The following is a 56,711-nucleotide window of genomic DNA, read 5'->3' as shown; positions in this document are numbered from 1 at the left end:
CTCAGCAGCTTTCTCACATAAAAACTGAATAACCTCTTCTTTCGTAGAAGAGCTATGATTTAAAAAGATCAAATCTTCCTTTATATACTGCTGTACACTAGTATTCACATGCGTAAACAACTGCTGACCGATTGATTTAATCTCTTTATCATCAAATATTGAATTCACTTTTATAACCGGCACAGGCAAACCACTCGGTATATGAATTGTACTAATAATACAATCTATTTTATCTTTATAAAGGTCTTCTACTTTCAATTGATAATAACCAGTAATACCTACAATCTCTAATTTATCTCGGAACTGTGATAGAATTTTATATTTCAATAGCTGGGCACTTCCTTGACCAGTTGCACAAACTAATAAACATCTTTTCTTTTGATTCTGTTCCTGTAAACGACTCATCGCTCCGCCAAAGTGAATCGCAATATAACCAATTTCACTTTCCGGAATCGATTCTCCCGTATATTCACCAATTATATCTCCAACGAGAACAGCAATTTCAAAAGCATACGGATAATTCTTTTTCACTTCTGCCAAAAGAGGATTTCTCGTATTTAACTTATACTTCAAACGGTTTAATAACGTTTTTAAATGAACACCAAAACCAAATAATAATTCTTCATCATAATAAAAAATAAGATTCCGTTCTTCCGCTACTTTAAAAAGAATATGTTGCATGAATGCATACAGATCTTTCCCTAATAATTCTTCCACATTTTCATAACGATCTTTCGCTGTAACAGCAGTACTTAATAAATGCATCGTCACATATAAAACTTCTTCTTCGGGAAATGAAAGATGTAACACTTTCTCTAAATCCCCTAAAATCTCTTTCGCAATTGTATATTCTTTCTTTATGATAAGTTCAGCTTGCTCTTTATTCAGCCCTTTCATATAATGTTGATTTTCACAACGCTTTAATGCGATTGCAATATGAATGACTAAATTATCAATTTCTATATCTGATAAATATATCGTTCCTCCCTCAATATACTTTAATATAACCGAACGGATAAGCGGTATATGAGGTAACGATACATATGTATCACTCTGCTCAAATTGCTCATGAAACGGAGTATGGTCATAACGCGGTAAACCATATTGTGATAAACAAGAACGAATATGAAACTCCTCTCCCACAATACGTATACCATAATACGGTCTCTTTTCAATTTGTAATTGATAACGACCACATATATCTGTAACATCTTTCATAATTAAATTTACAGTCGATTTACTCACATAAATCTCCTCTGCTAATTGTGAAAGCTTCACATATCCCTCTGTCGTTAAAATACGTTGCAGAATGTACGCTATCCTTTCTTCATAAGAAGTTGGGATCTTTTCAGTCTGTTTTTGAAATAGACTCACGCAAAACGCTTCAAACTTCTTCATTTGTATAATTTCTAGTTCGTATCCAGTCCCTCTTTGCGATTCAATTTTCGCTCCGTTTTCTTCTAATATATCATTTAATAATTTTATATCTTTTTGAATCGTCTTCGTTGATACATGTAAACGGCTCGCTAAAAAAGCTCGATTTAACATCGATTTCTCTTCTAAAAACTCCTCTAAAATAGAAACTAATCGCTGATGCACCTTTGTCATAGCTCTTCCTCTCGCTCTTTATATATAAAGGGGGAAAAGCTGCTGAAATCAGTAGTTTTTCCCCTTTATATTCTCTCTATTTCTTTAATGTGAATCCGAATTTATCCCATGCTTGTAAATAGTCTAGTAAGAAAATCTCTTCTTCTACAATTCGACCAACTACATTTGTTTTTCCTGTATTCACCATATCTTTTAAAGCAATTTGCAATTCACCTTTATATTGACCATACTGTTCATTATCAATTAAAAGATCACCGCGTTTAATTTCGCGTGTATTATGCGGTTTGAACTCTTCTTTCTTATATTTCACACGACTTTGTGTTGAGCGAATCATATATTCAGATACATCTCCGCGGTAAAAATGAGGCTCATCTAATACGATAATTTTTTCTAGTTCTGTTGTTGTATCATATAGTTCTATATCAAATGTTTGTTTCTCTTTATTTAATGCACCTAGTGCTTGTAATTCTTCTTCTGATGCATACGCGTTCGCAATAATAACATCATCAATTAATTCTGTCGCAAATAAATGCTTCGCCTGTGTTGTCATCGGTAATTCACGATGCTGCTCTAACGTACATAATCCTTCTGTTACTGGCCAAGGTCCGCATGTTGCATCAAATGATGAAATAAAAGCAGCCGTTCTCATACCGTAATCTTTAAATTGTTTCGAGCATTTAATAAAATGATCATATGATAATCCTGAATAACGATGCGGATAAAAATTATGGCACCCAATTAAATTTTCACGATTTGGTCTATGGCTCATAATGTTATCTACATACTTCGTACCGTTACTCATATTAATTTCAATTTTCAAACCATATGGATTGTAAGTCATAATTGATTCTTCTAATCCTGAGAAACCGACATCTAAACGAATACCGTACGCTCCTAACTCATGGAAGAATGATAAATCATTATATGAAATACCTAATTGTGTAAAGACAGACGGACTAATATCAACTAATACTTGGAACCCTAATGCATTTGCATGAGAGATTGTTTCTTTAAACTCTTCTATAATTTTCTCTTTTTCTCCATCTACAGACAATAAGCATGTGAATACACGTGTAAATCCGTATTTACTTGCTAACGTTACATACTCCTTGTCTTTCTCTACTGTCGAATGTTCTGGATAAATAGAAATACCTAATCGTCTCATATGTACACGCCTCTTTCTTCATCATATTGTAAACCTTTTCAAATATATGTAGTGAAAAAGTATATATCCCCTTCTCATTCACTACTGTTTGAATCCGCTTTCTTTAAAGAAAAAACAATTTCTATCATTCATAACAACTACAAGTCTATACATCTATACTTTACAACTTTTTTTCATAGTTGTGTAGCTTTTACACAAATTTGTCAGTTTTTCCACCTCGAAAATTGTTATACGTTTTCAAGGCACCTTCCTTGACTGTTACATTGACCAATACATATACTCGAAAGAAAAGAGAAAATTTTATATAGGGGATGAATATATGGGAGAAGCAATACTCGTAAAACGAGAATCGTTATGGACGAAAGAGTTTGTTGCTTTAATTTTTGCAAACTTATGTATGTTTTTAGGGTTTCAAATGTTAATTCCTACTTTGCCTGTTTATGTGAAAGAAATTGGCGGCACAAGTTCCAATATCGGATTTGTTGTAGGAATGTTTACCGTGGCGGCACTTTTTGTTAGACCGCTAACTGGAAATGCCTTGCAAAAATTTAATAAAAAAATCATTTTAATGATTGGTACTGCTATTTGTTTACTCGCTATGGGTAGTTATCTTTTCGCTTCAACCGTTTTCCTATTGCTTGCCGTGCGAATTTTACACGGAGCTGGCTTTGGTATTACAACGACTACATATGGAACTGTCGTTTCAGATTTAATTCCGCAAGCTCGCCGCGGCGAAGGCATGGGATATTTCGGTCTTTCTGGAACAATTGCAATGGCGCTCGGTCCACTTATCGGGCTTTGGCTTATGCAAACATATAACTTCACGATTCTTTTTTTATGTGCACTTTCATGTACAATTGTTTCATTAATATTAACGAAACTGCTTCAAATCAAAAAATCGCCGCAACCACCACAACAAACATCTGGTACCTTCCTTGATGGATTTATTGAGCGAAAAGCTTTACTTCCTTCATTATTAATATTATGTATTACATTAATGTACGGCGGAATCGGGAGCTTTATTACATTATTTGCTACGGAAGTCGGAATTGCTGATATAAGCCTCTTCTTCTTATTTAATGCACTTGCAATCGCTGTCACTCGGCCGTTTTCTGGAAAGTTATACGATGCGAAAGGTCATACATTCGTCATCATTCCAGGAGTTATTATTACGTTTGCAGGTATTATTTTATTGTCGTATACAACTACAATTCCGAGTTTAATCATTGCAGCAGCATGCTACGGAAGTGGTTTCGGAGCGATTCAACCTGCTCTACAAGCATGGATGATCGACCGAGTAGCACCGCATCGCCGAGGAGTCGCAACAGCTACATTCTTCTCAGCATTTGACCTAGGAATTGGTGCTGGCGCGATTATATTTGGATTCATTGCACATTTTACAAACTACGCAACTGTATATCGATATTCCTCTCTACTACTTATTGCTTTCCTGTTCATTTACATCACAAGTATAAGAAAACAAAAGCATGGAGATAAAAACAGAGAAAAAGCTGCTGGATAATTCAGTAGCTTTTTTATGTGCAAAAGCGGAGTGAGTTATAAGTAAAAATTAATATAATCATTTTCCTACATATTTTTTTAACTTTCATCAAAAAATATACAATGAACTCGCAGACGCTTTCCTTCATATTCAACTAAACAATACTATTCTAAAAAATGTGATTTCTTCACAAAAAACACTGTTTATATAGGGATAAAACCAATTAAATCCAGCTGTTTCTTTAAAGATTTGTAAACTTTTTATCCCTTTGTAAATTTAGTGTAAATTTTACTAGTAAACCGTTTACAGTGCCTCAAGGTTTAGTTAATAATTACATCGTACATGAAATTTAAGGAGTGGAATGCGTGGAATACAATATTCAAGATATGATCTTCCAGTTCATTGGTGGATTAGGTATTTTCTTATTCGGTATTAAATACATGGGCGATGGACTGCAACAAGCAGCTGGAGATCGTCTTCGCGATATTCTAGATCGCTTTACAACAAACCCACTTATGGGTGTACTAGCAGGTATGTTAGTTACTGTATTAATCCAATCAAGTTCAGGAACAACCGCTTTAACAGTCGGACTTGTAAGTGCCGGATTTATGACATTAAGACAAGCAATTGGTGTTATTATGGGTGCGAACATCGGAACGACAGTTACCGCATTTATTATCGGAATTAAAATCGGAGAATATGCTCTTCCAATTATGGCAGTTGGAGCTATCTTACTATTCTTCTTTAAAAATAAAAAAGTACATTCTTTAGGTCAAGTTATATTCGGATTTGGTATGTTATTCTTCGGTTTAGAACTAATGAGCACAGGTATGAAGCCTCTTCGCTCTTTAGAATCATTCCAAGAATTAACAGTTAGCATGAGTGATAATCCAATTTTAGGTATTGTTGTTGGTACAGTCTTTACTTTAATTGTACAAAGTTCAAGTGCAACAATCGGTATTTTACAAGAACTATTCGGTCAAGGTGCAATCGATTTACAAGCTGCCCTTCCTGTATTGTTCGGTGACAACATCGGTACAACAATTACAGCTGTATTAGCAGCAATCGGTACTTCAATTGCAGCAAGACGCGCAGCATTAGTTCACGTTATCTTTAATATCGTCGGTACAATCATCTTTACAATTATATTAATACCTTTTACAAATTTAATTCTATACTTCCAAACGTCATTAAACTTAAATCCAGAAATGACAATTGCATTTGCACATGGAACGTTTAACGTAACGAATACTATTATTCAATTCCCGTTCATTGCAGTATTAGCATGGATTGTAACAAAAATTATTCGCGGGGAAGATGCAGCTATTGACTTCAAACCGCAACATTTAAATCCAATCTTTATTGAACAATCTCCAGCTATTGCTTTAACAGAAGCTCAAAAAGAGATTATTCGTATGGCTGAGTTTTCATTACATGGATTAAAAGAAGCAAATCAATTTTTAAACACACAAGATAAAAAACACGCTGATATGGCTACTCAATTAGAAGGAGCTATTAACAATTTAGATAAAAAAATTACCGAGTATTTAGTTTTACTATCAGAAAAACCACTTTCACCAACAGACTCTGAAAAGCATTCAGTTCTAGCAGGTGTCGTTGGAGATATTGAACGTGTCGGCGATCACGTAGAAAACCTTGTAGAACTTGTAGATTTCCAAATTTCAAACCGTGTTTCCCTATCAAACGAAGCACTAGCTGAATTAAATGAAATGCTTGAGTTAACAATTTCAACATTACAAGATGCAATCAATGCTTTAACAAACTTCGATACTGAACTAGCTCAAACAGTTATTGCAAAAGAACGTAAAATTGACCAAATGGAACGTGTTCTTCGTAAACGTCACGTATTACGTCTAAACGAACGTAGCTGTTCAGGTGATGCAAGTATCATCTACGTTGATATGGTAAGTAACTTAGAGCGTATTGGTGATCACGCTGTAAATATCGCTGATGGTGTTTTAGGTGAACAAGGTAAAATCAATTTAAAACAATCATTATAATAAAAAAGAGACGCTAACTTAAGCGTCTCTTTTTTCATTTCATATTTACAACCGTTCTTCCTTTTAACTTTCCTTGCAATATAAGTGTAAACTTCTCATCTAATTCTTCTAATGTACATTCTTCTGTATAAGATAGTAACTCTTTGTTTCCCCATTCATTTGCTAGGAGCGTCCAAACATCTCTTCTCACATTCACTGGGCATTGCACAGAATCTATCCCTAAAAGGCTTATGCCTCGTAAAATAAACGGATATACTGTTGTTTGTAACTCCTGGCCTGCCACATTACCACATGTCGTCACACAACCGCCGTACTTTACCGTTTTTAATGCTGTTTCTAACATATGTCCACCTACAGTATCGATAACTCCAGCGTATATTCCTTTAAGCATTGGTCTTCCAGATTCATCATTCAGTTCCGCGCGGTGAATCACCTTTTTCGCCCCTAAACGTAGTAGCATCTCTTCCTCTACCATTTTCCCTGTCGCTCCTACTACGTTAAATCCTAACTTACTTAAAATACTAACAGCTACACTCCCTACGCCGCCTGTAGCACCCGTTACTAAAACATCTCCCATACTAGGCGTTATGCCTGCTCCAATAAGCTTATATACCGATAAAGCAGCTGTAAAACCTGCTGTCCCGTACATCATACTTTCCTTTAATGACATGCCATCGGGTAAAGGGATGATCCAAGATGCTGGCACGCGAATATATTCTCCGAAACCACCAGAAGTATTCATACCTAAATCATATCCCGTTACAATGACTTGATCTCCTACCTTAATGGTTTCATCTTTACTACTCACAACCACTCCTGATGCATCAATTCCTGGCGTATGAGGATATGCCCTCGTAACCCCTTTATTACCCGTAGATGAAAGAGCATCTTTATAATTTAACGAAGAATAATGAACCTGTATGAATACGTCCCCCTCAGGTAAACTATTTATTTCTCTCTCTACAACGTTTCTTACAAATTGCTTACTTTCTATTTCGTTCACAACGATTGCTCGGAATGATGTATGATTCATTATGTCCTCTCCTTTATCCGTAAAATTCTTCTTTATTATATAGAAGAAATACATAAGCCTACTCATTTCTTCTTGGCTATATTTCAACAAATCTTACTTCTCTATTACTTTCTCACAATACATATTTTCATTTCTACTAAAAGCCCTTATACTTAATCTACATCTGAAGAATAAAATATAGAAAATCTGACTTTTTATAAATAAATTGAATTTTTACGAAATGTAAATGATTTGTAATGTTTTTTTTCGCTAAATTTCATTATAATAAGTGGATGTGAGTGTCGTATTTCAATCCAAATGAAGGAGTACAGGAAATGGAGCAAAACCCATCTTTGCAAGAAAATACACGCAGTAAACCGAAAAAAAGTAAGAAAAAAACAAAAATTATTATAAGCGTTATTCTATTCTTTTTAATAATAGGTGGCGGTTATACTTGGTTTTTAGTAAATAAAGCATCTTCTGCTGTTCGAAATGCCGCACACGATTTAGCGCGCGGTGATAAATCTGATTTACGTGACAAAGCTGTAAAACCTATTACGAACAATGTCTCTGTCTTAATCATGGGTGTTGATGAAAGCGATGTCCGTGGGAAAGAATATGGTGAAGCTATAAGAACGGATGCACTATTACTTGCAACGTTTAATAAAGATAGCAAAACTGTAAAACTATTAAGTATTCCACGAGATACATATACTTATATTCCAGTGGAAAAGAAAAAAGATAAAATTACACACGCTCATGCATACGGTTCTACTAAAAACGGAAAAGATGGTGGACCACAAGCAAGTATTGATGCAGTTGAAAAATTAATGAATGTTCCTGTCGATTACTTTGTAAAATTTAACTTCAAGTCATTTATGAAGATTGTTGACGATTTAGGTGGTATTGAAGTCGATGTACCAGTTGAATTTACTGAACAAGATAGTAATGATACTGCTGATGCGATTCACCTGAAGAAAGGTGTTCAAAAGCTAAATAGTGAAGAAGCTCTTGCTCTTGCTAGAACGCGACACATTGATAGTGATGCAATGCGTGGACAACGTCAACAGCTCGTTATTGAAGCAATTTTAAAGAAACTAACAAGCGTTGGATCTGTAACAAAAGTTGGTAACATCATTGATGATATTAACGGACAATTCGTTACAAACTTAACATTCGATGATATGCTTTCATTCTATAAGTATGGATCGGATTCAGACATTGAAAAATTACAAATTCAAGGTGAAGACTGCTATATGGCAAAAGGTGACGATACATGTAGCCAATCTGCTGGTGGCGGCCGAACATATTACTACAATCCAGATAAAAAAGAATTAGCAAAAGTTACAAACGATCTTCGTGCTCACCTTGGATTACCTGCATATACAAAAACAGACTCTGATTCGAAGAAAACAAGCACAGAGAAAACAAAAGAATCTAAGTCAGAAAATTCAAGTGAACGCGAATCAAGTAACAATGAAGTGAAAAATAAAAATAGCAGTAAAGATACAGAAACATCGTCTAACGACAATGAATAAAAAAGAAGCAGTTCTCTATGGAGGTAGAGAACTGCTTCTTTTTATTTATCTGAATCTAAAAATCAGAACTTTCTAACTATCTTTTTTAATATTTTTAAATTATAATAAATAGTAGCAATCTATTCCAATTATCAGGGGGCTCATACATATGAAAGCTGCAGTAAAACATAACATCTCAGATTTTAAAGACTACTTAAAGTCAAACGATATATACATGGAAGAAAATATAGATGAAAATGATGGTTCTGTTCATTTTTCAGTAGGGTTAGAGACAGAAGCTGGAGCAAAAATTCAACTTATCGCTGCTTTCCAAAACGAACATCCTACTGTGGATATATACTGCTTCAATGTTGCTCACGTACCTGATGCAACATCAACAAATGATATTTTGCACGTTATCAATGAATTAAACACATCTTATCGATTTGCAAAATTCACTTTAAACAAGCAAAATGCAATTGATATTTCAGCATCGCTTGCATTCTCAGAACCAAACTTTAATCCAGCACTTGTCTTTGAACATACGAGAATGCTATATAAATTAGCAAATGACGAATATAAGAACTTAATGAAAGTTATTTGGGCATAAATAAAAGGATGGGCTGCAAGCAGCTCCATCCTTTTATTTCGATATCATATCAATCCACATCTTAACAGCAGTCCCTACAATTAAAATCGATAACATATATTGCAATGCTTTTTGATTGATCCTCTTCCCAACTCGCGCTCCAAGCGGCGCAGCAAAGATACTTGCAATCGCAATAATGAGAGCTGGAATTACGACCACTTGCCCAGTTATCACTTTTCCAGTCGTAATCCCTACTGAAGAAATAAACGTAATAGCGATAGATGTTGCTATTGTTGTACGTATCGGCAATTTTAAAATAACTAGCATGATCGGAACTAATAGGAAAGAACCGCCAGCACCTATAATGCCTGATGCTCCGCCTACAATAAACGCTAGCGAACTTGCTAACCATTTATTATATTTCACTTTATCACCATTATTCCGCTTCGGCACGAACATCATAATAGCAGCAATTGTTGCTAACGCTGCATAAACAACATTGACCGTGTGTTCCTCTAATACGTTAGCACCAAAACTACCTATGAAACTTCCTATTAATATACTAGCTCCCATATACACAACTAGCGTTTTATCCATATCATTACTTTTCCGATAGGCCCATGCCCCTGCAAAAGTTGCAAAGAATACTTGCACCGCTGTAATACCACTCACTTCATGTGACGTATAGCCAGTAAATCCTAGCAATACCGGAATGTATAGGATCATCGGATAATTAATAATCGCACCGCCAATTCCAACCATTCCTGATATAAACGATCCTATAAACCCAATTATAAAAAGTAATACGACTAAGCTCACCTTATATCCCCCGCCTTCTAAAAAGAAGGTGATTTAAATGAATAAATTCACATTCCCATCCGAAGCATCTGCTAAATAAGCTCCTACTCCTGCAAACTCTACCCCTTCCATAATCTCTTCCTCTTTTAACCCTAATAAATCTACCGTCATTTGACAAGCTACAAGTTTAATCCCCTGTTCTTTCGCCAAATCCATTAAATCTGGTAAAGGCATCGCATTATGTTTTTTCATAATACCTTTAATCATCTTTGGCCCCATACCGGCAAAATTCATTTTTGATAATCCCATCTTATCCGCACCACGCGGCATCATTTTTCCAAATACTTTTTCTATGAACGTTTTCTTTACCTTCACATGTTCATCTTTCCTTAAAGCATTTAAGCCCCAAAAGGTATGAAAAATAGTCACCTCTTGATCATACGCCGCTGCACCATTTGCAATAATATAAGCAGCCATCGCTTTATCATAATCTCCGCTAAATAAAACGATTGTTGTTTTCTTCTGTTGTTCCATGTTGTTCTCCCTCCAATTACCTATAGGGGTATATTATTATTTGTAAAAAGGCTCAAATCATTTATCTCTGTACTATACGACTTTACCTTCCCACGCTAACATACCACCTACCATATTGATTGCTTGAAAACCGTAGCTCTCTAAAAACTGAACTGCTCTTGCACTTCTTCCGCCAGAGCGACAAACGATAATATATTCTTTCTTTTTATCTAACTCATGCATTCGAAACTCTAGTAGTCCTAACCTAATAGGAAGCACTCCTGGAATTTTCCCTTCCGCCACTTCTTCTACTTCACGAACATCGATTACATGTAGCTCTTCATTTCCTAATAATCTTTCCTCTACTTCTTTCGCTGTTATTTCTTTCATCTTGATATTCCTTCCTTATAAAGCGTTCATACCACCTGAAACGTTAGTAACATGCTGAAACCCTAATTTTTTTAATACTTTTGCTGCTTGCTTACTTCTCATCCCGCTCTGACAAATAACGATTATTTCCTTATTTTTATCTAATTGCTTTGCTTTACTAGCTAATTCATTTAACGGGATATTCTGAAATCCCTTCATATGATTTCCTCTATATTCACCTACTGTACGAACATCGATAAATTGTTTCCCCTTTTTTCCTGCTATACTCTTTAATTCTTTTCCACTTATATTTTGAACACCTTTTACCGGTAAAAAACGTGAAATAACAAACGCTGTAGCAAGTACAATGAAAAGCGTACTTAATATTGTATTCATCTAACCAACCTCTCTACATTTATAAAACTACTACGCCTTCTTAATCCAAAACTTTAGTACATCAGCTTCTTCTATATGCTTCACGATGTCATGACCACCTTTATTTGCCCACGCTGGAATATCCTTAACTGACCCTTTATCCGTTACATGTACTTCTAACACTTCTCCAGTTTGTAAAGTATCCATCGCTCTCTTCGTTCTTACAATCGGCATTGGACATGCTAAACCTGTCGCATCTAATACTTGTTTTACATTCATCATCTATTCCTCCATTTTTTATTTCTTATTCGTGAACTGCACAACGATTTGGACCAATCTCCATTTCACGCCCTTCATCCGCACTCGGATGGATTTTACCCATATTCGTTTGACGAATTTCTTCGTAAGCATTCGGCTGAGGTGGTAAATTCTCTGTTACAACTTTACGAAACTCTCCCTCATCCTCAATATTTAGCCCTGCATTATACGCAAATAAATCTTTTAGCTTTGCGCTCACAACACCATTCTCATCCATTTCACTTATTTTTGAATAATGAGCTGGTAACACTATTAATTGTTGAGATAGTACTTTATATCGGTTATATAAAGTTTCTCGTAAATCACTCACCCAATCCTCAGCCTTTCCAGCAAGATCTGGACGCCCGATAGAATCTACAAATAAAATATCGCCTGATAATAAATAGGAATCATCTACAATAAATGATGTACTTCCAATCGTATGCCCCGGTGAGTATAATGCGTCAATTTCAATTTTAGTACCCCCCACCGTAATAACTGATCCTTCAACAAGCGGTTTATATGAGAAAACAACTTCCTCCGCATCTTTTGGAGGTAGCCAATACGTACCACCTACTCTTTCAGCTAACTTACGTCCGCCAGAAATATGGTCTGCATGTAAATGTGTATCCATTACATTCGTAATCGTCACGCCATGCTCTTTCGCAAACTCTTCATATGCTTCAACTGTTCTTACTGCATCAATAACTGCTGCCTCACCGTTTGAAACGACCATATAAGATAAACAACCTTTTCCAAGGCGATTAAATTGATATATACTTCCCCCGCCCTGTACATCTCCTACTTTTAACGGCTTCACATATTCACTCCAAGCTTTCATACCGCCAGCTAAATAAAAAACATTATAGAAGCCAGCATCCAACAATTGCTCTGCCACAAATATAGAAGAACCTTCTTTCGCACATACGACTAAAATTTCTTTCTCTCTCGGCAATTCACTTGCAATATGGTCTACACCATCTAATAAATCAAAATACGGTTTATTTATAGAAGAAATTTGTTTTCCTTCAATTTTCCACTCTTCATAATCCGTCTCATTACGAACATCTAAAATAAACAACTCTCCGAATAAAACTTTCTCTGCAACATCTTTTGCTTGTAACGGTTTAACACTCATCTAATTACCCCCATAGGTATATTTTAATTTAAAAAATTTTATTTTTCTACATTTCCTTGCCACTCTAACATACCTGGAATGACATTTTTCACATTTGAATACCCTTTCTCTTTCAACATTTGGCAAGCTACATCACTACGGTTACCAGTTCGGCAAATAACATATATTTGCTTCGTCTGATCTAATGCTGCACTGTCTAGTTCGCCTAATGGAACTGAAATAGCCGCTGGAATATGACCAAAGGCGAATTCGGCTGCTTCGCGAACATCTACTACAATACACTCTTCACCGCTTAATACTATCTCTTGCAAATCCGCATTCGTAATCGTATGAGGATATTTCACTACTTCATTCACTTCATGCTCGTGTGCTTTTCTAACGTAATGCATCAATAGATCACCTTCGCGTTTCGTCCCGATATATTGATGACCTACTTTACTCGCCCAACTTTGTATATCTACAGTAGACCCTTTATCTGTTGCCTGAACTTCAATCACTTGCCCTGATACCAAACCTTCCATTGCCTTCTTCGTCTTCACAATTGGCATCGGGCAAGCCAAACCTTTACAATCTAAACTCATATCCACTTTTATACTCATAGTCGATTCCTCCACAATTTATACACATATACCTGTAGGGGTATATTAAAATATTTTTGAAAATCTGTCAACACTTATGTTTGACAGATTATCGGCTTTTTACAAGTAATTGAACTGCTTCTTTAATTAACTCTTCATTTGAACCATTACCACTTTCAAACTGTTCACGTAAACATTGTTCTAAATTTGTTCCCACAACAAGTCCAATTGTACGATCAAGTGCGGAACGAGATGCCGTTAACTGCGTAATAACCTCTCGGCAATCTTTTCCTTCTTCCATCATACGAAGTACACCACGAACCTGCCCTTCAATACGTTTTAATCTATTTTTCATGTCTTGATTATATTCCAATGTAGACCACCTCCGTATTTATGACTATATTATACATTACTTTGTAACTTTGTATAATATAATATACCCTTAAGGGTATATTGTAAAGGTAATTGTTTTTCAAACCTTCCACTCCCTTGTACAGCTAATTTACTTACCAATAAAAAAAGAATCCAAATGGATTCTTTTTACAATGATATATTTATTACTCTCGTTTCATCTCTATCGTTAATCCTAACTATTTGCTTCTCACTATTTGGCAAAAATACGATATAATTTCCCTTTCTCACATTCCTCCAAATAACTTTTCCTTCTTCATCTGTTTTCCCTATTGAAATCCCAATTTCTTTACTGGGCTCAGGTGATTCGTCTTTCATAAGTATAATTTCAAAATCTTTTATCGGCTGTTTTTCTTTATTTTTCACGTAAAAATTTACAGACTTAACAACCTTACTAAACTTCTTTTCATTATTTGCTATATAACTAGTCATTACGATTATGAACAATACACAAAATAAAATCCATAAAAGCTTATTATATTTATTCAGACCATTTTTTGAGATTATTAAAAACATCGTCTGTCACCCGGTTTCCAAAATTCCAAGAATTACTTCCTACTGTATGGGTAGCTATTATTGTTACACCCGTACGAGAATAGTCATGATATACAGGTGCTCCACTTTGACATCCATAAGTGTCCATCCTATATGTTAAAATTCTAGGACTAGTGCCTTCAATTGGTCCATAATCTGTCCACATAGTATATTTTTCATTTCCTACTTTATCACATGGATACCCTGGGACTACTGCGAGTAAACCTTTTGGAGACTCTACATTAGTAGTTCTATATCCTAACCAACCTGTATAATCTCCAGGAGATCCATTTAATTTAATGGCTCCATAATCAAATTCCGAATTTCCCTCATCAGTCCATCCACTTACTGAATAGAGCTTTGTCCAACTATAAGGTAAATACGGTGCTTGGTTTCCATTTCTACCAGGAGTCACAATAACATTTTTTGCCCATCCACCAAGCTTTTTATCGTAAACACAGTGCCCAGCTGTAAATACTGTATCTTTACTGATCAGCGCTCCTGTACACCCATAAACCTCTTGTCCATTAAATTGAATTACTAAATGTACTATAGCCCTATAAGGATACAACGTTGTATTAGTAACCCTAATTCGATCATCTCTTCCGATTACAGAATATGTAAGGTTATTAGATGGATAATTAAAATTACTGTCTCTTAATAAGTATCCCCAATCTTCCCCACCATGTTTACGCCCTTCAAATGAAGGCGAAACAAGATCTTCTCCCCTTCGATCATTACTATATAAAGATTGTTCTTGAAAAAGTACACGTTCTCCCTCATTTGAAACCGATGTCCACGGTACATCTTCTGCATAAGCCTTCTGATTCACCAAAAATACTGTACAAAAAAAGATAAAAAGGACACCAAAACGATAAAGAGCCAACCTACATCTTATAGAAATAAAGCTATCCAACATAACTTACCTCCTATACGAATGATAGCGAACAATTGAAGATCCCTTTATAAATTCTAGTTTTTCTTTTTTTAGAAGTCAATGTAATTAATAATGATAATCATTATTAATTACATTGACTTAACAAACTCAAACAATTATTCATATTCTTTACTTTAAGTAAAAAATATAAATTTATTTTTTAAATAAAAAAACGGACATAGCATTTCTATGTCCGTTCTTTCCTTCACACATACTTCCGATGTACCATCTTCCCATCATAAGAAAACACAACGCCCTTACTTTCCACAATGGACTCCATATGCACCGTTCTTCCCCATAACTGATGAAGGTACGGCAATACTTTTTCTAAGTATTTTAAATCGAGCTCAATTCCTTCGTAACTATGTTTAATGTACAATTCTCCGTTCTTTAAGTAATCTCCGTCTTCTACTACTAAGTATGGGAAGCCACCATTTGTACGCATATTTACGAGCTGATCACGTACATGTTCCCACTCTTTATCTATTACTTTATATTCTTTTCCTTGACGCTGGAATAAGTACATATCTTCTCTCATAACGAGTTCTTTATTTAAGTAGTTTCTTAAGAACGATACATCCCATTCGATTTCGCGTACTTCAAAGATTTTGTCTCGACCAGATCCAGGTTTTACGCCGCGTCTTTTCATTTCTTCTGTCGGGTTATTATAGCGCTCCTCTATATCTTCAAACATTTTAATACCGAGGTAGTATGGGTTAATACTTGTTTTTGATGGCTGTACGACACCTGCATTAAGCTTTGCGAATTCAATCGCTTCAGAAGATGTTAAGTCCATTTCACGGAGTATGCGTTGATGCCAGTACGAAGCCCAGCCTTCGTTCATGATCTTCGTTTCAAGCTGTGGCCAGAAATATAACATTTCCTCGCGCATCATCGTTAATATGTCGCGCTGCCAATCTTCTAGCTCACGGCTATATTCTTCAATAAAGAGTAGTAAATCTTTCTCTGGTTGCGGCGGAATTTTCTTCTTTTTATGCATATTAGGTCGTTCTCTCTTTTTGTTTCGATCATCTAAATTCCATAAATCATCGTACTGTGATATCTTTTTCTTTTCTACATCCTCTTCTAAATCTTCAATACTCCACGCAAGTTTCGGACGCATAAGCGATGGATCAATATGCTCTTGAATAGCAAGTACGGCATCCAAAAATGTCTCTACTTCTGCCTTTCCATACTTATGCTCATATGCTTTCACACGTTCAGCTGTTGCAGACATACTTTCTACCATATCTCGCTTCGTATTCGAAAAACGAATATTATTTTTAAAGAAATCACAGTGTGCTAAAACGTGCGCTACAATTAATTTGTTTTGAATTAACGAGTTCGTATCTAATAAAAAGGCATAACATGGATCAGAGTTAATAACGAGTTCGTATATTTTACTAAGACCTAAATCGTATTGTAATTTCATTCTGAAAAATTGTTTTCCAAAACTCCAATGTGAAAACCTCGTCGGCATCCCATATGCACCAAATGTATAAATAATTTCCGCTGGACATATTTCATAACGCATCGGATAAAAATCAAGCCCAAATCCAGTCGCAATTTCCGTAATTTCCGCAATTGCATATTGCAGTGCTTTATCGTCACTTGCTCTCATTATTTTCCCTCCTTACACTTTCCCTTAAGAAAGTGTATGATGAGGAACAAGCTTTCATGAGGATTGATTGCATAATAAAAAGACATCCTCATAAAAACGAGAATGTCTTATCTATTAACCCTCAATAATCTCCATCTTCTCCGTAATCGGTGTACGAGCTTTTCCTTCTGGCGCTTTATCGAAATAGCCAAGGTGAAGAATTCCAACGATGCGTTGGCCTCTTGTTAAACCAAGTCCTTCTATAAATAATGGATTGTAGTTTAATCCGCCTGATTTCCAAACACAACCTAATCCACGTTCCCAAGCAAGAAGTTGGAAGTTTTGCATAAATGCACATGTTGCAGCGTAATCTTCGTCACGTTGAATTTGACGTGGATCTTCATTAATATAAACAACAATTTGTGCAGGCGTGCTTAAGAAACGATCAGATAAAATTTTACCGCGTTTCGCTCTTTCTTCTTCTGTGAAAGAGTTTAATACTGCATCTACTAATTTTTTGCGGCCTTCTCCAATGTATAATTTACAATTCCATGGTTCACGATGTTTATGATTCGGTGCCCACGTTGCGTCGTTTAATAGTTCAACTAATAACTCTTTATCTACAGATTTATCTGTGAATGTACGTACAGAACGTCTTTCTTTAATCACATTTGCGATGGAAGTATATGTAGTCATATTTTTCTCTCCCTTATTTTCATCTATATGTATACATTTGTTATTGATATTGATTTTCAATTTCGATTATACCCTAGTTTTTCACTATTAATCAATGTTTTATGTTGGAAAACTTCCAAAAACGTCATTTTATACTGTGAAGAAAAAAACTTAACTTGTTCACAAGTATTTCACATTTTATGGAAATGATATGTGTACAGTTTTCCACATTATCCATCTAGGAGGAGTTTATATGTACAAAAAAATCGCAGTAAGTATGACTATGGCAACATTATTATTCGGGGCAACCGTCTTCCCTACTTTCGCTGCTACGCCAAAAGAAGTAACATTGCACCATCATAAGCCTATTTCAGAAGAAGAAATGCAATCGCTCGAAAAACTCGGCTATAACAAACATGAAATTTGGAAAGCTGCTCATATTGCAAGAATCGGTAAAAAAGAAATAAAAGACGTTTTAGCTTACTATAAGCAAAATAAATCTTGGGAGAAAACAGCCCAGCATTTCGGTGTAGATCCAAGTAAATTAAAAAAGCATCATATGAATAAAGAAACGAAAAAAGCACTGCTACAAGAATTAGCAAATATACAAAAATCTACACCAGACGGCCTAAAACAAAAAATGAAAGAATATAATATCGGATTACGTCAGCTCACGGTATTAACAATCATCTCTCAAAAAAGTAATACCCCTCTCGATGATGTACTAAAAATGAAAAAAGACGGAATGGACATTAAACAAATTGCAGAAAAATTAAATGTAAAAAAAGAAGATATACGAGCAGAAATGATTAAATTAGTGAAGTCTATTAAAGAAAAGAAAACAAATTAGCATGCCAAAAAGGAAGAGATTTTCAATACTCTTCCTTTTCTTTATGAACTTTCAATTTCCAAGTATAAATTCCCGTATTTCCCAAAAACTAACATAAGTAAATGATATATGTTAGGGGTGAAAAAATGTTTCGTTTATCATCTAAAAAGAAGAAACAAACTGTTTGTTCTATTCCAGAATTTATCCACACTATGAAAGAATCAAGTGACTTTTCTTCTTATAACGTCATAGAAGATGGGACGTTATGTTTGTTTTATTATCAATCTACAGTAGAATCACTCATTATTAAACGATTCATTTTAGCTCCTATAAAAATTAAATTAGAAGAAATTCAAAATATTGAGGATATCGCAAATATCGTAGCAATTGAAGACATTATCATCTCTCCTTCCGTTAATGATATTCGCGAAAAATTATTAGGTGGCTACGTGTTAGTACAGCTAAAAAAAAGTTCAGAGCAAGAAGCGTATGCACTCCTCCGCGCTGAAAGTTCAGTTTTAGGAACGAGATTATATAACGATACAGAGAATGAATATAGTGTAATTGGTCCAAAAATCGGATTCGTTGAAAATATCGATACAAATATGCATTTACTTCGGCGAAATATCGTAACAGAGCAATTAATTTTCAAGGAGCTTTCCGTTGGGTCTATATCGAAAACAAAAATCATAGTCGCTTATATGGCGGATATTACAAATGAACAGCATGTGAATACTGCCGTGCAACGCCTACAAGATATTGACTTTGATTTTCCTTTTGATGCAACTATGATTGAACAGTTTATTAGCGATAATAGCAACTCACCCTTCCCTGTTTTACTACCTACAGAGCGTTTAGATCGCTCCGTTTATGCGTTACTGAATGGAGGAGTTGTCATTTTAACAGATGGTTCACCATATGCATTAGCCGGACCAGCGACGTTGCTTGATTTCTTCGTCTCTCCAGAAGATTATTATTTGCCCTGGATAGCAGGCTCCTTTCTTAGATTAGTTCGTTTTTTCGGAGCTGCATTCTCTCTATTTTCATCAGCTATTTATACAGCTGTATTAACGTATCACTATCAAATGATTCCAGCTGATTTACTTGGTCCTATTATTTATTCTAGAGCTAACGTACCGTTTCCACCGATGTTAGAAGCACTTTTTTTAGAAATTACAATTGAATTACTTCGCGAAGCTGGAGCACGCTTACCGACTAAAGTTGGACAAACGATTGGTATTGTTGGTGGGATTGTAATTGGACAAGCATCTGTTGAGGCTGCTTTAACGAGTACTATTTTATTAATTGCTGTTGCATTGTCTGCACTGGCGTCTTTTACGACACCAACAGTAAAAATGTCCTCTACCATCCGAATATTACGCTTCCCTCTCATCATTTTAGCTGGTGCATTTGGCGGCGTAGGTCTTATCGTTGGATTCGTATTCATATTAGCTCATTTAATTCGTCTTAAATCACTTGGGTCGCCTTATTTATTGCCTTTATATCCATTTCGCGGTTTAGGAACTGCAGAAGGACTTCTTCGCTTACCATTTAGTCAAACTGCTGGACGTGCCTCTTTTCTGAGACCAAAAAAGAAATGGCGCTATGATCCAAATAAAGCGAAAGAAAAACGTGATGGTGAGGAGAAATGAAAAAAATTTTATTGTACTTTGCTATTATCGTTTTAATTTTCCAATCGGGATGTACACAACCGAATATAGTAGACACACAGCGAATGATTCATGTAGGTGGATTTGATATAACGAAAGACAAACAATTTCGCGGGACGATTCTTTATCCCGATTACACAAAAGGCGTTCAATCAAAACCAGAAACTCAGTCAACTACTGCTGGCACGATTGAAACAATATCTTCACGACTAAATGCAAAATCGCCTCATACTATCGCTGTCGGTCAAATGCGTGTTGTGCTTTTTGGAAAATCCATTGGCGAACATGGAATTGGCGATATTATAAATAATTTGCAACGTGATCCTAATATTGGTCGAGATGTTCAACTAGCACTGGTAGACGGTTCTACAGAAAAACTGCTCAAACATATTAAAACAAATGGATCACTATATCTGTCTGACTTACTGGAGCAAAACATAGAAACCGAAACGATTCCACGGACTGCTTTAAATATTTTTTTATATAACTTTTATTCATCAGGATGCGATCCATTTCTTCCTTATATTGAAATGGATGAAGACAAGTCCGCTTCCATTAAAGGACTCGCTTTTTTAAAAAAGGATAAAGTGGTTATGTACACAGATAAAAAAGGATCTTTTTTATTAAAATTACTCCTTAATCCAACTACAAATGGTCGTTACGAAGTTCCAATACAGCAAGGTAACCATAAAGGATTAATTGCCACTCAAAACTTATCTGGAAAGAGCGTTTGTTACATTTCCGATACTGGTGACATGCCGAAAGTTCATATTCACCTAAAATTAAACGGACTCATAAAAAGCGCTCCAAGCTGGCTTGATTTAGCGAAAAACGAAAACATAACTTACATAAAAAAACATGTAGAAAAAACAGTTGAGAAACATTTAAACGAATTAATAAAACAATTCCAAGAAAAAGAGGTCGATCCGATAGGGATACGGGAAGAAATTCGTAGTCATTCAAGAAAATGGACTATAAAACAAATTCAAGAAATGTACCCTAATGTAGATGTTGCTGTTCACGTACAAATCAATGTTGTACAATCTGGTATCGGAGAATAGTGAGGTGTTACAATGGCTGAGCAAAATAAAACAATGACCGTTTCCCCTTATTTCACATTTCTTTTATTACACTCTCTTCAAATTGGAGTAGGCGTGTTAGGATACCAACGAGTTATTGCACAATATGCTGGTTATGATTCTTGGATTTCCCTTATTGTTGCGGGTGTCTTAACTCATATCGTACTGTTTTGTATGTTAAAGATGTTAGATAAAGACAATGATTTGATGACCATTCATACGACATGTTTCGGAAAATGGATTGGAACCTTTTTGTCTATGTGCTTTGCCGCATATCTTCTCTTATTTTGCCTTACTGTGCTTCGTACATATATTGAAGTTATTCAAGTTTGGGTCTTTCCTACAATTAAGCCATGGAAATTAACATTATTATTTTTACTCGTGACGTATTACGTAATAAAAGGCGGCTTCCGCTCTGTAACAGGAATGTGTTTTTGGGGCGTCATAATACCAATTTTCGTACTATTCTTCTTAGTTTTCCCTATGAAATACGCACATGTCCGTAATGTTTTACCTATTTTCACCCATTCACCTGCAGACATTCTATATTCAGCGAAAGCATCTGCATTAGAGTTTCTTGGATTTGAAGCAATTCTTATCTTTTATCCACTTATTAAAAAGGGAAAATCACTACATAAATGGGCACATGGCGGGATTGCTTTCACAACTATTTTATATGTAATACTAGCAATCGTTTCCCTTATGTACTATAGTCAGGGGCAACTGCATCATACAATTTGGCCTACTTTAACGATGCTAAAAATTATTAAAGTGCCATTCATTCAGCGATTTGAATACATTATTATTTTCATCTGGTTTCTTATTATTTTACCTAATCTTTGTTTAACCATTTGGTCTTCTTGTCGTATTAGTAAATACTCTTTTCACATACCATTTAACATTACATTGCCATTGTTTATCGCGACTATATTTGTTTCATCTCTGTTTTTCACAAACAGGGAAAGCATCAATACATTAAATACCGTACTTTCTCAGGCCGGCTTATATATTGTATACGCTTATATCCCAATTTTATTTCTATTCCATTCACTGCGGTGGCGATTCAAAAATCAGTCGAAAAAATCTTCACCCAACGCACCATGATATTTGATACAATTTGGTTAATACATTTGTAAAGGGGACAAGCGAATGAAAAAGTATGTATTTTCTTTACTTGCAGTACTGAGCCTAATTCTTGCTGGATGCGGGAGTACTGGTACAAATGACAAAAAATCTTCTGAATCAAAAGAAGAGCATGATCATGCCACGCATACTCAGCAAGCTGACATTCAAGAAAAAACAAAAGGAGTCGACACACTTCCTACTTTCCTAGACAAGCTTGATCCACAAATGAAAGATATCTACACTGTCGCTGGACAAAATGCAGAGTTATTAGATTGGATTCCATGCTACTGCGGTTGCGGTGAAAGTGTAGGGCATAAAAATAATAAAAATTGCTTTATTCGTGAAATTAAAAAGAATGGTGAAGTTGTTTGGGATTCCCACGCAACGACTTGTGTCAATTGCCTAGAAATAGCTGTTGAATCTGCTTCCATGAAACAAAAAGGAAAATCAACGCTGGAAATCCGCAACTATATCGACAATAAATACAAAGAGGGTTACGGCAAGCCAACACCTACGCCAATGCCAAAAGCTTAAAAACGAGGAAATACCTCGTTTTTTCTTTTCATTCACTTTTTTTCTTAACAAATTCTTTCAAGTGTATTTCTCCTTGCTTTTCACACACTATATATAACTCCTCAGTAAGGAGGGTACACAGTGCAAACATATAACGACTATGATAAAGCTCTCTATTACACGTATTGTTGTAATTGGGATAAATTACTCGTTCTCATGGTTCAAACGAACGATCAATTATTTTCTAAACGTATTGAGCATTTTTTACACGCTTATCAATACAGTAAAGAACTACCAGAAGTTGACAAACAATTGCAGCTCCTATTTCAATATATTGACCACGCATCCCAAAAGTCACATATAGATGAAGTAGAGCAAATTCAAATGTAAAATATAGCGCTATTCTCTTCTGGAGAATAGCGCTTTTTTAAAATGTTTATATCAATAAAAGTTTCCCCTTATAAAACTTTTATTGATAAACATATTTTTTCTTTCTTTTCTGTGCCACTTCATACTATAATTTAGTATGTAACTATTATAAGTGAGGTATAAAATATGGGACGAGAAAAAAAGCAAGAATATGCTTTATTTACCGCGTGGGGAGCTTCTTTTATCGCTACACTAGGAAGTCTATACTTTTCCGAAATCATGAAATTTGAGCCTTGCGTCCTTTGTTGGTATCAACGTATTTTTATGTATCCATTCGTTTTATGGCTCGGTATCGCTGTAGTAAAAAAAGATTACCGTATCGCAAGTTATTCTTTACCAATCGCAAGTATTGGTGCTTGTATTTCTTTATATCACTATGCAATTCAAAAAATCGCGGCATTTTCAGCTGCTGGAGCGGCTTGCGGTCGTGTACCATGTACGGGAGAATACATAAACTGGTTCGGCTTTGTGACAATCCCGTTTTTAGCACTTATCGGCTTTATCACAATCGCTGTTTGTAGCTTTATTGTAATTAAAAACAAATAAGGAGATGAAACAATGAAAAAAATGCTTATATTTGGTGGTATTATTATCGCCTTGTTTGCAGCAATTTTCGCTGTCACACAAATGGAAGAAAAAAATGCTACTAGCCAAAAAATTGATAATGCTACTGATAGTAAGACAAATGGCCCTGACTACTATACAAATAAAATCTCTCTTTCAGATCTTCAAAAGAATTTAAAAGAGAAAAAAGAAGAAACAGTATACTTTTATCAAACATCTTGTGTTCATTGTCAAAAGTTATCTCCTGTCGTAGTACCGATGGCTAAAGACTTGAACGTTGATATGAAAGTTATGGATATTGAAAAACTAGATGTTCCTTGGGATGAATATAAAATTAAAGGAACTCCAACAATCATTCACTTTAAAGATGGCAAAGAAGTAAGCCGTATTAGTGGTGAACAACCGGAAGACAAATTAAAAGAATGGCTTGAACAAACGAAAAAATAACGAGAAAAGGAAACTCCTTCTACACATGAAATGGACATAAAATCCCAAACTAATGTATAAGGAGGGGGTTTTATGCCAGAAGTGAAATGTTCTGTTTCCAATTGCTCATTTTGGGGACAAGGTAACTTTTGTCAAGCAAGTGCAATCGTTGTTCAACCAGATGCACAAGAGGCTGGTTCGAATGCAAATGATTCGTATACAGGCGCGGTTTTAACAAACGAGACGCTAGAAAGTTCTGTAACAGCGAGTGTAGAAACTTGTTGTCATACGTTTAAGCCAAAATATTAAACATAAAAAGCATACGATTACTCGTATGCTTTTTTTACATCCCTCTCCAAAAATCATGCATCATAAAAAAGTACAAAATAACGAGAATAGCTGTCCCACATAGAGTAATGCGCCGATATATACTCTTCTCTCCTTCTCTCGCTTTCACAAATGCCCAAATAAATCCGAAAAACAATATTAAATCAACATATGGAACATAAAAAGAGAAGACGAGAAACGCATACAAATACACGATAAATAAACAGGTCGTTACTAAGAAAACTTTAAAAGCAAATTCACTTTTCATAATGTAACCGCCCCCTATCTGTACTGTATTATATTCAGCAAAATACAATAGTTGCAGTTAAACTCAAAGTAGAAATAAGCTACCGTCTATAATACGGTAGCCATTACGGAATATTATATTTCCGTTTATATATATTACTTAAAGTCGAAGTAGGAATTTGCTCATAACGAATTTTTTCTCCTGTTTCATCCACTATATACAAATTATTTCCTATATAATATATTCCATCTTTTCGTTTTGAGTACACTGCATATCTTTCGTTTGGCAATATCGTTTTCACTTTTGTTAACTGTCCATTTGGTTCTTGCCAATATATATCCACGCGGTCTACTAACGTAAGCATACCAATTTGCTCTTCTTCTACTTTACGACCATTCCAACTCACAACGCGGTAACCAAGCTTATTCGCTTCATACTCGGGGCTCGTATGAAAGCGAGAAATAATTACTTTCGTCTGTAATTGCACCCGATCATATAACCATTGTATATCCCGATCATGCATGCGAATACAACCATTTGACTCTCGGCTTCCAATCGTCCATTCCCGATTTGTTCCATGAATTGCATACTCCTTTTTATCCAGACCTAACCAACGTGTACCGAGAGGATTATTTGGCGCACCACCAGGTATTTTTTTTCGATGATATTCTTTATTTTTAAATTTAGTTATAATACAAAAACTACCTTCAGGCGTAGGTGTACGATCTCTTCCAGTTGTTACGGGGAATGTTTTTTTATAATTTCCATTTTCAAAAAAAGACAACTGGTTTGTCATAAGATTCACTAATATTAAATGATCTGTATCAGCAAAAGCACTAACCGGTAGGATGAAAAATAATAGTATGAAGAAACATAACTTTTTCATCTATATCCCCCCTAGCGCTCACTATAATAAGTGGAATTAACTTTACTTTGCTCTTATAAATGAAAACTATCCATTTACGATAACACCCCCATTTACATGTATCATTTGCCCGGTAACATAGGATGAATCACCAGACGCTAAGTATACATATGCTGGCGCTAGTTCATATGGTTGACCAGGTCTTTGCATCGGAACATTACTCCCAAACTGAGAGACTTTCTTCTCATCAAAACTCGATGGGATAAGTGGTGTCCAAATTGGTCCCGGCGCTACACCATTTACACGAATCCCTTTTTGCACTAACGATTGAGAAAGTGATCTTGTAAAAGCTACGATTGCTCCTTTCGTTGCGGAATAATCAATTAGAGTTTCATTTCCTTCATACGCAACGATAGACGCCGTATTTATAATGACATCCCCTTGCTTTAAATGAGAAAGTGCTGCTTTCGTAACGTGAAAATAAGAAAAAATATTAATACGAAAAGTCTTTTCTAGCTGTTCTGCTGTAATATACTCTAATCCTTGCTGCGGATATTGCTGCGCGACATTATTTACTAAAACATGTAAACTACCTAGCTGCCGAACGGTCTCTTCTACAATATCTTTACAATGCTGTTCATCGCTTAAATCACCCGGTAACAACACACACTTTACACCTTCTTGTTCTACACGTCGCTTCGTCTCATTTGCATCTTCATCCTCATCTAAATACGCAATCGCAATATTTGCTCCCTCTTTCGCAAAAGCGATGGAAACAGCTCGTCCAATCCCACTATCTCCTCCTGTAATTAATACATTCTTTCCTTTTAACTTTTCGCTACCTTTATAATTCGGATCTTCAAACTGGGGACATGGATTCATTAATGATTCAATACCAGGCTGTTTATTTTGATGTTGCGCAGGCATTGTTACAAAGTTTTTTTGCTGTGGCATAGCTTCTATCAACTCCTTTTCCTTATAATGCGCACAATAAAAACTGCAATTCACACATCGTTTTACGATTAATATTCGAATTTAAGACACAAAATATGAGTTGTTATAAACTTTTTATGCAAAACTATTGCAAAATAGTTAAAAAACGAATATTATATATAACTGTTGTGGAAATTATTCGTAAACAGAAAGGATGTTTATATGTTTAACCTTTCAAAACATAAAACTTCTATTAAAACTGAAATTATGGCAGGTATTATTACCTTCTTAACAATGGCATATATCATTGTCGTAAACCCTGTCATCCTTGGGGATGCAGGCGTTCCATTTGAACAAGCATTTACAGCAACAATTATCGCTGCTGTTGTCGGAACATTATTTATGGCGATTTTTACAAACTTACCAATCGCAATTGCACCAGGTATGGGATTAAATGCTTACTTCTCTTACTCTGTTGTAAAAGCTCATGAAGGCATGACTTTCGCAATTGCATTCTCTGCTGTATTCGTAGCAGGTATGATTTTAATTTTGTTATCATTCACATCTTTCCGTACAAAATTAATGGAAGCAATTCCTGAAAACTTAAAACATGCAATTACTGCTGGTATCGGTCTTTTCATCGCCTTTATCGGTTTACGTTTAACAGGTATCGTTACAAAAAACGATGCAAACTTAGTTGGACTTGGTGATCTTCACTCTGCTCCAGTACTACTAGCATTAGCTGGACTTGGAATTACAATTGTCCTTATGTCTTTAAATGTAAATGGTGCGCTATTTATCGGAATGCTATTAACTGGTATTATCGCTTTCTTCACAGGACAATTAACATTCTCAAACGGTGTTACATCAATGCCTGGATTACCAGAAGGAATTATCGTTTCAAATCCAATTACTGCTGTATCTGATGTAATTAACTACGGATTGTACGGCGTTGTATTTTCATTCTTCCTTGTTACATTATTCGATACAACAGGTACATTACTTGGTGTAGCTCAACAAGGTGGCTTTATGAAAGATGGAAAGCTTCCAAAAGCTGGACGAGCTCTTCTATCTGACTCATTCTCAGCAACAATCGGTTCTATGTTTGGAACAACACCATCAACAGCTTACATTGAATCATCTGCTGGTGTTGCAGCTGGTGGTCGTACTGGTTTAACAACTGTTACAGTAGCTGTTCTATTCGCACTAGCAGCATTCTTCGGACCATTAGTAAGTGCCGTTTCTGGTGTATCAGCTATTACTGCACCATCATTAATTATCGTTGGTAGTCTTATGATGGGTTCAGTTCGCCACATCGATTGGGACGCATTTGATGAAGCATTCCCAGCATTCTTAGTAATCTTAAGCATGCCACTTACATCAAGTATCGCAACAGGTATCGCACTTGGATTTATTTCATACCCACTTATGAAAGTGGCAAAAGGTAAATTCCGTTCTGTTCACCCACTTGTATACGTATTTGGAATCTTGTTCGCTTATCAATTGATTTTCTTACCACATTAAAATCCCTCATAAAGAGGGATTTTTTCATAAATAAAAAAGCCCCCTCAAAATATAAAGGGAGCTCACAATTTCTAATACCTCTCATCTACCTGTAATTCTTTACTACACTTTTGAATGAAAACCGATGAAATAACCATCATCATTCCTACACTAAACCCAATAAGCTGATCTAGTAGCATTTCATCATAAATCAACCAGCGCAGCAGAAATGCACCGCCAAAAATAAGCATTGCAGTAAATCCAGTATGTCTAAGCCCTTTATATACATTTTCCATATGTATCACCTCTCCACATACTTTCATCCATATTATACCATGTTACTTATTGTATATTTCCATCAAGCAAACTTATTGTCCTCTCACAATATTCAGCTACCTTTTGATCGTGTGTTACAACTAGTACCGTTTTTCCTTGTTTATTAATTTCTTTTAAAATGCTCATAATTTTGTCCCCGTTTTCTTGATCGAGAGCACCAGTCGGTTCATCAGCAAGTATAATTTTTGTATCTTGTGCTAAAGCCCTTGCTATGGCTGTTCTTTGCTGTTCTCCACCTGATAACTCGTAAGGATATTTGTTAATATGCCTCTCAAGCCCTACCATTTCCAGCATTTCTTTTGATATTTGTATACGTTTCTTATGAGAAATTCTTCTATATATAAGTGGAAGCATTACATTTTCAATAACTGTATAATCATCTAGTAGCGAAAAGTTCTGAAACACAAATCCAACTTCCTTATTTCTATACTTATGATAGTTTGACTTTAATGTACTCGTATCCATGCCATCTAAAAAATACTTTCCAGTAGAGGGGCTATCAATTAAGCCAATAATGTTAAGTAAGGTTGATTTCCCTGAACCAGATGGTCCCATAATGGCTATCATTTCGCCTTTTTCTATTGTAAGATTAATATCTTTTAAAGTACTAAAATTACTCTTTCCGTATCCCTTAGCCACATTTGCGAGCTGAATCATCTATAACACCTCTTTCATATATGTATTTTTTATTTTTAGTACATTGAAGTAAATGATTGCATATATAATGAGGATCATTACAATTGATAGAGCACCTATAACAATCAATGATTCTATAGAGACTTGTAACGTTCCAAAGAAAGATACTGTACTATTTTCTAGCCCTTTCTGAATTTCAATTACTCCGCTATTCTCCCATTGAAAATACATAATTCCTATACATATAGATAAAATAAATAACAACATATACTCAATAACAAACGTAAGACATAGTTGAAAAGTACTTGCTCCTAATGCTGATTTAATAGAAATATTTTTACGCTCCATATAAAGCGCTGCCATTGATGTTAATAAAATAGATATAAATGAAAAAAATAAAACTGTACCGCTTAATAATAAGGGGTATGACATATTATCAATGCCTTGCTTTTCATTTTCTAACAATTTATTCGGATTTGTAACATAATACGAATAACCCTTACCTTCCGTTACCTTTAATACTTTCTTTTGAAATTCATTTATATCCACTTTTCCATTTGTTTCTATAATCAGCCCATTGTATAAAAGTTCTACACTATAAAATTCTATTTCTTCTGTTCCAATTGGTAAAATAGCCATGTCATCTAATAATGTAATACGATTATCCGATATTTCACCGCTTCGAGGATATGTAAATGGTGAATTTTTTTCTAAAAAACCTATTACTTTTAGCTTCATTTTTCCAGATAGTATGACATCACCAATAGATACCTTTTCTTTATAATTAGCACCTAATATAACAGGTCTAATATCAAATACTGATTTATGAAATTCCGATTCCTCAAAATATCTTCCTTGTAAAAGTCGTATATGAAAGTATTTATTAATATCTTTATCAATAATAAGAGTCTTTATCGTTCCATTTTCTTTTTTTAAACTAAGTGAATAGTTACGGAACAAATAATTTGTTGTATTTGTTATTGATATCGTATTAGATAACGCTTGAATGAAATGTTGATAATCACTTTTCGCTTTTTCTTCGCTAAACAACGTTATATCTTGCGTCGCATAAAGTTCATAGAAATTTTTATGAGTCGATAAATTATTTGCTACCGTCATCATTTTTCGATATCCCGAAAGATTACTAACAAATTCTATTGCTGAAGAAAATGCAATAATTAAAGAAATTACTATAATCAAACTTGGTAACAACCGTTTTTTCACAGACCGTATAGAATCAAATATAAAAAACATGAAGACCTCCTACGTTCTTAAATGTTTTCCGGGATATATATTTATAATGTGCTTGATTGGAATTACAGTAACAAACATTGTAAGAAAAATTATAAAAACAACATTACATATCAATACATATAGTGTTAATGGTTTTAATAAGTATGTCTGAAAATACGTATGAATTATTCCAGAAAATATTTCTAACGTAAGAAAAACCAACAACATCGCTGCTAGAGAAATAAACAAAATTTGAATATATAGTTCGCAGTAAATAGACATATTAGAAGCACCTACTGCTTTTTTTAATGCAATCTCTCTTTCTTTTTTATAAATCCAAAATAAAACCGCAGAAATGCCAGAAGCAATTGCAACAAGAATGAATTTATAATAATACTTATTTGCTGGATCTATATATGTTACATTTAGTTCCTGAAGATCTATTTCATTCAGTATTTGAACCTCACCCGAAATTACTTCTTTGCTCTTATTCATAAAAGTTTTTATTTCGTTATGGATAGATGATGTAGGGTTAACAACTGTTAATTGTAATTGTTTACTCGCGATAATACCTTTTTTAGATATAGTAGGTAAGTTTTGAAGTGGAACGTATATGCCTGCTACGCCGACGTCACTGTCTTTTCTCGATATAGTTCCTATTTTTTTATATGTATCATCAAATTCATATAATTCCTCTACATTCGTTTGATCACCAACAACCATATCATTTACATTTTCACGATGAAAATATTGCCCTTCAGAAATATATGGCGTCCAATAATACTCATCTTTTAAGTTCACAGCTATGATCTTTGTTGCCCCTGAACTATTTAATGCTTTTAAATGCTCTACGTAAATATCACTTTTCACAAAAGTATCTTGTATGAAAGGAATTATCGCTTCCAATTCAGTTGCATTCGCTATCGGAACAGTTAAAATTTGATTTTTTTCTGGGAAACCGATTTGAAAAGCAGATATAAAATTTCGTTTAGACTCTGTTAAAAGCGCGGCAACTGATATAGAAAGAAAAGAAATAAAAAATGCCATAAGAAGAATTACTGAAAATAGTTTGTTTCTTTTTATATTTTTAAAAGCTAAATACATGTCTCTGCTCCTTTTAGATAAGAAGGAGACGATGAACATCCCCTTCTCCTTATCCAAATATTTATAAAGACAGCTATTTAATATTTTTTATTACTGTAATCGTAAGTTCCTATTACTATTAAAGGTACCTTTGTAATCGTAAGTTTCCATTACTATCAAAATTACCTTTACGAATCTCTTCTTGATAGTCATTATCCTCATTAGCATAATGCTCAGAGTATAGTCCTTTTGCACCAAAGGCGTTATATGCACCATTACTCACAGTAGCATTTAATGCTCTTCCAGATTCATGGGATCCTAATTTATCCGAAGCGCTTTCAATATATGAATTATTTCCATTTGAATTAATAAAAGAAATTGCTACTGCACAGCGAGATGCATTTTGATTCGTAGTCGTTTGAGCTCTGTAAGATAGTAGATTACCGCTTTTGTGACCACTTAAAGTTGGATAGAATGCACTTGTTGAGATTGATGTTGCTAATAATACTAAAGTCGTAATTGAAACAACTTTTCCTTTCATTAACAATCACCTCATAAATTAAATAGTTTAGTAGCGCTACATCATCATAATATCCTTCAAATAACTTCTCCTCAATAAGACACCCATATGTTTTACAAACTCTTTAAACCCTTAAACATTCATACATTTTTAAAAAGTAACGGATAAGCAATACAAAAAAGGCTGCGGAGAAACTCTTCTCCACAGCCTAATACTTATTTTTGCAAGAACGCCTGTAAATCTGCAAACTGTCTCTTTGCATCTTCATAGCCTTGCTCATATAGATTTTGTAGTTTTGCCGTATCTTTTTCCATACGATCTACTTGAAGTTGTACTTCTGGACGAATAACAAATAAATTCCCTGCTTGCTCTTCTTTTTCAATGTAGTGAAGTGTTTCATTATACACTTCATAACGAGCTAACATCGTGTTAACAAGGTTCGGATATTTTTTATAAGCTTTCGTTGCAATCCAGCCAAATTTTGATTTTTTCTTCGCATAACCATGGTTTCTCGTCAAGATAACGACTGATTTTTTGAAACCGTCTGATTGTGCTTTTCGAACTGGAATTGGATCAGAAATCCCACCATCTAACAACTGCTTACCTCGGTAATGTACTACTGGTGCAATGAAAGGTAATGAACTAGATGCTTGTAATAAATTTAGTGCATCATCATTCGTTCCCTCCTTTTCAAAATAAACAGACTGTCCTGTTTCACAATCCGTCGTCCCTACAAGGAAACGCTCTGGGCTATTAAAGTATGTTTCAAAATCAAACGGTACATGCTTTTCTGGAATTTCATGAAAAATGAAATCCATATCAAATAGCTGACGTTTTTTCCATAAGTTTTTATACGATAAATATTGTGGGTGTGATGCATAATCAATATTTACTGTTTTATTTCTATTTCTTTGTCTGGAAAGATACGACGCCGCATGACAAGCACCAGCTGATACACCGATTACATATGGAAAGTATAAATCTTGTTCCATAAAGTATTCTAATATCCCGCCCGTATATACACCACGCATACCGCCGCCTTCTAATACTAACCCCGTATTTTCAAGCATGTTATTCTCTCCTCTTTATATATTGACTCTTTAAATATTCACTATGTTAAGTATCTTTTTCTATTATATATGAGTTTTTTTAGAAATTATATTCAAAAGGCTTGAAATGAAGGAGTTTTTTCTTCCAATTATATTTCCAAATGTTTGGAGACATCCTTTATAAACCTTTGAATAAAATCTTGCTCTTCTTTCGTATATCCATCTAACAGTAGCAGCCACTTTTCTTCAGCTTGTTTATGCAATTTATCATGAGCTTTATATATTTCATTTCCGCTTTCCGTTAAGCGGAAGAATATTTCTTTTTGATTATCTAACATTTGCATCTTCTCAACGAATTTCTTTTGAAACAACTTTGTACAAATTTTAGAGATTGCACCCTTCGTCATTCCCATTTCTGTTGTAATAGCAGTTACATTCATCAAGCCATTTTTCCCGATACACTCGATCACATGTAACTCAGATAAAGACATACCACTTATACCTGTCTCACGAAGAAACTTCTCGTTTTGTCCTTTCAAATGTTCTTCTTTTTTATGCAAAAGTGTACGAATGTGCGAAAGTATTTCCATTTGTTTCGTTGCATGATCCAATCCACTCGCCCCCTAAGTTTCCAAAGAAACAATTTAACTATATACCATTTTAAAGTCATTTTTTCATATTTACAAGTGAGAAAATCATGTTAAAATAAATTTAGTTTCCAAGGAAACCAAATGACAAGGAGGTTAACATGATGAAAAAATCCAAATTAAATTTCATTTTGTATGTTGTCTGTATTAGTGCCTTACTCGGTTCCTTCGCTCAAAATATTTACACACCTATCTTGCCGATGATTCAAGCTTCTTTTCACACTTCTATTTATCTTGTAAATGTAACAGTTTCACTTTTCACATTCGTTCTTGCAATTATGCAGCTCGTATATGGGCCTTTAGTTGATACAAAAGGAAGAAAATCTGTCCTTATCCCTAGTTTAATCATTAGCACAATTGGTTCAATCGGATGTGCTTTTTCGGCGAACGTTTATTTATTTCTATTTTTTAGGGCTGTTCAAGCTATAGGAATAGCTGCTATCCCTGTAGTTGCAGCAACGATTATCGGTGATTTATTTGAAGGAAAAGAGCGCGGAGAAGCGATGAGCCTGTATCAAATGTTACTTGCTCTTGCACCTACGATTTGCCCCCTCATTGGTGGTTATCTTGGCAGTATAAATGGCCACTTATCCGTATTTTTATTTTTATCTATGCTTTGCATTCTCTTATTAATTATAAACATTTCACTACTTCCAGAAACAAAACCAACTGTAATTAAGCAACCTAAGGCAAAAAAGAATTACTGGTTTATATTAAAAAATAAAACTGGATTTTCTATTACTCTTATTGGCTTTATTCAATTTTGTATTTACTTTTGCTTTCTCGTTTTTTTACCGAGCATTTTAACAAATTCATTTCACCTAACTGCAAGTGAAATTGGTCTTATGTTTGTACCGATGTCCCTTTCTATTATGTTAGGAAGTTATTGCTATAAATTTTTGCAAAAGCGCCTCACAACAAAGCAAGCCTTATTCATTACTAGTTTCTTCAATATTATATGTGTCACTTTATTCTCTTTCACATATAGCATCAATATCCCATTCATCATTATCGTTACATCTTTGTACGGTTTTAGTATGGGGCTTTCGATGCCCACTCATACTACTTTATTAACGGAAGAATTCGTACAAGAACGCGCAACTGCTATCGGTATGTACAACTTCATCCGCTATCTCGGTATGAGCACAGGGCCACTTGTAGGTGGATTTCTTTTATTTAATCAAAATTACTTTTGGATTTTCTTCCTAGGTGCAATTATGTTTCTAATCATAATCTTATATGCGATGAAAATGCTACGCTTCCCCGCCACACAAAAAGTAAAATAGAGACCTACAGATGGTCTCTATTTTAAGCTCTTTGATCCGCAACGATATGAATATCAATATACTTCGTTTGCCTCATAATTTCATTTACAATTGAACCTTTTCGAATTTCTTCCCACCTTGTTCTTGCTGATTGTCCGAGTAAAATTTGCGTTACTTGTAGTTTTTTCGCGACTTCAATAATAACATCAGCCGGCTTTCTACCGCCTGCTTCTTCTAATACAAAACTTGCATCAAATTGATTCGTTAGCGACTTCCACTCTTCAATCGTTTGCTTTTTCCCCGCTGAAAGCGAATCTATATTTTCCCTTTCAACATTTAATACATACAATTCAGCGTTTAAGCGATCTGCCATACGCCAACCTCTTCTTATTAACTTCTCTGCTGTTGAACTGTATTGTACACAAACGAGAATTTTTTCTTTCACACCAATCGGTTCTATAACGGTTTGGCTAATTTTCTCGTCCATATCATCGGCAACTTCCCGAAGTGATAATTCTCTTAGTGCCCCTAAATTATTGAGCGTAAAGAAATTTTGTAAGCTTTGCTCTATTTTTTCTTCTTTATATATCTTCCCGTCTATCAATCTCTTCCTTAATACCTCGGGCGTTGCATCGACAAGCTGAATTTCACTCGCTTTTTGTAAAATAAAATCCGGAATACGTTCTCTTACTTTGACATTTGTAATTTGTGCTACAATATCATGAACGCTTTCTAAATGTTGAATATTAAAAGCTGATAAGACGGATATACCCGCATCTAGCAATTCCTGTACATCCATATAACGTTTCTTATTTTTAGATCCAGGAATATTGCTATGCGCAAGTTCATCCACTACAACTACCTGTGGTGCACGTTTTATAATTCCTTCCACATCGAGTTCATAAAATACTTTCCCTTTATAATCTATTTCTTTTAAAGGAACTTTTTCTAAATCAGCAATTGCTTCTTCTGTCTCTTTTCTTCCATGCGTTTCAATTAAACCAATTACAATATCCGTACCGTCTTTTTTCATCTCTCTTGCATCAAAGAGCATTTTATAACTTTTCCCTACTCCTGGAGCCGCCCCTACGTATAGCTTTAACTTCCCGCGGTGTTGCTGACGAATATATTCTAAATACTCTTCTGGTGTTCGCCTTTGAAAAGTGGGTTTATAGTCATCCGCATACAAAATACTCACAGCCTTTCTTTCGAAACAACGCTACCTCAATCCATTAGATTGAGGTAGCACTGTTACTATTTCAGTAGTTTCTGTAATTCCAAATTTAACTTTAAAACGTTCACGCGATCTTCTCCAAATAAACCAAGTGCTGCACCTTCTGTTTGATCTTTAATCAACTGATCCAGCATTTCTTTTGGGATTTTCGTTAATTTCGAGATGCGCTCTACCTGTACGGAAGCCGCCTTCGGACTAATGTCAGGATCTAGCCCTGAACCTGAATTCGTCACTAAATCGATTGGCACCTCTGTAACTGGAACAGTTGGGTTTTGTTTCTTCCACTCTTCAATACTTTTCTCTACTCGTTTCAATAAATCTGGATCAGAAGGCGCATAGTTATTAGACCCAGATGCTTCTGCTTTATATTCAATACTAGAAACACGCCCCTGAAAATAACGTGGATCTGTGAAATTTTGCCCAATTAATTTAGAACCAATCACTTCATTTTTATCATTATATATTAGACTTCCATCCGCATTATCCTTCATTACTGCTTGTGCAATACCAGTTACAATAAGCGGGTATATGAGGCCGCATAACACTAAAAATGTAAAAGTAATACGGATGATTGGTGATAGTATACTTTGTTTCTTCGCCATCTTTTTCCCCTCTTCCTTATATGAACAAGCCGACAATCATATCAATTACTTTAATTCCAATGAACGGTACAATGACTCCGCCAAGCCCGTAAATAAATAGGTTTCGGCCAAGTAGTGCATTCGAACTCATCGGTTTATATGCGATACCTTTCATCGCCAATGGAATGAGTAATGGAATAATAACTGCATTAAATATTAATGCAGATAAAATCGCTGACAGTGGTGATGTTAATTTCATAATGTTTAATGCTTCCATTTGCGGAATCGCAAGTGTAAACATTGCTGGAATGATTGCAAAATATTTTGCAATATCGTTCGCAATACTAAACGTCGTTAACGCACCACGTGTCATTAACAATTGCTTACCGATTCCTACAACCTCAATAATTTTTGTCGGGTTCGAATCTAAATCAATCATATTTGCTGCTTCTTTCGCAGCTGTCGTCCCACTATTCATTGCTAATCCAACGTCAGCCTGCGCTAATGCCGGCGCATCATTTGTACCATCACCCGTCATTGCTACAAGTTTCCCTTTATCTTGCTCTGCTTTAATAACCGCAATTTTATCTTCTGGTTTACACTCAGCAACGAATTCATCTACCCCTGCTTCTTTTGCAATCGTTGCTGCTGTTAACGGATTATCACCTGTACACATAACCGTTTTAATCCCCATTTGGCGCAATTGTTCAAAACGCTCACGCATACCTGGTTTTACTGTATCCTTTAAATAAATTAAACCGTAAACACGATTATCCACTGCAACTACAAGTGGTGTCCCTCCCTCTTTTGAAATGAAATCTGCTTTTTGATTTACATCTTTCGGAATCGTTCCACCCTGTGATTGAACCCATTCAATCACGCTACCTACAGCACCTTTTCTTACTTTCGTTCCATCCTGTAAATCAACACCGCTCATTCTCGTTTCTGCTTTAAATGGAACAAACTCACCTTGTTCTGCAAGTGCTCTATCATATGATAGAGCTTTCGTTTTTACATATTCGATAACAGATCGACCTTCTGGTGTTTCATCTAAAACTGAGCTAATCGCAGCCCATTTTCCTACTTGCTCAATCGTCTCATTTCCTACAGGAAGCAGTGTATGTGCCATTCGGTTCCCGAAAGTAATCGTACCTGTTTTATCTAAAATAATTGTATTAATATCACCCGCAGCTTCTACTGCTTTCCCTGACATTGCTAACACGTTAAACTTTGTCACGCGGTCCATCCCGGCGATACCAATTGCTGATAATAACCCACCAATGGTTGTTGGAATTAAACAAACTAACAGTGCTACAAGTACAGCTGTATCAATTTGAAATCCTAAATAGTTTGTAAAAATCGGTAACGTCACAACAACGATTAAGAAAATAAGAGTTAAACTCGTTAATACTGTATTTAAAGCAATTTCATTCGGCGTTTTTTGACGGGCAGCTCCTTCTACTAAAGAAATCATTTTATCAATAAATGATTCACCAGGGTTACTCGTAATTTCAATCGTAATTTCATCACTTACGACCATCGTTCCGCCTGTTACAGAACAAAAATCACCGCCCGCTTCTTTTATTACAGGAGCTGATTCACCTGTAATTGCAGATTCATCTACAGATGCTAATCCTTTAATTACTTCACCATCATTTGGAATCATTTCTCCTTGTTTTACAATAACAACGTCACCTTTTCTTAGATCAGTTGCTGAAACTTGAACAATGTCTCCATTTTCTTTTACAACATTTGCAAACACATCTTTCTTCGATTGTTTTAAAGAATCAGCTTGCGCTTTCCCCCGCCCTTCCGCTAACGCTTCTGCAAAGTTAGCAAATAAAACTGTAAATAATAGAATGAGAGAAACTGTTATATTAAACCATCCTGGTACACTACTAGAACTACTTGGAAGAAAGGATAAAATGAACGTAATGATAAATCCAATTTCTACAACGAACATAATCGGATTCTTTATCATGACTTTCGGGTTCAATTTCGCAAAGGATTGCTTCATCGCGTGTTTCACGATATCACGATCCATCGTTTTCGCTTGTCTAACCTCATCTTCTACCGCATGTATTTGTGACTCATTTACTCTTTTTTCTTTTACTACTACCGGTCTCATCATTTACCCTCCATTACTTCAATGTAAGAAATTCTGCAATTGGGCCAAGTACTAACATCGGGAAAAATGTTAACGCACCGACAATTACAATCGTTCCGATAAAAATGCCACCAAATAAACTATTATCCGTACGGAATGTCCCAACTGTTTCTGGTACTACCGTCTTCTCTTTCAATGAAGCTGCAACAGCTAGCATCGTAATTAAGCTGAAATAGCGTCCTAAAAACATAACTAAACCAGTGGTAATATTCCAAAACGGTGTATTATCTGCTAATCCTTCAAATCCAGATCCGTTATTCGCAGCTGACGATGTATACTCATATACAACTTGCGTTAAACCGTGGAAACCGGAGTGAGAAATTGCATCCGTTCCTAAACTCGTTGAGAGAGCTAATGCTGAAAATCCTAAAATAAGCAATGGATGAAATAATATCGTTACTGCAATCAATTTCATCTCCTTACCTTCAATCTTTTTACCTAAAAATTCTGGTGTCCGTCCAACCATTAATCCAGATATAAAGACTGCGATAATCGCATACATAATAATGTTCACAAATCCTGCTCCAACGCCGCCGTATACTGTATTTAACATCATATTTACGAGTGGTACTAGACCGCCAATTGGTGTTAACGTATCATGCATCGTATTCACCGCTCCGGTTTCAGCAGCTGTCGTTACTGTTGCGTATAATGAAGAAAATACTGTTCCGAACCTCACTTCTTTTCCTTCTGTACTTCCTTGTACATGTTCAATCCCCATTCCATTTAATACCGGATTCCCGTTTAGTTCAGATGTCGTAATCGTTATAAACCCTAGTAAAAACACCATGAATAGTGAAACGAAAAGGATGCGACCTTGTTTTTTATTTCCTACCATTCGTCCGTACGTAAATGGAAGTGCTGTTGGCAATAACATCATAAGCATCATTTGCAAAATATTACTCATTTGCCCTGGATTTTCAAAAGGATGTGTAGAGTTGGCTCCGAAAAATCCACCACCGTTATTTCCAAGTTCCTTAATGGACACGAATGATGCAACTGGTCCGCGTAATATACTTTGCTTTGCACCTTCAATCGTATGTGCTGTAACGGCACCGTCTAACGTTTGTGGTACGCCAAGGGCGACAAAGACTAGTGCTGCAATAAATGCGATAGGAAGAAATACTCTCGTTAGTGCTCTCGTAAAATCAACGAAAAAGTTACCGAGTTCTTTTCCAGCAAGCCCCCTTATAAACGCCATTACAAGTGCTAATGTCGTTGCCGGCGCTGCAAACATTAAAAATGTAATTCCGATTAATTGTGATAAATAAGATAAACCATTTTCACCGCTATAATGCTGTAAGTTTGTATCAGCCATAAAACTAATTGCTGTATTAAAAGCGAGCGTAGGCTCCATTCCTTCAATGTGTGCTGGATTTAATGGCAATACTCCTTGCAGTCTGAAAATGAAATATACGACAACAATCATAAATCCATTTAATAAAACTAATGACAACGCGTACTGTTTCCACGTTTGATTGTATTCTTTTACACCCGTAATTTTAAAAATAAGTTTTTCAAAAGGCCCGAATACTTTATCTAGCTTTTTACTCCCTTGAAAGGCTTTCTCTAAATAGATTCCCGTTGGCTTTGCCACAAGAATAAACAACAGCATTGTAATAACAACTGCGACCCAGATCATAATGAATGACTCCCCCTAATTAAAACTTTTCCGGATTTAATAATGCATACACTAAGTACACCGTAATTGCTGCAACAATAACCGATAAGGCAATCGTCATGATTGCTTCCCTTCTTTCACAACTTTATCTGACCAACTTGCAAGACTTGCCATCGATGCGACTAACACAACAAAAATCCCGATCATTACAACATCTAACATAGATATCCCTCTCTCTTGTAAAAATTTACCATTAAACAATCAAAAAAAGAACACTAAGCTCTACTTAGTGTTCGAAATGAACAACACAAAGTAAACCTCCTCTCTAAACGCTTACGAGGTTAGCTGTCGGATTCGGGCCTAAAGAGTAGCCCTACTTTCAAAACTGAAAGATTCACCCCAAGTGACGATGCACAAAATTGGTTCCCCCGCTCCATTTCTGGAACTCAGCGATTTTAGGTTTTTTTGGAAATTTTATGAATGATTTATGAGAGTAAATATACTCCTCTATATTTAACTTGTAAAGAGGCAAATTACTGAAAATAAGAAAATATCCATCTATTTAAACGCTTACATTGAGTGTTATTAATATTCTTTCATCTGTTTTCTCGCCTTTTCTTTCTTTTTCACAGAAATAACCTTTTAAATACGAAATCAAAAGAGCGAATGACATGAAGTGCATGGCTTGTTGCACTCAGCATTCGCTCTGTTTTCATTCACTATTTATTCCCCTCGTAAAAAAGCGCGTAAATTTCTCCCGCGAATATAAACTTGTGCTAATTCTACATGTAACTGTTCATATTCGTTAATATCCGTCTCTAAATATAAATTGTCCTTTGATGGTAATATAATATATGGCCTTGGAAACAGAGGATCAATCTGGATCAATTCTTGAACTCGCTCTACTGATACCGCCCAACGATTCGCTATATCTCCTAGTAGCAACACTTTCATCTTCCTCTCCCTCGCCCTATTCAAAAAATAAAAAAGAAATATTATCACAATTCGTAAACACGACAAATTTAGCTCCAATTGTTTCATAGAGCCTCGCTGGATATCGTTTATTCCTTGTAACAACAGTAATAGGTGCTTGAACAGAATAGCGAATGTGTTCTGTGAAGAAACTAACGATTGGAAGTTCATCTCCTAATAAAATCACCTTCTTAATACACTCACAAATACTAGTAAAATCTTGCTCCTTACTACAACTATACGTCCAATCAAATCCACAATCCCTAACTTCAGCCGCTATCTCTTCATTTGCTGTAAAAATAATTAACTCATGTTGAAATGCAACTAAATCTCTTAAACTGTTTACCTTACTTTCTCCTCCAACACAAATAAGTGTTAGTTCCATGTACCTCATCCTCCTTAGCATAAAAGAACTCAAACATAGATTGATATTCCCCTATACTAATCAGACCGATGAAGTGATGTATCCATCATGGCACCGTCCTCTCTCAAGACGCTTACGAAGTTAGCTGTCGGATTCGGACTTTGAGAGTAGCCCTACTTTCAAAATTGAAAGATTCACCCCGAGTGACGACGCACAAATTGGTTCCTCCGCTCCATATATTTGGACTCAGCGTATTACAAAAAATGTATTCTGGCTGATATATTACTCTTGTATTTGGAAAAAGTAAACAATAAATATTTACATTCAATAGGAATTTTCATTAATCATATTGTAATAATACTAGATAAAGAAATGATTAAAAATTAAAGGTGAAATGAGGATGGTATATGACCGAGGATAAAAAGAAAAATTTTATTCAAATAATAACTATTCTAGGAAATTCGTCACTAATAATTCTAGCGATATTGGTTACTATTCCTAGTTATACTGAATTCCGCACCACATTAGAAATCATTTTTTTACTTTCTTGTTTGTTATTAATTTATAGTAAATACTTAAGTAATAATAAGAAAGCTATGATTCCATACATTATATTTTTAATATTAATATCATCACACCTTGTATATACTTTACTCATCTAAGAAGGCACATTTAAACAAGCTAAACCAATCAAATAATCCCTATTAATATTTATAACCAGTGAGGGTATATCCCCACTGGTTAAATTTTCACTTATGCTTGTACTTCATTCAATTTATAAGCAAAATGATTCGTTGGTCCATGACCACTTCCAATATTCAACGGCTCTTCAATCGCTATACTAATAAATCGTTTTGCCTCTTGAACTGCCTCTTCAATTGAATACCCTTTAGCAAGTCCTGCTGTAACTGCAGACGCGAATGTACATCCGCTTCCGTGCGTTTGCTTCGAAGGAATTCGTTCACATCTAAATTCAATAAACGCTTCTCCATCAAAGAGTAAATCAATTACTTCATTACCTTGATATTCTGCATGTCCGCCCTTCATAAGCACATATTTAGCACCTAATTCGTGCAATACTTTCGCAGCTTCTTTACTATCTTCTATATTTTGAATCTCCATCCCAGTTAACACTTCTGCTTCCGGAACATTCGGTGTTACAACAGTTGCTACTGGTAATAAATATTCTTTTAATGCTTGTACTGCTTCTTGTTGTAATAGTGATGCACCGCCCTTAGCAATCATAACAGGGTCTAGTACAATATTATTCCAGCCAAATTTATTAATATGTTCTGCTACAATTTGAATAATTTCACTGCTAAATAACATTCCTAATTTCACAGCATCTGGTGTTAAATCCGTACCAATTGAATTCAGCTGTTCCGTAATACCTTCTAACGGAACTGGATATACCCCTTGAACGCCAAGCGTATTTTGAGCAGTAATTGCCGTAATAGCCGTCATCCCATACACACCAAGCTCTTGGAATGTTTTTAAATCTGCTTGAATACCAGCACCGCCACCACTATCAGATCCTGCAATTGTTAAAGCTTTATTTACTTTCATCCCACTCATCCTTTTCTACCCAAAATAGCGATGATAAATTGTTTTTGCTTCGCTTATATCTTTCGTTCCATGTACGAGTACACGACCATCTTTAAAAGCAACTAATCTCTTTTCTCCCACAGAAAATGATAATAAATATGGATTTACATTTAAATCATTCACACGATCATTCAGCAGCTCTTTGTATCGTTCAAAATCCATTTCCTCTTTATGAGGTGGTCTAATTTGAACTGTATTTCTCCCGCATAAAACTGCTGTTTTCGATGTATTTTCTTTATTTAAATACGGGTATATCGCATTTTCTCCGCACGAAGGACAATTGTGTTTACGAAGTTTTTGCACATTCATACATGAATATTCATTCTTCCACATATCAAACGATACAAGTCCATCTCGAAGTGATTCATAATCTTCTACTAGCAATTTCAGAGCTTCTGTTACTTGATGAGAAACGACAAGAGATACAGCAGGTGATATAATGCCCGCTGTATCACATGTCGCTCCGCCAAGCGGAATCGATTGTAATAAACATGATAAACATGGCGTTTTACTAGGAAGAATGGTGTAAGAAAGACCGTAACTCCCCACACATGCTCCGTAAATCCATGGAATAGAATACTTTTGCGCTATATCATTTACAATGAAACGCGTTTCGAAATTATCAGTTGCATCAATCATTACATCTACGTTTGTCACAAGTTCTTCTAACTCCTCAGCTGTTACATCTTGAACGAGAGCTTCTACTCTTACTTCACGATTGATCTCTTCTAGGCGTTTTTTTGCCGCTACAGCCTTCGGAAGATTATTTTCCACATCACTCTCTGCATACAATTGCTGCCTTTGTAAATTACTCCAATCGACATAATCCCGGTCCACAATCGTTACTGTGCCTACACCAGCTCTTACAAACATCTCTGCATTTGCACTACCTAATGCACCTGCGCCGATAATGAGTACATGCTTTTCTCTTATTTTTCGTTGCCCTTCTTCTCCAATTGGAGAAAATAATTCTTGGCGAGAATATCGATTATTCAACTACACTCATTCCTTCTAAAGGACTACTTGCAGTTGCACAACGTTTTCGTACAATACGCCCCGCTTCAAAGCCTAAACGTCCTGCTTCAATACTTAATTTCATTGCCTGTGCCATTTTAATAGGATCGTTTGCTCCTGACACAGCTGTATTTAATAACACGCCATCCGCTCCTAATTCCATTGCAAATGCCGCATCAGCTGGACTACCAATACCAGCATCAACGATAACTGGTACTGTCGCTTGTTCAATAATGAAGCTTAAATTTAACGGATTTACAATACCAAGCCCTGAACCAATCGGTGATGCTCCTGGCATAATGGCGTGTACGCCAAGTTCTTGTAATTTACGAGCTAATACAACATCATCAGATGTGTATGGTAGAACGATAAATCCTTCTTCTAGTAACATTTCAGATGCTTTTAATGTTTCGACTGGATCAGGTAATAACGTTCTATCATCCCCAATAACTTCTACTTTTATCATGTCACAAAGCCCTGAAGCTTTTGCTAATTTTGCAATTCGAACAGCTTCTTCAGCATTTTTTGCTCCTGCTGTATTTGGTAATAACGTATATTTTTTCACATCAAGTTTCTCTAATAAATTAGGTTGCTTTGCATCAAATATATCCATGCGACGTACTGCGAACGTTAAAATTTCAGCCTCAGAAACGTCAATTGCTTTTTGCTGTACATCAAAATCAGAGAATTTCCCTGTTCCTAATAAAAGTCTAGAATGAAATGAAAATGGCCCAATGTTTAACATAATCAACCGCCTCCTACGAAAGTTACAATCTCAATTTGGTCTCCATCAAAAACAGATGTATCGTTATGATCATCCTTTTGTAAAATATCTTTATTACGTTCTACTACAACAATTCTGTTATCTAACTCTAAATGTGTAAGTAGCTCAGCTACTGTTTTCACACTCTCTGGCACTTCAATTTGATTACCATTAATTTTTAAATTCAAACTCCCATCCCCTTTCTAAACCTTTTTAGAAAGCAATGAATCTAGCAAATGATTTTCCTGCTTTCCTTCTATTAAATCAGCCATATACTGACCAGAAACAGGACTTAATAAAATACCGTTTCGATAATGTCCAGTACAAGCATATAAACCTTTTATTTCTTCATGCTCTCCCATATAAGGAGCTTCATGATTCGATTGTGGTCTTAACCCTGCCCATGCGCTTTCCCACTCTGCTTCTTTTAAAGCTGGTAATATTGTATACGCGCGCTCTAATATAGAAGTAATACTTTCTGGTTGAACAGTTTTATTAAACGTATGGGGCTTCATCGTTGCTCCAATTACGTAACGTCCGCCGCGCTTTGGGGCAATGTAAAACCTTTCTTGGAAAATAGGCGCCTTTAAAAGTGGTTTTCTACTTCTTACCGCTACTACCTCTCCTTTAACTGGATATGTACCCCATTCGCGGTGAAAATGTCCTAGTAACTTCGTGCTCCATGAGCCACCCGCAATAACCACTTTTTCGCAAGTGATAATACCTTCGCTTGTCACAATCCCATTCACTTTATTATTTTCAATACGAACATCAAACACTTCTGTCTGTTCATATATATCCGCACCCGAGAATGATGCGGAATGTGCGAAGGCTTTCGTAAGCTCTGGTGCAATAACGTGACCATCTTTCGGATAATATACAGCCCCTATAATTGACTCAGATAGAAACGGCTCTTTCTCTCGTAAAAGGTCTCCCGTTAGAAAGTAAGAATCTTCACCTGTTTTCTGCTGCCAATCCATAATATGAAGAATTCTTTCCTTCTCCTCTTCATTTTGAGCAATGCGATAAATGCCTTTTTCTTCATACCCAATATCGATGCCTGTTTTTTCACGTAAAACTTCTGCAAGTTGTGGAAATATAGCACGGCTTTCTCTAGCAAGTTCAAATAACGGGTCATAAGCGTCCCATTCTGCCTGAACCCCAAGTAAACCAGCGGCTGCTTTCGAGGCTTCAGATGCAATTCTTTGCTTCTCTACAATCGCTACTTTATGTCCTCTTTCTGCTAGAAAATGTGCAACTGAACTACCAATTACACCACCGCCAATTATCGCTACATCATACTTCTTACACATGTTTTTCCGCCCACTTTCTTATTGATTCCTTATAAGATCTCGCTTTGCTGTACGGGTTACTACTACTTATAATCCCAGACATAACAGCAATACCACTGACACCGTTAGTAAGAACATCCCCAGTGTTTTCCGTGGTAATTCCACCAATTGCTGTTATCGGTATGGATAAACACTTTGCAATGTCTGAAACCTCTTCAAGCCCTCTCGCTGGCACACCTTTTTTACAATCTGTCGGAAATACATGACCATAGACGAGTGAATCCGCTCCATTCTTAAATGCATCGATCGCCTCTTCTAAAGAATGTACAGAATAGCCGACATGCAAATAAGAAAACTTTTCTTTCACCGACTTTACATTTGCGCTTCGATATCCTAGCTGCACGCGTGGAATGTTTAATAAAATAGCGATATCAATTCGATCATTTATCACTATTTTTGATGCCGGAAAGCCTTTCTTCAAAAGACTTTCCACACCTTCATACAAATCCTTCGTACTCTTCTCACGCTCACGAATATGCAAATAATCAATCTCACTTTCAATTTGCATCGCTACATTCACTAACTCTTCGAATGACATGTGACCATTTGAGATTACATGAAGCTCATTTTTCATATTCATTCGCCTACTTTAAAATGTTTTCGAATAACTCATCGGCCGGAACGATTTCTTTCGTCATTCCTTTATCTTTCAGCCATTTATTTTGTTTCTCCCATGATTCTTTTGAATCTGATAAGAATGGCTCATCTTTCGTTTCCATTTTCTCTAATAAAATTTTCATACTTTCTTTTTCAACTTCTGGTACAAGTGGGAAGTTTTCTTTTTCTTGATGATTTAATAAAATATTTAATGCTTCATCTGGATTTTTCTTCATGAAATCATAGCCTTTTTTCGTACCACGTAAGAAGGCTTGTAACGCTTCTTTATCTTTTTTCAACGTTTTATCACCTGTTACAAATACAAGCTCATGATAATTCGGTACACCGTAATCAGCTGGATTAAAGTACGCTGGTTCATGACCTTCATGACGCATAACAGGTACTTCATGGTTAATGTATGCCCCTGTTACCGCATCTACTTTTTTCGTAATTAATGCCGGTACTAGATCAAAGCCAACATCGACTACTTTCACTGTATCCGGATTACCACCAGCTTCTTTTACCATCGTTTTTAAATACATCTCACTTAAAGGTGTTCCAGAATATCCAACTGTTTTCCCCTCTAAATCTTTTGGCGATTGAATGCCTGCTGATTTCAGCGATACAACATGATTTAATGGTGAACGTACGACAGCTCCAATTGATTTCACCGGAATTTGTTCATTTGCTTTTGCCATGACAACATCTGGCTGATAATATAAGCCAACCGTTACTTTTCCTGCAGCTGCTAAAGTTAATGGATCAGTCGGATTAGAAGGGAATTTTATATTCACCTTTACTCCTTCTTCTTTAAAATAGCCTTTTTCAATTGCTGCATAAATAAAGCTATGTACCGCATTTGGGTACCAATCAAGCATGACCGTTATTTCTTTTTCCTTTTTCCCCTTATCTGATGCTGAATTACTAGAACATCCAGTAATCATTGCAACTAATAATGTCAACACAAAGATGCATTTTAACAATTTCATGAATACTTCCTCCAACTAATAAATTTCTTTTCTAATACCGAGATAAGTATGACGAAGAAAATAGCTAATAATGATAACAATACAATGGGTGCAAATACACCTGCTCCGTCTAACTGCGTCATCATTCTTTTACTGAAATATCCAAGCCCAGCTTGTGCACCGAGCCATTCACCGATTGCTGCCCCAATTACACTAAGCGGAACTGCAATTTTTAGAGCTGAGAAAAAATAAGGAAGAGCAGATGGTAACTTTAATTTAAGAAAAACATCTTTTTTCGTTGCCCCATACGTAACTAAGAGCTCCTCCCATTCTTTTTTCGTACTGCGCAGCCCATCATACGTATTGACCGCAATTGGGAAAAACGTAATTAAAACCGTAACAACAACCTTACTCCAGATCGTATATCCAAACCATAAAACGAAAAGTGGAGCAAGCGCTGTAATCGGAATCGTTTGTGAGGCAACTAATAATGGATAAAATGCTCTTTCCATCCAATTACTCGCATTCATTAACATCGCTAGTCCTACTCCAAGTACGATAGAAATAGCTACCCCTATTAAAACGACGTATAATGTTGCCGGCAAATGAACCGTGAATAATATATCTTTTAGTTTCCATATCTTCATTACAATTGCAGACGGTGACGGTAAAATGTACATTTCATCTATAATTCTTGCGCCTACTTCCCAAAAGACAAGTAAAATGCTAGAAAGTGTAAGGGCAGGTAATAACTCCTTCAACCGGCTCATCATACGAGTACCTGCCTTTGTAACATACTAAGAAGCTCATCTTTAAGCGCTAACACTTCAGGCTTATATAAATCTTTTCTTGTTCGATTACGATCAAGTGGTACAACCCTCTCGGTTAAAGTAGTTATCGGTTGATTTTCTACAACGAAAACTCGATTAGAAAGAAACAATGCTTCTTCCACATCATGAGTAATAAATAAAATTGTTTTTTCCCACTCTTTCCATTGTTCAAACAGCCACTCTTGCAAAGATGCCTTCGTTAAAGCGTCCAACGCGCTAAACGGTTCATCTAACAGCAATATCTCCCCGCCCGTTAATAAAGTTCGAATAAAAGATACGCGTTGCCTCATACCACCAGATAAATCTTTCGGATATTTTGTCTCATACCCTTGTAAGCCAAATTTATGTAACAATTCCTTTGCCTTTATTTGTGCTTCTTTCTTCTGTACACCTTGGCACTCTAGCGGCAGAGCAGCATTCTCAATAATCGTTCTCCACGGCAGAAGCATATCTTTTTGAGGCATATACCCTACAGGATGGCTCTTTGTTTCTGTCAGCTCTATCTGTCCAGTACTTGCTTCTTCTAAACCTGTAATAAGGCGAAATAAAGTACTTTTCCCGCATCCACTCGGTCCGATAATACTTACAAACTCTTTATCTTGTATAGAAGCATTTAATTCATTGATGATTGGCTTCTCATCATAATGAAAAGAAACATTATGAAACTGTAGTATGTTCTTGCTCCTCAAATCCCCACATCTCCTTACGATAGGACATATCCCAGAATAAATATTCAAATCGACTGGAATATAGGAAAATCTCCTCTAATCGATCTAGCTCTTTTTCAGACTTTCCAACTGCCATTTCATTTAATAAATCTATTAACCAAATACAAAGGTTACCGTATTCTTCAGAACTATATCCTTGAATCCACTCCCCAAAGAATTCATGATCTCTTGCTCCAGGAATATCATTTAAACGCTTTCCAATTTCCCAATAGCTCCACATACATGGAAGAAGTGCTGCTATTAATTCCGCAAGTGTGCCATTATGAGATACAGACATCATATAATTTGTATACGCTAAATTTTTAGCAGATGGCTTTGCAGACTCTATCTCCTCTATAGAAATTCCAAGTCTTTTTGCATACTGTTTATGGATTGTCATTTCTCCATTTAATATGCCATCAATTTGTTCAGCAAATTTCCCCATTACTTGTGGATTCGTTGCTTTTACAACACCAATAGCATATAGCTTTGCATAATCTAACAAATATAAATAATCTTGAATAATGTAATACTGAAACTTATCTTTTTCTAACGTGCCATCCCCCATACCTACTACAAACGGATGATTATGACTCATCTCCCAAACTGGTTGTACAGTATCTAATAATCTATCGCAAAATTTCATTTCGCTATCCCCTTTCAATTTATATATCTAAATAAAAAACCACTTCTAAATAAGAAGTGGTTACAGCAAATAAAATTATAATTTATTCGTTGCTCCACTTCCCTTCGCTAGTATTACCTAGATCAGGTCTGTAAGGGTTAAGGATTATTCCTCTCTCAGCACAACAAGCACCCCTAGTGGTTTCAATATGAAATTTTCAAATAAAAAAGCCCCGTTTCTATACGCAAAGAAACGGGGACTCATTATTAGTGTCCGAATTGCTTCCCTACGCTAGCATAATCTAGATCAGGTAATGAAAAGGATCAAAGGCTTACGGCCTACTCTCAGCTGGCAACACCAGCTCTCCTAGCAAACTATAAAATTATCACTGTCAGTATAACATCGTAATAAGACATCATCAACTATTTTAATTTTCTCAATTGTCAACAAAATAACAAAACTATATAATACTTATGTTCTATCTTAGAAATTATCATCCTAATTAATTGGATAAAAAGGAATCATTATCCTCAAAAAATTTATTTTTATGTTGATTTCATATTACATTTATGTGAATACACCCACTATATTATATCTTTATACTATAATAAAATTACAACTATACAACTAGAGGAGGTCTCTATTATATGAATATGAAAGCTACTGCTTTAACAGCAACTACTGTCGCAATTGCCTCTTTACTTCCTTCTATGGGAGAAACAAATGTACAAACAGCCAACGCTGAACAATTATCTAATGTGAAAACTGGATATGTCAAAGTCGATCAAGTAGCCTTACATACAAAAGATAACGCAAATAGCTCATCAATTGATACGATTCGCTTTAATACGAAAGTAAACATACTTGAAACAACTAATGGCTGGTATAAAGTATCTGTTAATAATAAAGTAGGTTACGTACAAAAAGATGCTATTCTACTAAAAAACAAACTTCAATCTAATAATCAATACATCGTTAATGCCAATGCATTAAACGTTCGTTCTGAACCTAATTTAGAATCTTCAATTTTAGATGTATTACCAAATGGGAAATTCGTTACCATTCAAGAAGAACAAGGCGAGTGGTATAAAATTTTACATAATGGCAAAACAGGTTACGTACAAAAAGCATTCGTGTCTAATGGTTCACAACCTTTAGTAAAAGGCATCACAGAAAATAATACGAAATACACAGTTGCAACACCTAAACTTAATGTACGTAGCAACGCTAGTACAAGTAGTGCACTACTTGGTTCATTACAAAATGGTACACAAATACAAGTAGTGGAAACTGTAGGAACTTGGTATAAAGTTCGTTTTGGCACAGGATACGGATATGTGGCAAAACATTATGTGGTGCAAAATCAAAATCAAACTCAAACAGCTCAACCTACTTCCATTCCAGCTGTTTTCAAATTCCCTACTCAAGGAAGAATTAGCTCAACCTTTGATATGCGTTGGGAACAAATGCATTATGGTATAGATATTGCAGCTCAGGGTAATGTCTCTATCCAGGCGGCAGCTGCAGGTAAAGTTGTGAAATCATATTATTCAGCTAGCTATGGCAATGTTGTGTTCATCGCCCATCAAATAAACGGGAAATTATATACAACAGTCTATGCACACATGAAAGATCGCACTGTACAAGCTGGTGATCAAGTACAAGCTGGACAATTAGTAGGTCATATGGGAAACACAGGTCATTCATACGGGCAACACCTTCATTTTGAATTACACAATGGAGAATGGAATTTTGAAAAAACAAATGCAGTAAACCCACTGCCATATTTAGTTAGGTAAATTGTATGCAACGCAATATCAATATACCTCTCTTAATTGAATACTTAGCCTTTTTAGGTTTAATCTGTTGTTTAATCATTTACAATACAAATACTGTATTTTTATCTATTATCATTGCTTTTGTTGCTTTAGAAATTATGATGGAATCCTTTCAAGTACAACTAAAACAAAAAATTGCCCATATATATAATGCCATCTTTCTATTAAGTGCCCTAATAACAAATATTATTAGTAATGGTTTTTATTTATCTACCGTATTTCCTGTATTCTTTATGGCTGTTTTATTATTCATAGCTAGATACATTCATGTCCCTACTAACAAAAAACACGAACAAAAAGCTTAGAAAGAGGAGACACTGTGTACCGATCTTTCAAAGATAATCCGATAAAATATATATTGAATTTATACACAAAAATAAATACTTTTTTTGGTATACAAGGAAGCAAGACGGCACAATTTCTCCTTTATGGAATGTTATTTCTCGTCTTAATTGCGTTCTCCTTGCTTTATTAATAAAAAAAGGATCTCACATAAACTTGAGATCCTTTTTAATTTATATAGAAAATGCTCTTTATCCACAAGCATATTTTTCATAAATAAAGCTCAGATTATATTTTTTCTCTAAGCTCATTCTTTGTTCATCATCACACCAATAGAACAAAATATCATGAATTGTTGCATAACGCTTATTTTTAAGAAATAGTTTAAAGAATGATGGTAAACAATCATGTAATTGTATAAATATATAATTGCGTAATATTTCTTCTTTATATTCAATGCCCTTACAAATATACAGTAATTCTTCACAATAATATGCATGTTGTGGAACTTGAATCATTTCGAAAAATGGCACATATGATAATAACTTCCCGATAAAATAATCATATCGATCCATTATTCCTATCGTCATATGCTCCATCATTTCTTTCATTACATATAAATAATCATCTACATGAGTAGTTTTCAATGGGTCTAATCGATCTGAAATTTGAGAAAGTACAGCTCTTTGACAAGCTAACACCGCTTGACTAGGTCCATAATATGATAGGAAGTCTGTACACTTACGATATTTTCGTAATAAGTCATGTGTGTATAAGTCATACACAAACGTATTACAATACATCGCTAGACTCATCATATCACTATTTAATTGCTCTTTTGATAGTAATTTAGCTCTCTTACACATATAAAAGAATGTAAATTCCAATACTTCTTTATGAGATAATAGATGTTTACAATCCGTTATACATTTCTCATTAAATTTAACCCTATCCCAAATTTCTACATCCCCATCAGTCAATTCACCAATACGATATTTAATAATTAAATAGTTTAAAGCAACCGCTTGCGTCAAAAGATCCCACGTTTCATATTCCAATGAAGTGTGAACAAACTCAGCTAGTCCTTGAGTTATCATAAAAGTATTTGCTTCTTCATACCACCCAATCTCTTGGCATAAGCGAAGAATACGTACTAGAGTTGGAATTTCATCTTTATGAAACTGCGGCAAATTCTTTACTTTATCCATTCCGTATACGATAAATGCTGCTAAATTTTCTTCTTTATAAAATTCTTTTTCTTTCCACACTAATATAGTTCGTTCTTTCCCTTCACCTTTTGGATGACAAGGTACAAGCAAAGAAAATAATTCAGCGAAATTATTTGGTTCTATATATGTATCTGTAACCAAATTCCAATTTGGATCGCGCTGTACAGCCCTCATATAATTCCCCTTCCCTTTTGTCTACATAGGAAATATTAATCCATTATTACATCATTAACAATGAATATTGTTATATTCAAAATTTTTCATAATACTTATATCTATCAGTATATCATTTTTTCTCTTATTTAAAATTAGGAATGACAAATTTAAAAAAACTGTCGAAATTACTAACTGTATACTTATATTATATAATGTCTCAGATACACCATGCTAACATATTAGTTTAATCCATATATACTAGAATAATGCATCTGATTTTTATACGTAACTTATCCCACTAATGAAAGTCTCTCTTCATTCCGTATGCTCCGAAATTTCGCTTAAAGCAAATCCGGCTTGATCATCTGCCGATTCTCTTATAGCTAAATCACCTAGTGCTAACATCCCAACGAGTTGACCACTCTCAACTACTGGTAATCGTCTAATTTGGTACTGTGCCATTAACTCTGTAGCTTTTTCAATAGAATCATCTGGAGAAACTGAAACAATGTTTGTTGTCATTACATTTGTAATTTTATTAGATCCAGGATGTTTCTCAGCAATCCCACGAACAACTAAATCTCGGTCCGTAACAAGCCCAACAACTTGCTCATTTTCAATAACTGGAATCAATCCAATCGATTCTTCTTTCATCTTTACAGCAGCCTCATATACATTGTCTAGCGGTGTACAATGTACAACATGAGTACTCATAAAGTCTCTCACTCGTGTCATTTTTGTCTCCTCCTTTTTATACATACCATAGCTTTTCCTAAATCCCTTTATTTATTTCAGGAAAATCAGTTGATAAAGAAGGATTCACGCACAATAAAAAAGAGTCAGCAATATGCTGACTCTTTTTTTATGACCCGTACGGGATTCGAACCCGTGTTACCGCCGTGAAAGGGCGGTGTCTTAACCACTTGACCAACGGGCCATGGCTCCGCAGGTAGGACTCGAACCTACGACCGATCGGTTAACAGCCGATAGCTCTACCACTGAGCTACTGCGGAATAATATATATGGTGGGCCTAAATGGACTCGAACCATCGACCTCACGCTTATCAGGCGTGCGCTCTAACCAGCTGAGCTATAGGCCCATATACTTTACAGGGGCAGTAGGAATCGAACCCACACTGGAGGTTTTGGAGACCTCAGTTCTACCTTTAAACTATGCCCCTAAAGGATGCCGACTAGAGGACTTGAACCCCCAACCTACTGATTACAAGTCAGTTGCTCTACCAATTGAGCTAAGTCGGCATAAAAAAATGGTGGCTCGGGACGGAATCGAACCGCCGACACGAGGATTTTCAGTCCTCTGCTCTACCGACTGAGCTACCGAGCCAACATAAATGGCGGTCCCGACCGGGGTCGAACCGGCGATCTCCTGCGTGACAGGCAGGCATGTTAACCACTACACCACGGGACCATTTGGTTGCGGGGACAGGATTTGAACCTGCGACCTTCGGGTTATGAGCCCGACGAGCTACCGTGCTGCTCCACCCCGCGACAATATAATATTTTTTTAAAAAAATGGAGGAGGTAGAGGGATTCGAACCCCCGCGCGACTCTCGCCGCCTGTCGGTTTTCAAGACCGATCCCTTCAGCCGAACTTGGGTATACCTCCATGAAGGAAAAATAAAAATTTTATTATTATATGTATGTAAACCACTTAAAAGAAAATGGAGGAGGTAGAGGGATTCGAACCCCCGCGCGATTCTCACCGCCTGTCGGTTTTCAAGACCGATCCCTTCAGCCGAACTTGGGTATACCTCCGAGACATATAATAGATAAAGTGGAGCCTAGCGGGATCGAACCGCTGACCTCCTGCGTGCAAGGCAGGCGCTCTCCCAGCTGAGCTAAGGCCCCATGTTTTTGGAAAATCGGGAAGACAGGATTTGAACCTGCGACCCCCTGGTCCCAAACCAGGTGCTCTACCAAGCTGAGCCACTTCCCGTTAATAAAAGCGCGCCCGAGAGGAGTCGAACCCCTAACCTCTTGATCCGTAGTCAAACGCTCTATCCAATTGAGCTACGGGCGCATATGGTGCCGAGGGCGGGGGTCGAACCCGCACGGTGGTCACCCACCGCAGGATTTTAAGTCCTGTGCGTCTGCCTGTTCCGCCACCCCGGCATGTCATATTGAAAATTGGAGCGGAAGACGGGATTCGAACCCGCGACCCCAACCTTGGCAAGGTTGTATTCTACCACTGAACTACTTCCGCAAGACATGTATGAGTTATTTTATTAAAAGTGCGGGTGAAGGGAGTCGAACCCCCACGCCAAAGGCGCTAGATCCTAAGTCTAGTGCGTCTGCCAATTCCGCCACACCCGCATATTAATTATTTAAAGAAAAAATGGGGCGACTGATGGGAATCGAACCCACGAATGCCGGAGCCACAATCCGGTGCGTTAACCACTTCGCCACAACCGCCATGATTTTCTGGTGCCGACTAGAGGACTTGAACCCCCAACCTACTGATTACAAGTCAGTTGCTCTACCAATTGAGCTAAGTCGGCTAAATGGTGGAGGATGACGGGATCGAACCGCCGACCCCCTGCTTGTAAGGCAGGTGCTCTCCCAGCTGAGCTAATCCTCCATTTGCCTGGCAACGTCCTACTCTCACAGGGACAAGGTCCCAACTACCATCGGCGCTAGAGAGCTTAACTTCCGTGTTCGGTATGGGAACGGGTGTGACCTCTCTGCCATCATTACCAGACTGTATTCATTTAAGACAAGAATCATTGTAACTTATTTAACTTTTAAAGTCAACAAGTTTTTTATATTCTTTCAAAACTAGATAACATTGCTTCATATTATATGGTTAAGTCCTCGATCTATTAGTATTCGTCAGCTCCACATGTCACCATGCTTCCACCTCGAACCTAT

At 35.9% G+C, this 56,711-nt stretch carries 62 protein-coding genes, 19 tRNA genes, 1 rRNA gene and 4 riboswitches (1 of these 86 running past the window's edge); of the genes, 17 read left to right on the top strand and 65 right to left on the bottom strand.

Translation table 11 applies throughout. The features are described 5' to 3' along the window. Together KVT31_RS09315 and KVT31_RS09310 are read right to left on the bottom strand one after the other, a co-directional pair. A protein-coding gene (locus KVT31_RS09315; RefSeq protein ID WP_088095255.1) for a BglG family transcription antiterminator crosses the window boundary here: on the bottom strand, positions 1 to 1,608 show its 5' portion. The gene continues 333 nt to the left of window position 1, outside the view; 1,608 of the gene's 1,941 nt are visible here — the first part of the coding sequence; it begins with the start codon at positions 1,606 to 1,608; the stop codon falls past the left edge of the window. A 76-nt stretch (positions 1,609 to 1,684) separates the two neighbouring features. Continuing rightward, complete coding sequence (locus tag KVT31_RS09310; protein ID WP_088095254.1) at positions 1,685 to 2,773, bottom strand: DUF871 domain-containing protein; 1,089 nt, start codon at positions 2,771 to 2,773, stop codon at positions 1,685 to 1,687. A 319-nt stretch (positions 2,774 to 3,092) separates the two neighbouring features. Here KVT31_RS09310 and KVT31_RS09305 point away from each other — a divergent pair, with 319 nt between their 5' ends. Next, positions 3,093 to 4,295: an MFS transporter gene (locus KVT31_RS09305; RefSeq protein WP_088095253.1), complete on the top strand. Its 1,203-nt coding sequence runs from the start codon at positions 3,093 to 3,095 to the stop codon at positions 4,293 to 4,295. 344 nt (positions 4,296 to 4,639) lie between these two features. Further along, entirely contained in the window at positions 4,640 to 6,295 is a 1,656-nt protein-coding gene (locus KVT31_RS09300; RefSeq protein WP_088095252.1) for a Na/Pi cotransporter family protein, read from the top strand. Positions 6,296 to 6,329: 34 nt separating this feature from the next. Here KVT31_RS09300 and KVT31_RS09295 read toward each other — a convergent pair whose 3' ends face one another. Beyond that, positions 6,330 to 7,328, bottom strand: a complete 999-nt coding sequence (locus tag KVT31_RS09295; protein ID WP_088095251.1) for a YhdH/YhfP family quinone oxidoreductase — start codon at positions 7,326 to 7,328, stop codon at positions 6,330 to 6,332. 314 nt (positions 7,329 to 7,642) lie between these two features. On the opposite strand from KVT31_RS09295, the gene KVT31_RS09290 reads away from it, so the two are divergent. Both KVT31_RS09290 and KVT31_RS09285 read left to right on the top strand, forming a co-directional pair. Next, a complete protein-coding gene (locus KVT31_RS09290; RefSeq protein WP_088095250.1) occupies positions 7,643 to 8,845 on the top strand; it encodes an LCP family protein in 1,203 nt (400 codons plus the stop codon). Between the two features lie 148 nt (positions 8,846 to 8,993). Then, complete coding sequence (locus tag KVT31_RS09285; RefSeq protein ID WP_000642361.1) at positions 8,994 to 9,434, top strand: hypothetical protein; 441 nt, start codon at positions 8,994 to 8,996, stop codon at positions 9,432 to 9,434. A gap of 33 nt (positions 9,435 to 9,467) precedes the next feature. Here the strand turns inward: KVT31_RS09285 and KVT31_RS09280 are convergent, their stop codons facing one another. From KVT31_RS09280 to KVT31_RS09225, 12 genes are all read right to left on the bottom strand, one after another. After that, a complete protein-coding gene (locus KVT31_RS09280) occupies positions 9,468 to 10,232 on the bottom strand; it encodes a sulfite exporter TauE/SafE family protein (protein WP_088095249.1) in 765 nt (254 codons plus the stop codon). 33 nt (positions 10,233 to 10,265) lie between these two features. Beyond that, the gene (locus KVT31_RS09275) at positions 10,266 to 10,745 is read right to left on the bottom strand and encodes a DsrE/DsrF/DrsH-like family protein (protein WP_000437730.1); all 480 of its coding nucleotides are present in this window, start codon (positions 10,743 to 10,745) and stop codon (positions 10,266 to 10,268) included. 72 nt (positions 10,746 to 10,817) lie between these two features. Next, the gene (locus tag KVT31_RS09270; protein WP_088095248.1) at positions 10,818 to 11,114 is read right to left on the bottom strand and encodes a rhodanese-like domain-containing protein; all 297 of its coding nucleotides are present in this window, start codon (positions 11,112 to 11,114) and stop codon (positions 10,818 to 10,820) included. 15 nt (positions 11,115 to 11,129) lie between these two features. After that, the gene (locus tag KVT31_RS09265; RefSeq protein WP_088095247.1) at positions 11,130 to 11,489 is read right to left on the bottom strand and encodes a rhodanese-like domain-containing protein; all 360 of its coding nucleotides are present in this window, start codon (positions 11,487 to 11,489) and stop codon (positions 11,130 to 11,132) included. A 30-nt stretch (positions 11,490 to 11,519) separates the two neighbouring features. Next, positions 11,520 to 11,750, bottom strand: coding sequence for a sulfurtransferase TusA family protein (locus tag KVT31_RS09260; protein ID WP_088095246.1), 231 nt, complete (start codon positions 11,748 to 11,750; stop codon positions 11,520 to 11,522). Between the two features lie 22 nt (positions 11,751 to 11,772). Then, the gene (locus KVT31_RS09255) at positions 11,773 to 12,903 is read right to left on the bottom strand and encodes an MBL fold metallo-hydrolase (protein ID WP_088095245.1); all 1,131 of its coding nucleotides are present in this window, start codon (positions 12,901 to 12,903) and stop codon (positions 11,773 to 11,775) included. A gap of 38 nt (positions 12,904 to 12,941) precedes the next feature. Then, positions 12,942 to 13,517, bottom strand: coding sequence for a sulfurtransferase TusA family protein (locus KVT31_RS09250; protein ID WP_140392354.1), 576 nt, complete (start codon positions 13,515 to 13,517; stop codon positions 12,942 to 12,944). Between the two features lie 73 nt (positions 13,518 to 13,590). Beyond that, positions 13,591 to 13,854: a metal-sensitive transcriptional regulator gene (locus tag KVT31_RS09245; RefSeq protein ID WP_000456206.1), complete on the bottom strand. Its 264-nt coding sequence runs from the start codon at positions 13,852 to 13,854 to the stop codon at positions 13,591 to 13,593. A gap of 167 nt (positions 13,855 to 14,021) precedes the next feature. Continuing rightward, complete coding sequence (locus KVT31_RS09240) at positions 14,022 to 14,408, bottom strand: DUF2606 family protein (RefSeq protein ID WP_088095243.1); 387 nt, start codon at positions 14,406 to 14,408, stop codon at positions 14,022 to 14,024. Beyond that, positions 14,374 to 15,345, bottom strand: coding sequence for a trypsin-like serine peptidase (locus KVT31_RS09235; protein ID WP_140392353.1), 972 nt, complete (start codon positions 15,343 to 15,345; stop codon positions 14,374 to 14,376). The genes KVT31_RS09240 and KVT31_RS09235 overlap by 35 nt, the downstream gene beginning before the upstream one ends. Positions 15,346 to 15,568: 223 nt before the next feature. Beyond that, complete coding sequence (spoVR, locus tag KVT31_RS09230; RefSeq protein ID WP_088095242.1) at positions 15,569 to 16,984, bottom strand: stage V sporulation protein SpoVR; 1,416 nt, start codon at positions 16,982 to 16,984, stop codon at positions 15,569 to 15,571. A 114-nt stretch (positions 16,985 to 17,098) separates the two neighbouring features. After that, positions 17,099 to 17,659: a nitroreductase family protein gene (locus KVT31_RS09225; protein ID WP_088095241.1), complete on the bottom strand. Its 561-nt coding sequence runs from the start codon at positions 17,657 to 17,659 to the stop codon at positions 17,099 to 17,101. A gap of 232 nt (positions 17,660 to 17,891) precedes the next feature. Here KVT31_RS09225 and KVT31_RS09220 point away from each other — a divergent pair, with 232 nt between their 5' ends. The 9 genes from KVT31_RS09220 (at position 17,892) to KVT31_RS09180 (ending at position 24,582) form a co-directional block, all read left to right on the top strand. Continuing rightward, positions 17,892 to 18,488: a hypothetical protein gene (locus KVT31_RS09220; RefSeq protein ID WP_140392352.1), complete on the top strand. Its 597-nt coding sequence runs from the start codon at positions 17,892 to 17,894 to the stop codon at positions 18,486 to 18,488. Positions 18,489 to 18,613: 125 nt separating this feature from the next. Beyond that, positions 18,614 to 20,119 carry a spore germination protein gene (locus KVT31_RS09215; protein WP_088095239.1) on the top strand — a complete coding sequence of 502 codons (1,506 nt, stop codon included), beginning with the start codon at positions 18,614 to 18,616 and terminating at the stop codon, positions 20,117 to 20,119. Then, positions 20,116 to 21,198, top strand: a complete 1,083-nt coding sequence (gene gerYC / locus KVT31_RS09210; RefSeq protein ID WP_088095238.1) for a spore germination protein GerYC — start codon at positions 20,116 to 20,118, stop codon at positions 21,196 to 21,198. The genes KVT31_RS09215 and gerYC overlap by 4 nt, the downstream gene beginning before the upstream one ends. 12 nt (positions 21,199 to 21,210) lie before the next feature. After that, positions 21,211 to 22,320 carry a GerAB/ArcD/ProY family transporter gene (locus KVT31_RS09205; RefSeq protein WP_088095237.1) on the top strand — a complete coding sequence of 370 codons (1,110 nt, stop codon included), beginning with the start codon at positions 21,211 to 21,213 and terminating at the stop codon, positions 22,318 to 22,320. 45 nt (positions 22,321 to 22,365) lie between these two features. Beyond that, positions 22,366 to 22,875 (top strand): PCYCGC domain-containing protein, encoded by a 510-nt coding sequence (locus tag KVT31_RS09200; protein WP_088095236.1) that lies wholly within the window; start codon positions 22,366 to 22,368, stop codon positions 22,873 to 22,875. Between the two features lie 120 nt (positions 22,876 to 22,995). After that, positions 22,996 to 23,244, top strand: coding sequence for a YhdB family protein (locus tag KVT31_RS09195; protein WP_048526289.1), 249 nt, complete (start codon positions 22,996 to 22,998; stop codon positions 23,242 to 23,244). 165 nt (positions 23,245 to 23,409) lie between these two features. Next, positions 23,410 to 23,829 carry a disulfide formation protein C gene (locus tag KVT31_RS09190; RefSeq protein WP_000532256.1) on the top strand — a complete coding sequence of 140 codons (420 nt, stop codon included), beginning with the start codon at positions 23,410 to 23,412 and terminating at the stop codon, positions 23,827 to 23,829. Positions 23,830 to 23,841: 12 nt separating this feature from the next. Continuing rightward, complete coding sequence (locus KVT31_RS09185; protein ID WP_088095235.1) at positions 23,842 to 24,294, top strand: thioredoxin family protein; 453 nt, start codon at positions 23,842 to 23,844, stop codon at positions 24,292 to 24,294. A gap of 72 nt (positions 24,295 to 24,366) precedes the next feature. Beyond that, positions 24,367 to 24,582: a DUF1540 domain-containing protein gene (locus KVT31_RS09180; RefSeq protein ID WP_088095234.1), complete on the top strand. Its 216-nt coding sequence runs from the start codon at positions 24,367 to 24,369 to the stop codon at positions 24,580 to 24,582. Positions 24,583 to 24,616: 34 nt separating this feature from the next. On the opposite strand, the gene KVT31_RS09175 is transcribed toward KVT31_RS09180, so the two are convergent. The 3 genes from KVT31_RS09175 to KVT31_RS09165 all read right to left on the bottom strand — a co-directional run bounded on the left by KVT31_RS09175 (position 24,617) and on the right by KVT31_RS09165 (position 26,666). Beyond that, complete coding sequence (locus tag KVT31_RS09175; protein ID WP_088095233.1) at positions 24,617 to 24,868, bottom strand: hypothetical protein; 252 nt, start codon at positions 24,866 to 24,868, stop codon at positions 24,617 to 24,619. A gap of 103 nt (positions 24,869 to 24,971) precedes the next feature. Next, positions 24,972 to 25,733, bottom strand: coding sequence for a L,D-transpeptidase (locus tag KVT31_RS09170; RefSeq protein ID WP_088095232.1), 762 nt, complete (start codon positions 25,731 to 25,733; stop codon positions 24,972 to 24,974). A 66-nt stretch (positions 25,734 to 25,799) separates the two neighbouring features. Further along, a complete protein-coding gene (locus KVT31_RS09165) occupies positions 25,800 to 26,666 on the bottom strand; it encodes an SDR family oxidoreductase (protein ID WP_088095231.1) in 867 nt (288 codons plus the stop codon). A gap of 201 nt (positions 26,667 to 26,867) precedes the next feature. Here KVT31_RS09165 and KVT31_RS09160 point away from each other — a divergent pair, with 201 nt between their 5' ends. Further along, a complete protein-coding gene (locus KVT31_RS09160; protein ID WP_088095230.1) occupies positions 26,868 to 28,169 on the top strand; it encodes an NCS2 family permease in 1,302 nt (433 codons plus the stop codon). Positions 28,170 to 28,240: 71 nt separating this feature from the next. Here KVT31_RS09160 and KVT31_RS09155 read toward each other — a convergent pair whose 3' ends face one another. The 7 genes from KVT31_RS09155 to KVT31_RS09125 form a co-directional block, all read right to left on the bottom strand. Continuing rightward, on the bottom strand, positions 28,241 to 28,453 hold the full coding sequence (locus KVT31_RS09155) for a hypothetical protein (protein ID WP_140392351.1): 213 nt from the start codon (positions 28,451 to 28,453) through the stop codon (positions 28,241 to 28,243). A gap of 37 nt (positions 28,454 to 28,490) precedes the next feature. Then, entirely contained in the window at positions 28,491 to 29,141 is a 651-nt protein-coding gene (locus KVT31_RS09150; RefSeq protein WP_088095228.1) for an ABC transporter ATP-binding protein, read from the bottom strand. Then, a complete protein-coding gene (locus KVT31_RS09145) occupies positions 29,142 to 30,374 on the bottom strand; it encodes an ABC transporter permease (protein ID WP_088095227.1) in 1,233 nt (410 codons plus the stop codon). A 9-nt stretch (positions 30,375 to 30,383) separates the two neighbouring features. Next, positions 30,384 to 31,457 carry an ABC transporter permease gene (locus KVT31_RS09140; protein WP_088095226.1) on the bottom strand — a complete coding sequence of 358 codons (1,074 nt, stop codon included), beginning with the start codon at positions 31,455 to 31,457 and terminating at the stop codon, positions 30,384 to 30,386. A gap of 118 nt (positions 31,458 to 31,575) precedes the next feature. Next, complete coding sequence (locus tag KVT31_RS09135; protein ID WP_140392350.1) at positions 31,576 to 31,977, bottom strand: hypothetical protein; 402 nt, start codon at positions 31,975 to 31,977, stop codon at positions 31,576 to 31,578. Positions 31,978 to 32,171: 194 nt separating this feature from the next. Next, positions 32,172 to 33,026, bottom strand: a complete 855-nt coding sequence (locus KVT31_RS09130; RefSeq protein ID WP_088095224.1) for a patatin-like phospholipase family protein — start codon at positions 33,024 to 33,026, stop codon at positions 32,172 to 32,174. 128 nt (positions 33,027 to 33,154) lie between these two features. Then, positions 33,155 to 33,616 carry a MarR family transcriptional regulator gene (locus tag KVT31_RS09125; protein WP_088095223.1) on the bottom strand — a complete coding sequence of 154 codons (462 nt, stop codon included), beginning with the start codon at positions 33,614 to 33,616 and terminating at the stop codon, positions 33,155 to 33,157. A gap of 140 nt (positions 33,617 to 33,756) precedes the next feature. Between KVT31_RS09125 and KVT31_RS09120 the strand changes: the two genes are divergently transcribed. Beyond that, positions 33,757 to 34,938 (top strand): MFS transporter, encoded by a 1,182-nt coding sequence (locus KVT31_RS09120; protein ID WP_088095222.1) that lies wholly within the window; start codon positions 33,757 to 33,759, stop codon positions 34,936 to 34,938. Between the two features lie 22 nt (positions 34,939 to 34,960). On the opposite strand, the gene kdpDN is transcribed toward KVT31_RS09120, so the two are convergent. The 18 genes from kdpDN to tenA form a co-directional block, all read right to left on the bottom strand. Beyond that, the gene (kdpDN, locus tag KVT31_RS09115; RefSeq protein ID WP_088095221.1) at positions 34,961 to 36,115 is read right to left on the bottom strand and encodes a KdpD-like non-kinase potassium sensor; all 1,155 of its coding nucleotides are present in this window, start codon (positions 36,113 to 36,115) and stop codon (positions 34,961 to 34,963) included. Positions 36,116 to 36,171: 56 nt separating this feature from the next. Further along, positions 36,172 to 36,753 carry a K(+)-transporting ATPase subunit C gene (gene kdpC, locus KVT31_RS09110; protein WP_088095220.1) on the bottom strand — a complete coding sequence of 194 codons (582 nt, stop codon included), beginning with the start codon at positions 36,751 to 36,753 and terminating at the stop codon, positions 36,172 to 36,174. Positions 36,754 to 36,769: 16 nt separating this feature from the next. Beyond that, complete coding sequence (gene kdpB / locus KVT31_RS09105; protein WP_140392349.1) at positions 36,770 to 38,860, bottom strand: potassium-transporting ATPase subunit KdpB; 2,091 nt, start codon at positions 38,858 to 38,860, stop codon at positions 36,770 to 36,772. A gap of 13 nt (positions 38,861 to 38,873) precedes the next feature. Next, complete coding sequence (gene kdpA / locus KVT31_RS09100) at positions 38,874 to 40,541, bottom strand: potassium-transporting ATPase subunit KdpA (protein ID WP_088095218.1); 1,668 nt, start codon at positions 40,539 to 40,541, stop codon at positions 38,874 to 38,876. A 19-nt stretch (positions 40,542 to 40,560) separates the two neighbouring features. Further along, positions 40,561 to 40,641, bottom strand: a complete 81-nt coding sequence (gene kdpF, locus KVT31_RS09095) for a K(+)-transporting ATPase subunit F (protein WP_000150656.1) — start codon at positions 40,639 to 40,641, stop codon at positions 40,561 to 40,563. Next, complete coding sequence (locus KVT31_RS09090) at positions 40,638 to 40,742, bottom strand: SipW-dependent-type signal peptide-containing protein (protein WP_000887889.1); 105 nt, start codon at positions 40,740 to 40,742, stop codon at positions 40,638 to 40,640. Before KVT31_RS09090 ends, kdpF begins: the two co-directional genes overlap by 4 nt. Positions 40,743 to 40,836: 94 nt before the next feature. Continuing rightward, positions 40,837 to 40,982, bottom strand: a riboswitch (cyclic di-AMP (ydaO/yuaA leader). A gap of 261 nt (positions 40,983 to 41,243) precedes the next feature. After that, entirely contained in the window at positions 41,244 to 41,474 is a 231-nt protein-coding gene (locus KVT31_RS09085; protein WP_140392348.1) for a hypothetical protein, read from the bottom strand. A gap of 16 nt (positions 41,475 to 41,490) precedes the next feature. Further along, the gene (locus tag KVT31_RS09080) at positions 41,491 to 41,877 is read right to left on the bottom strand and encodes a hypothetical protein (protein ID WP_048562513.1); all 387 of its coding nucleotides are present in this window, start codon (positions 41,875 to 41,877) and stop codon (positions 41,491 to 41,493) included. Positions 41,878 to 41,970: 93 nt separating this feature from the next. Beyond that, positions 41,971 to 42,118, bottom strand: a riboswitch (cyclic di-AMP (ydaO/yuaA leader). A gap of 491 nt (positions 42,119 to 42,609) precedes the next feature. After that, positions 42,610 to 43,431, bottom strand: a complete 822-nt coding sequence (gene thiD / locus KVT31_RS09075) for a bifunctional hydroxymethylpyrimidine kinase/phosphomethylpyrimidine kinase (protein WP_140392347.1) — start codon at positions 43,429 to 43,431, stop codon at positions 42,610 to 42,612. Between the two features lie 6 nt (positions 43,432 to 43,437). Further along, a complete protein-coding gene (gene thiF, locus KVT31_RS09070) occupies positions 43,438 to 44,457 on the bottom strand; it encodes a thiazole biosynthesis adenylyltransferase ThiF (RefSeq protein ID WP_088095213.1) in 1,020 nt (339 codons plus the stop codon). After that, a complete protein-coding gene (thiG, locus tag KVT31_RS09065) occupies positions 44,450 to 45,220 on the bottom strand; it encodes a thiazole synthase (protein WP_088095212.1) in 771 nt (256 codons plus the stop codon). The genes thiF and thiG overlap by 8 nt, the downstream gene beginning before the upstream one ends. A 2-nt stretch (positions 45,221 to 45,222) precedes the next feature. Beyond that, positions 45,223 to 45,426 (bottom strand): sulfur carrier protein ThiS, encoded by a 204-nt coding sequence (thiS, locus tag KVT31_RS09060; RefSeq protein ID WP_088095211.1) that lies wholly within the window; start codon positions 45,424 to 45,426, stop codon positions 45,223 to 45,225. Positions 45,427 to 45,441: 15 nt separating this feature from the next. After that, the gene (thiO, locus tag KVT31_RS09055; RefSeq protein WP_088095210.1) at positions 45,442 to 46,551 is read right to left on the bottom strand and encodes a glycine oxidase ThiO; all 1,110 of its coding nucleotides are present in this window, start codon (positions 46,549 to 46,551) and stop codon (positions 45,442 to 45,444) included. Then, positions 46,544 to 47,164: a thiazole tautomerase TenI gene (tenI, locus tag KVT31_RS09050; protein ID WP_088095209.1), complete on the bottom strand. Its 621-nt coding sequence runs from the start codon at positions 47,162 to 47,164 to the stop codon at positions 46,544 to 46,546. The genes thiO and tenI overlap by 8 nt, the downstream gene beginning before the upstream one ends. Positions 47,165 to 47,174: 10 nt before the next feature. Next, positions 47,175 to 48,176 carry an ABC transporter substrate-binding protein gene (locus KVT31_RS09045; protein WP_088095208.1) on the bottom strand — a complete coding sequence of 334 codons (1,002 nt, stop codon included), beginning with the start codon at positions 48,174 to 48,176 and terminating at the stop codon, positions 47,175 to 47,177. Beyond that, complete coding sequence (locus KVT31_RS09040) at positions 48,173 to 48,925, bottom strand: ABC transporter permease (RefSeq protein ID WP_088095261.1); 753 nt, start codon at positions 48,923 to 48,925, stop codon at positions 48,173 to 48,175. The genes KVT31_RS09045 and KVT31_RS09040 overlap by 4 nt, the downstream gene beginning before the upstream one ends. Next, entirely contained in the window at positions 48,925 to 49,674 is a 750-nt protein-coding gene (locus KVT31_RS09035; RefSeq protein ID WP_088095207.1) for an ABC transporter ATP-binding protein, read from the bottom strand. The genes KVT31_RS09040 and KVT31_RS09035 overlap by 1 nt, the downstream gene beginning before the upstream one ends. Beyond that, positions 49,643 to 50,338, bottom strand: a complete 696-nt coding sequence (tenA, locus tag KVT31_RS09030) for a thiaminase II (protein ID WP_088095206.1) — start codon at positions 50,336 to 50,338, stop codon at positions 49,643 to 49,645. The genes KVT31_RS09035 and tenA overlap by 32 nt, the downstream gene beginning before the upstream one ends. Positions 50,339 to 50,420: 82 nt before the next feature. Beyond that, positions 50,421 to 50,523: riboswitch (TPP riboswitch) on the bottom strand. A gap of 60 nt (positions 50,524 to 50,583) precedes the next feature. Next, positions 50,584 to 50,695: riboswitch (TPP riboswitch) on the bottom strand. A 269-nt stretch (positions 50,696 to 50,964) separates the two neighbouring features. On the opposite strand from tenA, the gene KVT31_RS09025 reads away from it, so the two are divergent. Both KVT31_RS09025 and KVT31_RS09020 read left to right on the top strand, forming a co-directional pair. Continuing rightward, positions 50,965 to 52,116, top strand: a complete 1,152-nt coding sequence (locus tag KVT31_RS09025; protein WP_088095205.1) for an SH3 domain-containing protein — start codon at positions 50,965 to 50,967, stop codon at positions 52,114 to 52,116. A gap of 5 nt (positions 52,117 to 52,121) precedes the next feature. After that, positions 52,122 to 52,460 (top strand): hypothetical protein, encoded by a 339-nt coding sequence (locus tag KVT31_RS09020; protein ID WP_087979487.1) that lies wholly within the window; start codon positions 52,122 to 52,124, stop codon positions 52,458 to 52,460. Between the two features lie 228 nt (positions 52,461 to 52,688). On the opposite strand, the gene KVT31_RS09015 is transcribed toward KVT31_RS09020, so the two are convergent. The 22 genes from KVT31_RS09015 to rrf all read right to left on the bottom strand — a co-directional run bounded on the left by KVT31_RS09015 (position 52,689) and on the right by rrf (position 56,541). Then, on the bottom strand, positions 52,689 to 53,840 hold the full coding sequence (locus KVT31_RS09015) for a DUF3965 domain-containing protein (RefSeq protein ID WP_088095204.1): 1,152 nt from the start codon (positions 53,838 to 53,840) through the stop codon (positions 52,689 to 52,691). A 297-nt stretch (positions 53,841 to 54,137) separates the two neighbouring features. After that, the gene (locus KVT31_RS09010) at positions 54,138 to 54,557 is read right to left on the bottom strand and encodes a CBS domain-containing protein (protein ID WP_088095203.1); all 420 of its coding nucleotides are present in this window, start codon (positions 54,555 to 54,557) and stop codon (positions 54,138 to 54,140) included. 130 nt (positions 54,558 to 54,687) lie between these two features. After that, positions 54,688 to 54,759, bottom strand: a tRNA-Glu gene (locus KVT31_RS09005). Between the two features lies 1 nt (position 54,760). Beyond that, positions 54,761 to 54,835, bottom strand: a tRNA-Asn gene (locus KVT31_RS09000). Between the two features lie 10 nt (positions 54,836 to 54,845). Then, positions 54,846 to 54,922, bottom strand: a tRNA-Ile gene (locus KVT31_RS08995). Between the two features lie 10 nt (positions 54,923 to 54,932). After that, positions 54,933 to 55,003: transfer RNA gene (locus tag KVT31_RS08990), tRNA-Trp, on the bottom strand. Between the two features lie 6 nt (positions 55,004 to 55,009). Beyond that, positions 55,010 to 55,082, bottom strand: a tRNA-Thr gene (locus KVT31_RS08985). Between the two features lie 9 nt (positions 55,083 to 55,091). After that, a tRNA-Phe gene (locus KVT31_RS08980) sits at positions 55,092 to 55,167 on the bottom strand. An 8-nt stretch (positions 55,168 to 55,175) separates the two neighbouring features. After that, positions 55,176 to 55,251 (bottom strand) — tRNA-Asp (locus KVT31_RS08975). A gap of 3 nt (positions 55,252 to 55,254) precedes the next feature. After that, positions 55,255 to 55,331 (bottom strand) — tRNA-Met (locus KVT31_RS08970). Between the two features lie 25 nt (positions 55,332 to 55,356). After that, positions 55,357 to 55,449, bottom strand: a tRNA-Ser gene (locus KVT31_RS08965). A gap of 56 nt (positions 55,450 to 55,505) precedes the next feature. After that, positions 55,506 to 55,598: transfer RNA gene (locus KVT31_RS08960), tRNA-Ser, on the bottom strand. A 20-nt stretch (positions 55,599 to 55,618) separates the two neighbouring features. Further along, positions 55,619 to 55,691: transfer RNA gene (locus KVT31_RS08955), tRNA-Ala, on the bottom strand. A gap of 14 nt (positions 55,692 to 55,705) precedes the next feature. Next, positions 55,706 to 55,779: transfer RNA gene (locus tag KVT31_RS08950), tRNA-Pro, on the bottom strand. Positions 55,780 to 55,789: 10 nt separating this feature from the next. Next, a tRNA-Arg gene (locus KVT31_RS08945) sits at positions 55,790 to 55,863 on the bottom strand. Positions 55,864 to 55,866: 3 nt separating this feature from the next. Next, positions 55,867 to 55,955 (bottom strand) — tRNA-Leu (locus tag KVT31_RS08940). A gap of 16 nt (positions 55,956 to 55,971) precedes the next feature. Then, positions 55,972 to 56,046: transfer RNA gene (locus KVT31_RS08935), tRNA-Gly, on the bottom strand. A gap of 29 nt (positions 56,047 to 56,075) precedes the next feature. Then, positions 56,076 to 56,156 (bottom strand) — tRNA-Leu (locus tag KVT31_RS08930). A 23-nt stretch (positions 56,157 to 56,179) separates the two neighbouring features. Beyond that, positions 56,180 to 56,255: transfer RNA gene (locus tag KVT31_RS08925), tRNA-His, on the bottom strand. Between the two features lie 10 nt (positions 56,256 to 56,265). After that, positions 56,266 to 56,341: transfer RNA gene (locus KVT31_RS08920), tRNA-Thr, on the bottom strand. A gap of 4 nt (positions 56,342 to 56,345) precedes the next feature. Next, positions 56,346 to 56,421, bottom strand: a tRNA-Val gene (locus KVT31_RS08915). A gap of 4 nt (positions 56,422 to 56,425) precedes the next feature. Next, positions 56,426 to 56,541 (bottom strand): 5S ribosomal RNA (gene rrf, locus KVT31_RS08910). Positions 56,542 to 56,711: the final 170 nt, after the last annotated feature.

The organism is Bacillus sp. GbtcB14, from assembly GCF_019091205.1.
GTDB lineage: Bacteria > Bacillota > Bacilli > Bacillales > Bacillaceae_G > Bacillus_A > Bacillus_A cereus_AG.
Note: the sequence above shows the minus strand (reverse complement) of the source record. Positions and strands in the feature narration are given on the sequence as shown.

Bases quoted from the DNA above. Each gene is read 5' to 3' on its own strand.
- KVT31_RS09015 (WP_088095204.1), bottom strand. From the start codon at position 53,840: ATGAGGGCTGTACAGCGCGATCCAAATTGGAATTTGGTTACAGATACA.
- KVT31_RS09235 (WP_140392353.1), bottom strand. From the start codon at position 15,345: ATGTTGGATAGCTTTATTTCTATAAGATGTAGGTTGGCTCTTTATCGT.
- KVT31_RS09220 (WP_140392352.1), top strand. From the start codon at position 17,892: ATGTACAAAAAAATCGCAGTAAGTATGACTATGGCAACATTATTATTC.
- KVT31_RS09175 (WP_088095233.1), bottom strand. From the start codon at position 24,868: ATGAAAAGTGAATTTGCTTTTAAAGTTTTCTTAGTAACGACCTGTTTA.
- KVT31_RS09150 (WP_088095228.1), bottom strand. From the start codon at position 29,141: ATGATTCAGCTCGCAAATGTGGCTAAGGGATACGGAAAGAGTAATTTT.
- KVT31_RS09225 (WP_088095241.1), bottom strand. From the start codon at position 17,659: ATGACTACATATACTTCCATCGCAAATGTGATTAAAGAAAGACGTTCT.
- KVT31_RS09160 (WP_088095230.1), top strand. From the start codon at position 26,868: ATGTTTAACCTTTCAAAACATAAAACTTCTATTAAAACTGAAATTATG.
- KVT31_RS09215 (WP_088095239.1), top strand. From the start codon at position 18,614: ATGTTTCGTTTATCATCTAAAAAGAAGAAACAAACTGTTTGTTCTATT.
- spoVR (WP_088095242.1), bottom strand. From the start codon at position 16,984: ATGAGAGCAAGTGACGATAAAGCACTGCAATATGCAATTGCGGAAATT.
- thiG (WP_088095212.1), bottom strand. From the start codon at position 45,220: ATGTTAAACATTGGGCCATTTTCATTTCATTCTAGACTTTTATTAGGA.
- KVT31_RS09130 (WP_088095224.1), bottom strand. From the start codon at position 33,026: ATGCTTGAAAATACGGGGTTAGTATTAGAAGGCGGCGGTATGCGTGGT.
- KVT31_RS09025 (WP_088095205.1), top strand. From the start codon at position 50,965: ATGAATATGAAAGCTACTGCTTTAACAGCAACTACTGTCGCAATTGCC.
- KVT31_RS09240 (WP_088095243.1), bottom strand. From the start codon at position 14,408: ATGTTTTTAATAATCTCAAAAAATGGTCTGAATAAATATAATAAGCTT.
- kdpB (WP_140392349.1), bottom strand. From the start codon at position 38,860: ATGAGACCGGTAGTAGTAAAAGAAAAAAGAGTAAATGAGTCACAAATA.
- tenA (WP_088095206.1), bottom strand. From the start codon at position 50,338: ATGAAATTTTGCGATAGATTATTAGATACTGTACAACCAGTTTGGGAG.
- kdpA (WP_088095218.1), bottom strand. From the start codon at position 40,541: ATGATCTGGGTCGCAGTTGTTATTACAATGCTGTTGTTTATTCTTGTG.
- KVT31_RS09135 (WP_140392350.1), bottom strand. From the start codon at position 31,977: ATGAAAGGAAAAGTTGTTTCAATTACGACTTTAGTATTATTAGCAACA.
- KVT31_RS09165 (WP_088095231.1), bottom strand. From the start codon at position 26,666: ATGCCACAGCAAAAAAACTTTGTAACAATGCCTGCGCAACATCAAAAT.
- KVT31_RS09170 (WP_088095232.1), bottom strand. From the start codon at position 25,733: ATGAAAAAGTTATGTTTCTTCATACTATTATTTTTCATCCTACCGGTT.
- KVT31_RS09275 (WP_000437730.1), bottom strand. From the start codon at position 10,745: ATGGAACAACAGAAGAAAACAACAATCGTTTTATTTAGCGGAGATTAT.
- KVT31_RS09310 (WP_088095254.1), bottom strand. From the start codon at position 2,773: ATGAGACGATTAGGTATTTCTATTTATCCAGAACATTCGACAGTAGAG.
- thiO (WP_088095210.1), bottom strand. From the start codon at position 46,551: ATGTGTAAGAAGTATGATGTAGCGATAATTGGCGGTGGTGTAATTGGT.
- tenI (WP_088095209.1), bottom strand. From the start codon at position 47,164: ATGAAAAATGAGCTTCATGTAATCTCAAATGGTCACATGTCATTCGAA.
- KVT31_RS09090 (WP_000887889.1), bottom strand. From the start codon at position 40,742: ATGTTAGATGTTGTAATGATCGGGATTTTTGTTGTGTTAGTCGCATCG.
- KVT31_RS09180 (WP_088095234.1), top strand. From the start codon at position 24,367: ATGCCAGAAGTGAAATGTTCTGTTTCCAATTGCTCATTTTGGGGACAA.
- KVT31_RS09140 (WP_088095226.1), bottom strand. From the start codon at position 31,457: ATGTATTTAGCTTTTAAAAATATAAAAAGAAACAAACTATTTTCAGTA.
- KVT31_RS09260 (WP_088095246.1), bottom strand. From the start codon at position 11,750: ATGATGAATGTAAAACAAGTATTAGATGCGACAGGTTTAGCATGTCCA.
- KVT31_RS09205 (WP_088095237.1), top strand. From the start codon at position 21,211: ATGGCTGAGCAAAATAAAACAATGACCGTTTCCCCTTATTTCACATTT.
- KVT31_RS09080 (WP_048562513.1), bottom strand. From the start codon at position 41,877: ATGGAACTAACACTTATTTGTGTTGGAGGAGAAAGTAAGGTAAACAGT.
- KVT31_RS09305 (WP_088095253.1), top strand. From the start codon at position 3,093: ATGGGAGAAGCAATACTCGTAAAACGAGAATCGTTATGGACGAAAGAG.
- KVT31_RS09040 (WP_088095261.1), bottom strand. From the start codon at position 48,925: ATGAGCCGGTTGAAGGAGTTATTACCTGCCCTTACACTTTCTAGCATT.
- KVT31_RS09120 (WP_088095222.1), top strand. From the start codon at position 33,757: ATGAAAAAATCCAAATTAAATTTCATTTTGTATGTTGTCTGTATTAGT.
- KVT31_RS09085 (WP_140392348.1), bottom strand. From the start codon at position 41,474: ATGAAAGTGTTGCTACTAGGAGATATAGCGAATCGTTGGGCGGTATCA.
- KVT31_RS09265 (WP_088095247.1), bottom strand. From the start codon at position 11,489: ATGAATACAATATTAAGTACGCTTTTCATTGTACTTGCTACAGCGTTT.
- KVT31_RS09255 (WP_088095245.1), bottom strand. From the start codon at position 12,903: ATGAGTGTTAAACCGTTACAAGCAAAAGATGTTGCAGAGAAAGTTTTA.
- KVT31_RS09290 (WP_088095250.1), top strand. From the start codon at position 7,643: ATGGAGCAAAACCCATCTTTGCAAGAAAATACACGCAGTAAACCGAAA.
- KVT31_RS09010 (WP_088095203.1), bottom strand. From the start codon at position 54,557: ATGACACGAGTGAGAGACTTTATGAGTACTCATGTTGTACATTGTACA.
- gerYC (WP_088095238.1), top strand. From the start codon at position 20,116: ATGAAAAAAATTTTATTGTACTTTGCTATTATCGTTTTAATTTTCCAA.
- KVT31_RS09020 (WP_087979487.1), top strand. From the start codon at position 52,122: ATGCAACGCAATATCAATATACCTCTCTTAATTGAATACTTAGCCTTT.
- KVT31_RS09045 (WP_088095208.1), bottom strand. From the start codon at position 48,176: ATGAAATTGTTAAAATGCATCTTTGTGTTGACATTATTAGTTGCAATG.
- KVT31_RS09145 (WP_088095227.1), bottom strand. From the start codon at position 30,374: ATGTTTTTTATATTTGATTCTATACGGTCTGTGAAAAAACGGTTGTTA.
- thiD (WP_140392347.1), bottom strand. From the start codon at position 43,431: ATGAGTGGGATGAAAGTAAATAAAGCTTTAACAATTGCAGGATCTGAT.
- KVT31_RS09190 (WP_000532256.1), top strand. From the start codon at position 23,410: ATGGGACGAGAAAAAAAGCAAGAATATGCTTTATTTACCGCGTGGGGA.
- kdpF (WP_000150656.1), bottom strand. From the start codon at position 40,641: ATGACGATTGCCTTATCGGTTATTGTTGCAGCAATTACGGTGTACTTA.
- KVT31_RS09285 (WP_000642361.1), top strand. From the start codon at position 8,994: ATGAAAGCTGCAGTAAAACATAACATCTCAGATTTTAAAGACTACTTA.
- kdpC (WP_088095220.1), bottom strand. From the start codon at position 36,753: ATGGCGAAGAAACAAAGTATACTATCACCAATCATCCGTATTACTTTT.
- KVT31_RS09270 (WP_088095248.1), bottom strand. From the start codon at position 11,114: ATGAAAGAAATAACAGCGAAAGAAGTAGAGGAAAGATTATTAGGAAAT.
- KVT31_RS09185 (WP_088095235.1), top strand. From the start codon at position 23,842: ATGAAAAAAATGCTTATATTTGGTGGTATTATTATCGCCTTGTTTGCA.
- KVT31_RS09200 (WP_088095236.1), top strand. From the start codon at position 22,366: ATGAAAAAGTATGTATTTTCTTTACTTGCAGTACTGAGCCTAATTCTT.
- KVT31_RS09295 (WP_088095251.1), bottom strand. From the start codon at position 7,328: ATGAATCATACATCATTCCGAGCAATCGTTGTGAACGAAATAGAAAGT.